Origin of the sequence: Pedobacter sp. BMA, assembly GCF_001027745.1 — a bacterium.
Lineage (GTDB): Bacteria > Bacteroidota > Bacteroidia > Sphingobacteriales > Sphingobacteriaceae > Pedobacter.
In genome coordinates this window covers 519,042-576,712 of record NZ_LECU01000001.1, presented here as the reverse complement: position 1 = coordinate 576,712, position 57,671 = coordinate 519,042, and the positions used below count along the sequence as shown (strand labels likewise).

The 57,671-nt window shown below is 39.2% G+C and carries 55 protein-coding genes (2 of these 55 cut by a window edge); 29 read left to right on the top strand and 26 right to left on the bottom strand.

The window, feature by feature from the left end; translation table 11 throughout:
• From AB669_RS02300 to AB669_RS02280, 5 genes are all read left to right on the top strand, one after another.
• Window positions 1-464, top strand: the 3' portion of a protein-coding gene (locus AB669_RS02300; RefSeq protein ID WP_047797636.1) for a hypothetical protein. It extends 322 nt beyond the left edge of the window; the window shows 464 of its 786 coding nt (coding positions 323-786); its start codon lies off the left edge, out of view; its stop codon occupies window positions 462-464.
• Window positions 465-548: 84 nt separating this feature from the next.
• Entirely contained in the window at window positions 549-1,466 is a 918-nt protein-coding gene (locus AB669_RS02295) for a DUF58 domain-containing protein (RefSeq protein WP_047797635.1), read from the top strand.
• 67 nt (window positions 1,467-1,533) lie between these two features.
• Entirely contained in the window at window positions 1,534-1,995 is a 462-nt protein-coding gene (locus AB669_RS02290; protein WP_047797634.1) for a redoxin domain-containing protein, read from the top strand.
• Between the two features lie 4 nt (window positions 1,996-1,999).
• Window positions 2,000-2,518, top strand: a complete 519-nt coding sequence (locus tag AB669_RS02285; protein ID WP_047797633.1) for a thioredoxin domain-containing protein — start codon at window positions 2,000-2,002, stop codon at window positions 2,516-2,518.
• A gap of 344 nt (window positions 2,519-2,862) precedes the next feature.
• Entirely contained in the window at window positions 2,863-4,599 is a 1,737-nt protein-coding gene (locus AB669_RS02280) for a thiamine pyrophosphate-dependent enzyme (protein ID WP_047797632.1), read from the top strand.
• A gap of 52 nt (window positions 4,600-4,651) precedes the next feature.
• On the opposite strand, the gene hppD is transcribed toward AB669_RS02280, so the two are convergent.
• Window positions 4,652-5,782 carry a 4-hydroxyphenylpyruvate dioxygenase gene (gene hppD / locus AB669_RS02275; RefSeq protein ID WP_047797631.1) on the bottom strand — a complete coding sequence of 377 codons (1,131 nt, stop codon included), beginning with the start codon at window positions 5,780-5,782 and terminating at the stop codon, window positions 4,652-4,654.
• 60 nt (window positions 5,783-5,842) lie between these two features.
• Window positions 5,843-7,000, bottom strand: a complete 1,158-nt coding sequence (locus AB669_RS02270; RefSeq protein ID WP_047797630.1) for a homogentisate 1,2-dioxygenase — start codon at window positions 6,998-7,000, stop codon at window positions 5,843-5,845.
• Between the two features lie 273 nt (window positions 7,001-7,273).
• On the opposite strand from AB669_RS02270, the gene AB669_RS02265 reads away from it, so the two are divergent.
• The 3 genes from AB669_RS02265 (at window position 7,274) to AB669_RS02255 (ending at window position 9,688) form a co-directional block, all read left to right on the top strand.
• Entirely contained in the window at window positions 7,274-7,729 is a 456-nt protein-coding gene (locus tag AB669_RS02265; RefSeq protein WP_047797629.1) for a hypothetical protein, read from the top strand.
• A 62-nt stretch (window positions 7,730-7,791) separates the two neighbouring features.
• Window positions 7,792-8,787: a fumarylacetoacetate hydrolase family protein gene (locus tag AB669_RS02260; RefSeq protein WP_047797628.1), complete on the top strand. Its 996-nt coding sequence runs from the start codon at window positions 7,792-7,794 to the stop codon at window positions 8,785-8,787.
• Window positions 8,788-8,800: 13 nt separating this feature from the next.
• The gene (locus AB669_RS02255) at window positions 8,801-9,688 is read left to right on the top strand and encodes a flavin reductase family protein (protein WP_047797627.1); all 888 of its coding nucleotides are present in this window, start codon (window positions 8,801-8,803) and stop codon (window positions 9,686-9,688) included.
• Window positions 9,689-9,708: 20 nt separating this feature from the next.
• Here AB669_RS02255 and AB669_RS02250 read toward each other — a convergent pair whose 3' ends face one another.
• From AB669_RS02250 to AB669_RS02195, 12 genes are all read right to left on the bottom strand, one after another.
• Window positions 9,709-10,254 carry a C40 family peptidase gene (locus tag AB669_RS02250; RefSeq protein ID WP_047797626.1) on the bottom strand — a complete coding sequence of 182 codons (546 nt, stop codon included), beginning with the start codon at window positions 10,252-10,254 and terminating at the stop codon, window positions 9,709-9,711.
• 96 nt (window positions 10,255-10,350) lie between these two features.
• On the bottom strand, window positions 10,351-10,725 hold the full coding sequence (locus AB669_RS02245) for a DUF4870 domain-containing protein (RefSeq protein ID WP_047797625.1): 375 nt from the start codon (window positions 10,723-10,725) through the stop codon (window positions 10,351-10,353).
• A 114-nt stretch (window positions 10,726-10,839) separates the two neighbouring features.
• Window positions 10,840-11,541, bottom strand: coding sequence for an SDR family oxidoreductase (locus AB669_RS02240; RefSeq protein ID WP_047797726.1), 702 nt, complete (start codon window positions 11,539-11,541; stop codon window positions 10,840-10,842).
• 99 nt (window positions 11,542-11,640) lie between these two features.
• Window positions 11,641-13,413, bottom strand: a complete 1,773-nt coding sequence (locus AB669_RS02235) for an aromatic amino acid hydroxylase (RefSeq protein WP_047797624.1) — start codon at window positions 13,411-13,413, stop codon at window positions 11,641-11,643.
• 159 nt (window positions 13,414-13,572) lie between these two features.
• Window positions 13,573-14,073, bottom strand: coding sequence for a GtrA family protein (locus tag AB669_RS02230; protein WP_047797623.1), 501 nt, complete (start codon window positions 14,071-14,073; stop codon window positions 13,573-13,575).
• Between the two features lie 77 nt (window positions 14,074-14,150).
• Window positions 14,151-14,840 (bottom strand): CAP domain-containing protein, encoded by a 690-nt coding sequence (locus AB669_RS02225; RefSeq protein ID WP_047797622.1) that lies wholly within the window; start codon window positions 14,838-14,840, stop codon window positions 14,151-14,153.
• A gap of 129 nt (window positions 14,841-14,969) precedes the next feature.
• Window positions 14,970-15,734 (bottom strand): SDR family oxidoreductase, encoded by a 765-nt coding sequence (locus AB669_RS02220; RefSeq protein ID WP_047797621.1) that lies wholly within the window; start codon window positions 15,732-15,734, stop codon window positions 14,970-14,972.
• 87 nt (window positions 15,735-15,821) lie between these two features.
• On the bottom strand, window positions 15,822-16,226 hold the full coding sequence (locus AB669_RS02215) for an AraC family transcriptional regulator (RefSeq protein WP_047797620.1): 405 nt from the start codon (window positions 16,224-16,226) through the stop codon (window positions 15,822-15,824).
• Between the two features lie 191 nt (window positions 16,227-16,417).
• A complete protein-coding gene (locus AB669_RS02210) occupies window positions 16,418-21,889 on the bottom strand; it encodes an AAA domain-containing protein (protein WP_047797619.1) in 5,472 nt (1,823 codons plus the stop codon).
• Between the two features lie 52 nt (window positions 21,890-21,941).
• On the bottom strand, window positions 21,942-23,156 hold the full coding sequence (locus AB669_RS02205; protein ID WP_047797618.1) for a M48 family metalloprotease: 1,215 nt from the start codon (window positions 23,154-23,156) through the stop codon (window positions 21,942-21,944).
• A gap of 163 nt (window positions 23,157-23,319) precedes the next feature.
• On the bottom strand, window positions 23,320-24,192 hold the full coding sequence (locus AB669_RS02200; protein ID WP_047797617.1) for a DUF6252 family protein: 873 nt from the start codon (window positions 24,190-24,192) through the stop codon (window positions 23,320-23,322).
• Between the two features lie 168 nt (window positions 24,193-24,360).
• Window positions 24,361-26,004 (bottom strand): glycine--tRNA ligase, encoded by a 1,644-nt coding sequence (locus tag AB669_RS02195; protein ID WP_047797616.1) that lies wholly within the window; start codon window positions 26,002-26,004, stop codon window positions 24,361-24,363.
• A 91-nt stretch (window positions 26,005-26,095) separates the two neighbouring features.
• On the opposite strand from AB669_RS02195, the gene AB669_RS02190 reads away from it, so the two are divergent.
• The 9 genes from AB669_RS02190 (at window position 26,096) to AB669_RS02150 (ending at window position 34,364) form a co-directional block, all read left to right on the top strand.
• A complete protein-coding gene (locus AB669_RS02190; protein ID WP_047797615.1) occupies window positions 26,096-27,016 on the top strand; it encodes a glycerophosphodiester phosphodiesterase family protein in 921 nt (306 codons plus the stop codon).
• A 29-nt stretch (window positions 27,017-27,045) separates the two neighbouring features.
• Window positions 27,046-27,753 carry an ATP-binding cassette domain-containing protein gene (locus AB669_RS02185; RefSeq protein WP_047797614.1) on the top strand — a complete coding sequence of 236 codons (708 nt, stop codon included), beginning with the start codon at window positions 27,046-27,048 and terminating at the stop codon, window positions 27,751-27,753.
• 34 nt (window positions 27,754-27,787) lie between these two features.
• Window positions 27,788-28,459 (top strand): porin family protein, encoded by a 672-nt coding sequence (locus AB669_RS02180; RefSeq protein ID WP_082120562.1) that lies wholly within the window; start codon window positions 27,788-27,790, stop codon window positions 28,457-28,459.
• Between the two features lie 77 nt (window positions 28,460-28,536).
• Window positions 28,537-29,262 (top strand): gliding motility-associated ABC transporter permease subunit GldF, encoded by a 726-nt coding sequence (gene gldF / locus AB669_RS02175; RefSeq protein ID WP_047797612.1) that lies wholly within the window; start codon window positions 28,537-28,539, stop codon window positions 29,260-29,262.
• Window positions 29,259-30,947 carry a gliding motility-associated ABC transporter substrate-binding protein GldG gene (gldG, locus tag AB669_RS02170; RefSeq protein ID WP_231582616.1) on the top strand — a complete coding sequence of 563 codons (1,689 nt, stop codon included), beginning with the start codon at window positions 29,259-29,261 and terminating at the stop codon, window positions 30,945-30,947. The genes gldF and gldG overlap by 4 nt, the downstream gene beginning before the upstream one ends.
• Before the next feature lie 33 nt (window positions 30,948-30,980).
• Complete coding sequence (gene dnaN, locus AB669_RS02165) at window positions 30,981-32,105, top strand: DNA polymerase III subunit beta (RefSeq protein ID WP_047797611.1); 1,125 nt, start codon at window positions 30,981-30,983, stop codon at window positions 32,103-32,105.
• Between the two features lie 79 nt (window positions 32,106-32,184).
• Window positions 32,185-32,853, top strand: coding sequence for a DUF4397 domain-containing protein (locus AB669_RS02160; RefSeq protein WP_047797610.1), 669 nt, complete (start codon window positions 32,185-32,187; stop codon window positions 32,851-32,853).
• 57 nt (window positions 32,854-32,910) lie between these two features.
• A complete protein-coding gene (locus AB669_RS02155) occupies window positions 32,911-33,621 on the top strand; it encodes a hypothetical protein (RefSeq protein ID WP_047797609.1) in 711 nt (236 codons plus the stop codon).
• Between the two features lie 62 nt (window positions 33,622-33,683).
• Complete coding sequence (locus AB669_RS02150; protein ID WP_047797608.1) at window positions 33,684-34,364, top strand: DedA family protein; 681 nt, start codon at window positions 33,684-33,686, stop codon at window positions 34,362-34,364.
• A gap of 40 nt (window positions 34,365-34,404) precedes the next feature.
• On the opposite strand, the gene AB669_RS02145 is transcribed toward AB669_RS02150, so the two are convergent.
• The 3 genes from AB669_RS02145 to AB669_RS02135 are packed head-to-tail and all read right to left on the bottom strand — an operon-like array spanning window position 34,405 to window position 38,971.
• A complete protein-coding gene (locus tag AB669_RS02145; protein WP_047797607.1) occupies window positions 34,405-35,361 on the bottom strand; it encodes a zinc dependent phospholipase C family protein in 957 nt (318 codons plus the stop codon).
• Window positions 35,362-35,382: 21 nt separating this feature from the next.
• Complete coding sequence (locus tag AB669_RS02140) at window positions 35,383-36,603, bottom strand: hypothetical protein (protein WP_197082306.1); 1,221 nt, start codon at window positions 36,601-36,603, stop codon at window positions 35,383-35,385.
• The gene (locus tag AB669_RS02135) at window positions 36,593-38,971 is read right to left on the bottom strand and encodes a DUF2339 domain-containing protein (protein ID WP_047797605.1); all 2,379 of its coding nucleotides are present in this window, start codon (window positions 38,969-38,971) and stop codon (window positions 36,593-36,595) included. The genes AB669_RS02140 and AB669_RS02135 overlap by 11 nt, the downstream gene beginning before the upstream one ends.
• A gap of 105 nt (window positions 38,972-39,076) precedes the next feature.
• Between AB669_RS02135 and AB669_RS02130 the strand changes: the two genes are divergently transcribed.
• Window positions 39,077-39,520 carry a DUF4395 domain-containing protein gene (locus AB669_RS02130; protein ID WP_047797604.1) on the top strand — a complete coding sequence of 148 codons (444 nt, stop codon included), beginning with the start codon at window positions 39,077-39,079 and terminating at the stop codon, window positions 39,518-39,520.
• A gap of 45 nt (window positions 39,521-39,565) precedes the next feature.
• On the opposite strand, the gene AB669_RS02125 is transcribed toward AB669_RS02130, so the two are convergent.
• The 3 genes from AB669_RS02125 to AB669_RS02115 all read right to left on the bottom strand — a co-directional run bounded on the left by AB669_RS02125 (window position 39,566) and on the right by AB669_RS02115 (window position 43,840).
• Complete coding sequence (locus AB669_RS02125) at window positions 39,566-40,594, bottom strand: LLM class flavin-dependent oxidoreductase (RefSeq protein WP_047797603.1); 1,029 nt, start codon at window positions 40,592-40,594, stop codon at window positions 39,566-39,568.
• Window positions 40,595-40,685: 91 nt separating this feature from the next.
• Window positions 40,686-42,542 (bottom strand): Fe-S protein assembly chaperone HscA, encoded by a 1,857-nt coding sequence (hscA, locus tag AB669_RS02120; RefSeq protein ID WP_047797602.1) that lies wholly within the window; start codon window positions 42,540-42,542, stop codon window positions 40,686-40,688.
• Between the two features lie 74 nt (window positions 42,543-42,616).
• Window positions 42,617-43,840, bottom strand: coding sequence for a glycosyltransferase (locus AB669_RS02115; RefSeq protein ID WP_047797601.1), 1,224 nt, complete (start codon window positions 43,838-43,840; stop codon window positions 42,617-42,619).
• A 149-nt stretch (window positions 43,841-43,989) separates the two neighbouring features.
• Here AB669_RS02115 and AB669_RS02110 point away from each other — a divergent pair, with 149 nt between their 5' ends.
• On the top strand, window positions 43,990-44,571 hold the full coding sequence (locus AB669_RS02110; RefSeq protein WP_047797600.1) for a tRNA-(ms[2]io[6]A)-hydroxylase: 582 nt from the start codon (window positions 43,990-43,992) through the stop codon (window positions 44,569-44,571).
• On the opposite strand, the gene AB669_RS02105 is transcribed toward AB669_RS02110, so the two are convergent.
• Both AB669_RS02105 and AB669_RS02100 read right to left on the bottom strand, forming a co-directional pair.
• A complete protein-coding gene (locus AB669_RS02105) occupies window positions 44,531-45,655 on the bottom strand; it encodes a DUF3810 domain-containing protein (RefSeq protein ID WP_047797599.1) in 1,125 nt (374 codons plus the stop codon). The genes AB669_RS02110 and AB669_RS02105 overlap by 41 nt on opposite strands.
• Window positions 45,656-45,670: 15 nt before the next feature.
• On the bottom strand, window positions 45,671-47,005 hold the full coding sequence (locus tag AB669_RS02100; RefSeq protein ID WP_047797598.1) for a dihydroorotase: 1,335 nt from the start codon (window positions 47,003-47,005) through the stop codon (window positions 45,671-45,673).
• Window positions 47,006-47,124: 119 nt separating this feature from the next.
• Here AB669_RS02100 and AB669_RS02095 point away from each other — a divergent pair, with 119 nt between their 5' ends.
• Genes AB669_RS02095 through AB669_RS02080 form a run of 4 tightly spaced genes read left to right on the top strand, consistent with a single transcriptional unit; the run spans window position 47,125 to window position 49,570 of the window.
• Window positions 47,125-48,471 (top strand): DEAD/DEAH box helicase, encoded by a 1,347-nt coding sequence (locus AB669_RS02095; protein WP_047797597.1) that lies wholly within the window; start codon window positions 47,125-47,127, stop codon window positions 48,469-48,471.
• Entirely contained in the window at window positions 48,471-48,740 is a 270-nt protein-coding gene (locus AB669_RS02090) for a hypothetical protein (RefSeq protein WP_047797596.1), read from the top strand. Before AB669_RS02095 ends, AB669_RS02090 begins: the two co-directional genes overlap by 1 nt.
• Window positions 48,741-48,795: 55 nt before the next feature.
• Window positions 48,796-49,131 carry a gliding motility protein GldC gene (gldC, locus tag AB669_RS02085; protein ID WP_010602534.1) on the top strand — a complete coding sequence of 112 codons (336 nt, stop codon included), beginning with the start codon at window positions 48,796-48,798 and terminating at the stop codon, window positions 49,129-49,131.
• Between the two features lie 28 nt (window positions 49,132-49,159).
• Window positions 49,160-49,570, top strand: a complete 411-nt coding sequence (locus AB669_RS02080; protein WP_047797595.1) for a hypothetical protein — start codon at window positions 49,160-49,162, stop codon at window positions 49,568-49,570.
• On the opposite strand, the gene AB669_RS02075 is transcribed toward AB669_RS02080, so the two are convergent.
• Genes AB669_RS02075 through AB669_RS02065 form a run of 3 tightly spaced genes read right to left on the bottom strand, consistent with a single transcriptional unit; the run spans window position 49,560 to window position 50,988 of the window.
• Complete coding sequence (locus AB669_RS02075) at window positions 49,560-50,063, bottom strand: lipocalin family protein (RefSeq protein WP_047797594.1); 504 nt, start codon at window positions 50,061-50,063, stop codon at window positions 49,560-49,562. The two genes, AB669_RS02080 and AB669_RS02075, sit on opposite strands and share 11 nt — an antisense overlap.
• 48 nt (window positions 50,064-50,111) lie before the next feature.
• Window positions 50,112-50,507: a hypothetical protein gene (locus AB669_RS02070; RefSeq protein ID WP_047797593.1), complete on the bottom strand. Its 396-nt coding sequence runs from the start codon at window positions 50,505-50,507 to the stop codon at window positions 50,112-50,114.
• A gap of 1 nt (window position 50,508) precedes the next feature.
• Window positions 50,509-50,988, bottom strand: a complete 480-nt coding sequence (locus AB669_RS02065) for a methylated-DNA--[protein]-cysteine S-methyltransferase (RefSeq protein WP_047797592.1) — start codon at window positions 50,986-50,988, stop codon at window positions 50,509-50,511.
• A 163-nt stretch (window positions 50,989-51,151) separates the two neighbouring features.
• On the opposite strand from AB669_RS02065, the gene AB669_RS02060 reads away from it, so the two are divergent.
• The 4 genes from AB669_RS02060 (at window position 51,152) to AB669_RS02045 (ending at window position 54,290) form a co-directional block, all read left to right on the top strand.
• Window positions 51,152-51,817, top strand: a complete 666-nt coding sequence (locus AB669_RS02060) for a heme exporter protein CcmB (RefSeq protein WP_047797591.1) — start codon at window positions 51,152-51,154, stop codon at window positions 51,815-51,817.
• 38 nt (window positions 51,818-51,855) lie between these two features.
• Window positions 51,856-52,518, top strand: coding sequence for a cytochrome c biogenesis protein CcsA (gene ccsA / locus AB669_RS02055; RefSeq protein WP_047797590.1), 663 nt, complete (start codon window positions 51,856-51,858; stop codon window positions 52,516-52,518).
• Entirely contained in the window at window positions 52,518-52,736 is a 219-nt protein-coding gene (locus AB669_RS02050) for a CcmD family protein (RefSeq protein WP_047797589.1), read from the top strand. The genes ccsA (AB669_RS02055) and AB669_RS02050 overlap by 1 nt, the downstream gene beginning before the upstream one ends.
• A gap of 132 nt (window positions 52,737-52,868) precedes the next feature.
• Window positions 52,869-54,290, top strand: coding sequence for a Glu/Leu/Phe/Val dehydrogenase (locus AB669_RS02045; RefSeq protein WP_047797588.1), 1,422 nt, complete (start codon window positions 52,869-52,871; stop codon window positions 54,288-54,290).
• Between the two features lie 79 nt (window positions 54,291-54,369).
• On the opposite strand, the gene AB669_RS02040 is transcribed toward AB669_RS02045, so the two are convergent.
• Window positions 54,370-55,974, bottom strand: a complete 1,605-nt coding sequence (locus tag AB669_RS02040; protein ID WP_047797587.1) for a Na+/H+ antiporter — start codon at window positions 55,972-55,974, stop codon at window positions 54,370-54,372.
• Window positions 55,975-56,295: 321 nt separating this feature from the next.
• On the opposite strand from AB669_RS02040, the gene AB669_RS02035 reads away from it, so the two are divergent.
• Entirely contained in the window at window positions 56,296-56,727 is a 432-nt protein-coding gene (locus AB669_RS02035; RefSeq protein ID WP_047797586.1) for a cytochrome c maturation protein CcmE, read from the top strand.
• A 4-nt stretch (window positions 56,728-56,731) separates the two neighbouring features.
• A protein-coding gene (ccsA, locus tag AB669_RS02030; protein ID WP_047797585.1) for a cytochrome c biogenesis protein CcsA crosses the window boundary here: on the top strand, window positions 56,732-57,671 show its 5' portion. Its footprint extends 1,526 nt past the window's final position; 940 of the gene's 2,466 nt are visible here — the first part of the coding sequence; its start codon is at window positions 56,732-56,734; its stop codon lies beyond the right edge, outside the window.

The window sequence follows — 57,671 nt, the reverse complement described above, 5'->3', positions numbered from 1 at the left end:
GGTTTAACTTTAATGCCGGCAGTTTACTTGAGGATAGCTTATTAAAGTTTCCGGCAATTACCTGGGGGGATCAAAAATTCAGCATCATGGTTCCGCAGTATTTAATAAAGGATATTCGTTATCCATTGGGTTTTTCTCATAGTCAATTAAATATTAGGGTGGATTACTTTAATCTCGAAAAAGGCACGCATTCATTCAGTGACCTCTCATCCTACGATTTTATCCGTTATGTTGATGGGCCTACTGGAGAAAATTTTGAATTTGACTTTCCTGCGAGGTGTCTGGTCATCATTAGTGCATCAGTTTTGTTTGTGGGTAATCACTCTTCCAGTTCAGTAATTTTCAATAGCAAAGCCTTTCATCCGGCAGGGATCATTGGTGCACGATATCATCATGCTCCCGGAAAAAAGGGTTCGGATAAGTGGGGAAGGTATTCCCTTAAGCTACCTCTTACCAGTGCATAACAATAACGTGATATTTCGCGTCAGCGAATAAATATTCGAGCTAAAAGAGGCCGGTTTCTACCGGCTTTTTTTTAGCTTTACAATATGCAGTCTGTTAATTACGATAATGAAACCAGCTTTGGAAATCTGGAAATATTGGCTCAGCAAGTGGTTGAGGGTTTTATTACGGGTTTGCATAAGAGTCCTTTTCATGGTTTTTCTGTGGAGTTTGCAGAGCACCGGCAATATAATACCGGCGACAATGTTAAAAGTATAGACTGGAAGCTTTTTGCAAAAACCGATAAACTATATAGCAAGCGTTTCGAAGAAGAAACCAATCTTCGTGCTCAGTTTGTGATTGATGTTTCCTCTTCAATGTACTTTCCAAAGCCCGGAAACAACAAATTAACATTTTCTATTCAGGCGGCGGCATCATTGATGTATTTACTTAAAAGGCAAAGGGATGCCTTCGGATTGAGCTTGTTTACAGATGAAATTTTACTTAGCTCTCCTGCAAAATCCACCACCGTTCACCAGAAGTATTTATTTACACAGCTTGAAGAATTGTTGCATAAGCCAAATGTAAATGCAAAAACAAACCTGAGCGAGGCCTTGCATCAGGTTTCTGAGCTAATTCATAAGCGGTCGTTAGTTATCATTTTTAGCGATCTTTTTAACACTGGTATGAGCCAGGAAAATACGGATGCATTTTTTGACGCATTGCAGCATTTGAAATTTAATAAACATGAAGTAGTGGTTTTTAGTGTTGCAGATAAATCAAAGGAGGTTAATTTTAATTACGAAAACCGACCTTACCAATTTGTAGATATGGAAACCGGGGAAACCATTAAGGTGCATGCTAACCAGGTGAAGGAAAATTATTCTGCGGCCATTTCCCGTTACCGGCAACAGATATCCTTGAAGTGTGCACAATATAAGATCGACCTGATTGATGCGGACATTAATGAAGGGTTTTACCCTATTTTACAGGCTTATTTAATTAAGCGGCAAAAGTTAGGCTAGCTGACAAACAACTGGCATTTTGAGCTGTTAAATATTAAAAAATGATTTGAATTTAAAACCCGGATATATGTTAGAAAAAGGTACTGTAGCACCAGATTTTGAATTGAATGCTACGCCCGATCAAAAAATAAAACTTAAAGATTTTCTTGGTAAAAATGTAATTCTGGCATTTTATCCTGCAGACTGGAGTCCGGTGTGTAGTGATCAAATGGCACTATACAATGAAATGCTTAAATATTTTACCAAACACAATGCACAGATTTTCGGGATTTCTGTTGACAGTGGCTGGTGCCATATGGCTTTTTCAAATGACCGCAAACTCCATTTCCCTTTGTTAGCTGATTTTGAACCAAAAGGTTCCGTTTCGAAAGCCTATGGTGTTTATGATGATGAATTGGGTGAAAGTAAAAGAGCATTATTTGTTATTGATAAAGAAGGGAAAATAGCATGGAGTTATTTATCACCCACTGCTGTTAATCCTGGTGCCGACGGAATTTTGGATGTATTAGAAGAACTTGAAAAAGGATAGGAATATGAGCACATTAAAGCCAGAAGTGGGCACAAAAGATCATGTACAGGGAAGTAGCGATGCATCAATCACCATTGTAGAGTTTGGTGATTACCAGTGTCCGCATTGCGGAAATGCCTATCCTATTTTAAAGGAGATTGAAGAGACCTTTGGCGACCAGGTCAAACTGGTTTTCCGGAACTTTCCATTGCGGGAAGCTCACGAATTTGCTTATGCTGCTTCTCTGGCTGCCGAAGCTGCGGCTTTACAGGATAAGTTTTGGGAGATGCATGATGCTATTTATGAAAATCAGTACCGATTGGAAGAAGGCCTTTTTGATGAACTTGCAGAAGCACTGGGCCTGGATCTTGATCAGTTTGCTGCAGATTTATCATCAGAAGGTGTTAAAGAAAAAGTCGAATCTGACTTTGAAAGCGGCATTAGGAGTGGTGTAAACGGCACTCCTTCATTTTACGTTAATGGAACGAAATTCGATGGCGGAGCAACAGATTTGTATGCCATGCTTAAAGAAAGTACTGAGTAGTTTCAATTCATTACCTTGTGTGAAAACCTTCTGAAATAAAAAACCTCATGTATTTTTCAATACATGAGGTATCAGATAAGGGTAACCGGAAAACTAAAAAACTAATTATGAGTTTTTAGAATTTAACAAAACGGAAATCGCTTCTGGTGTTTTGTTATCTCAAAGGTGCGGTTCAATTATGAAGTTTAGGTGAAGAAATTGAATTCTGCATCAACGAATCAATCCTTAAAGTCTTTTTCAAGTCAGATTGATATTTTAAGCCTGAATCCTCAAAACAATATTTTTCTTTTTTTATTTATTAATTATCTGTGATCATCGGGATTATGGATGTTAAAAGATAAGCCATGAGTAAAAATGTAGCAGAGCAACTGGTAGAAATGCTGGTAGAAGCTGGTGTAAAAAGAATTTATGCCGTTACGGGAGATAGCCTGAATTATTTTAATGAAGCCGTTAGGAAAAACGGAAAGATCAAGTGGATCCATGTTCGTAATGAAGAGGCGGGTGCGTTTGCCGCTGCGGCTGAAGCGGAACTAGACGGTATCGCCTGTTGTGCAGGTAGCTGCGGTCCGGGGCATGTACACCTGATTAATGGTTTATATGACGCCCATCGCTCACACGTACCGGTGATTGCAATTGCCTCCACTATACCAACCGGTGAATTTGGAATGGATTTTTTTCAGGAAACTAATACTATAAAACTTTTTGACGATTGTAGCTTTTATAATCAGATAGCCACCACACCAGAACAGGCACCGAGAATGCTTCAAACTGCTTTACAACATGCCATACATCAAAAAGGTGTTGCCGTTTTCGGATTACCAGGCGACGTTTCTCAAATGGACGCAGTCGAAAGTGTAACCTCTATGCAGTTTTTTAGTAATAAGCCAGTTGTTCGTCCTTCCGAGGAAGAATTGGGTGAGCTTGCATTGCTGTTAAATTCCGAGAAGAAAATTACGCTTTATTGTGGCATTGGCGCTGCTGAGGCTCATGATGAGGTTGTTGCACTTGCGTCACGATTAAAATCCCCCGTGTCATTTTCTTTCAGGGGGAAAATGAGTATACAGCACAATAATCCTTACGAGGTAGGGATGACTGGGTTATTGGGACAGCCTTCGGGTTATCATGCAATGCATGAGGCCGATGTTGTGTTACTTTTAGGTACAGACTTCCCTTATGTCAATTTCATGCCTGTAAAAAATAAGATTGTTCAAATTGATGAGCGGCCTGAGCGTTTAGGCAGAAGGGCAAAACTAACTATGGGGTTGTGTGGTAATATTGCCGATTCCATTGCGGCTTTACTCCCGCTTTTGGAAGAGAAGACTGACGATGATTTTTTAAAATCACAACTGGAGTTTTACGAAAAGGTAAAGGAAAACCAACAGGTTTATATTAAAGATCAAGGAGAAGAAAACAGGATTCAGCCAGAATTTGTTGCAGACACACTCAACCGGATTGCATCAAGCGATGCCATTTTTACTGTAGATACAGGTATGTGCTGTGTTTGGGGCGCCAGGTTTATTGATGGCACAGGGAAACGTAAAATGCTCGGATCATTTAATCATGGATCCATGGCGAATGCAATGCCAATGGCTATCGGTGCGGCTTTAGCTCATCCTGAAAAGCAGGTTATTGCATTGTGTGGGGACGGAGGTTTATCGATGCTTCTGGGGGACATTGCCACTATAAAGCAGTATAACCTACCTGTAAAACTTATTGTATTTAATAACAGGGCTTTGGGAATGGTTAAATTAGAGATGGAGGTAGATGGCTTACCTGATAACGAAACAGACATGATCAATCCGGATTTTGCATTGGTTGCGCAAGCGATGGGTTTTAAAGGGATGACCGTTTCAAAGCCTGAAGATGTTGAAACTGCTATTGCCCATGCTTTAAGTGAAGATGGTCCGGTGCTGTTGAATATTATGACTAATCCAAATGCATTGGCTATGCCTCCGAAAATAGAATGGAAACAAATTAAGGGTATGACTGAGTCAATGACTAAACTCATGCTTGGAGGAAAAATGAGTGAAGTTTTTGACACGATTAAATCGAACTACAAGCACCTGGGAGAGGTTTTGTAAGGAATCGTACGTATTCGTCATTCCCTGTAGAGGGGAATGACGAATTTAGTAATTATAAGTTTCCCCGTAGTTCCTGTTCCCTTTCGAGGGACTCAAACAATGCTTTGAAATTACCGGCTCCAAAACTTTGTGCTCCTTTTCTCTGTATAATTTCGAAGAATAATGTTGGACGATCTTCTACCGGTTTAGTGAAAATCTGAAGCAGATAGCCTTCTTCGTCGCAGTCGACCAAAATTCCTAAACTTTCTAACAGTGAGACTTCTTCATCAATCTGACCCACACGCTGTGGCATCATATCATAATAAGCTTCCGGAGGCGCACTTAGGAATTCAACCCCCCGGGATTTTAAATCTTTTACTGTTTTCACAATATCTTTTGTTGCTACTGCGATGTGTTGAACGCCTTCTCCCTCATAGTATTCAAGGTATTCTTCGATTTGCGATTTCTTTTTACCCTCGGCCGGTTCATTGATCGGAAATTTTGAATAGCCGTTACCATTACTCATTACTTTACTCATTAATGCGGAGTATTCGGTGTTAATTTGTTTATCATCAAAAGAGAGGATATTTACAAAACCCATTACCTCCTCATACCATTTTACGGCTTCGTTCATGCGGTTCCAACCTACATTGCCTACGCAGTGGTCGATGTATAGCAAGCCTGCATCCAAGGGATTGTAGTCACTTATCCATTCCCTGTATCCAGGCATGAATGTACCATTGTAATTTTTGCGTTCGATAAACATGTGAATTGTTTCCCCGTAGGTATAAATGCCACTCATCCTGACTTCGCCATCTTCATCTGTAATTGTTTTTGGTTCCAGATAAGGTTTTGCGCCTCTCTTTGTTGTTTCTTCAAACGCACTGTAGGCATCATCGACCCATAGTGCGAGCACTTTTACGCCATCCCCATGATTTTTAACATGTTCGGCGACGGGGTGGTCAGATTTCAGCGCTGTTGTGAGGATAATTCGGATTTTACCCTGCTGCAATACGTAAGAGGCCCGATCTCTGACGCCCGTTTCGGGACCTGCATAGGCCAGGCTTTGAAATCCAAATGCTGTTTTATAGTAGTGTGCAGACTGTTTGGCATTACCCACGTAAAATTCGATATAGTCTGTTCCATTAATAGGCAGGAAATCCTGTGCTTTAGCTATCTTTTCTGCAAATGTTAATGTTTCCATTGTATTTGTTGTTTTATTGATTGGGTGTGCGTTTATTATTTTAATTGTTTCATGGTCAATTTACTGTTTCCAGCTTTGATAATAATTCTCGTCTTCGATATCAAGGGCGTCTTGTGTAAGCATTAAAGGCTTGAAGGGATCAATCATTACTGCAAGCTCATCTGTTTTTTCTTTTCCTATGGATTTTTCTACGGTTCCGGGATGGGGTCCATGAGGAATACCACCGGGATGAAGGGTAATTTGTCCTTTTACAACACTTTTCCGGCTCATAAAATCTCCATCTACATAATATAATACTTCATCGCTATCTACATTACTGTGGTTGTATGGTGCCGGAATGGACTCGGGGTGGTAGTCATATTTTCTGGGGACAAAAGAACAAACCACAAAGTTATGCCCTTCAAAAGTCTGATGGACTGGTGGAGGCTGATGTAAACGCCCGGTTATGGGTTCGAAATCATGAATTGATAAGGCATAAGGATAATGATAGCCATCCCATCCGATATAATCAAATGGATGTGTTCCATAGGTATAAGGGTAAATTAAACCTTGTTTTTTGATTAATACATTGAAATCTCCATGCTCATCGTTAGTTTGCAGATTTTGAGGAAGTCTCAAATCCCGCTCACAATACGGTGCATGTTCCATCAGCTGGCCATACTGGTTAAGGTAACGTTTAGGTGGTCTTAAGGGGCTGAAACTTTCTACGATGAATAAGCGGTTATTTTCGTCATTAAATTCCATCTGATAAATTGTTCCTCTTGGAATGATCAGGTAATCGCCATAAGCGAAGCTGATTTCACCGAATCCTGTTTTGAGTTTTCCGGTGCCTTCGTGAACGAAAATCAGCTCATCTGCCTGGCTGTTTTTGTAAAAGTAGTCAGTCATTGACTTTCTGGGGGCGGCCAGTACAATGTGTAAATCGCTGTTTACGAGTATGGGTTTCCGGCTCTTCAAATAATCATCTTCGGGTTTAATTTTAAAGCCGATGAGACTTGTGTGTTTTAAATGCTTTTCTCGCGCAACATTTGGTTCCACGTTGTAGGGTTCTCCTAAATGCTTCACAATTGTTGGGGGGTAGGAATGGTAAACTAAAGAATATAAGCTGGAAAAGCCTTCTGTAGAAACAAGTTCTTCGGCATAGAGATTCCCATCGGGTTTGCGGAAAACCGTATGGCGTTTAGGGGGTATTTGCCCTAATTTGTGGTAAACAGGCATAACAAAGAAATTATGGTTAGAAAAAAAATCTCAATTGATGAACAATCGGAGCGCAAATGCGTTTTCGATTAATAGAAAAGAGTAAGGATACTAAAGAGAATATTGAGCCATGATCAGTTTAGATAGCATTTTGTAGCGACGTGCAGCAATGGCATCATTAACTAAGGTGATATGTAATGCTTTTAAGATCATGTTCTTATTGATACAAGGTAAGTATATTATTTGAAAATTGAAATTTTAATTTACCTTTAACTAATTACAATCGTTCCCAAGATGAGATTTATTTTAACAGTTATTTTTTGTGTAACTATCGGTTATGCGGGTTATTCGCAGCAGCGGCCACACTTCAAAATTAAAGTGGAAGATCGTGGAGGAAAAATGACAAGAGGAGATTTCTATGCTGCTTCTGATGATGGTTTAACATTGATCAGGAACCGGCAGGATACGGTTAAATTAAGCGCAGACAGTATTGTTGCACTTCATATTCAGCGTAAAGGTTTTGTTGCGCCACTTGCCATTGCCGGAGGTGTTGCGTTCTTTGCTTTTGCCGCGAAGAGTGACAAGATTGCTGAATCTCTGGTACTGATTGTTGCGGGGGTACCTGCCGGGATTGCAGCAGGAACATTTCTTGGAAATGTAATTTCGACGAAGAAAAAATATAAAGCATTACAGGCTAAAGATTTTCCGATGATTAAGGACAACTTAAAGCAATTTACGGTTGTAAAATAACATTGTTGCGTATTGGCTGGTTGTTAAAATTATTTAGCTTTACAGTATTCTAACCAAATTATATGAAACTAGTATCTTACAAAACCGAAGATAGCGCCCACCTTGGCGTTTTTATAAATGGCCACATTTACAACCTGAATAGCTGTGATAAATTGCTTCCTGATAGCATGCGTGAGTTTTTGAATGGTGGAGAGGTGCTGATGGAAAGGGCGAAAAAGGTAGATGAAGAGATTAAAAATGGTTCAATTGGTGCAAAAGAAGAAATTTTCTATGAGCTTCTGGCACCTGTTCCTCATCCAACCAGTTGCAGAGATGGCTATGCTTTCAGGCAACACGTGGCTGCTGCACGCAGAAACCGGAAAGTTGAAATGATACCTGAATTTGATGAATATCCTATATTTTATTTCACCAATCATAACGCAATACAAGGTACCGGAGAAATTGAGTGTATGCCAGATCATTTTGATAAGCTTGATTTCGAACTTGAACTTGCTATTGTAGTTGGCAAAAAGGGTAGAAATATAAGGGCAAGTGAAGCGGATGAATATATTGCCGGATATATGGTGATGAACGACATGAGTGCCAGGACATTGCAGATGGAAGAAATGCTTTTAAACCTTGGCCCGGCGAAAGGTAAAGATTTTGCCACTACAATAGGCCCCTGGTTAGTTACTCCAGATGAGCTTGAGCCTTATAAGGTTCCTTGTAAAGAAGGACATACCGGAAATGCTCACCATTTGAAAATGACCTGCCGGGTTAACGGTATAGAGGTATCAAAAGGCAACGCAGCAGATATGGACTGGACATTTGCTGAGATTATTGAGCGCTGCGCATATGGGGTAGACATTTTACCCGGTGATGTAATTGGCTCCGGAACTGTAGGTACGGGCTGTTTTTTAGAGCTTAACGGTACGGGACTGTTAAATGATCCAGGTTATCAGGTACAATGGTTGCAGCCTGGAGATGTTGTGGAAATGGAGATCACCGGTTTAGGTGCACTGACAAATACAATTACCCGGGCTGACACTGATTTTTCAATTCTTGGGCTGAAAAAATAAGAGGCTGCTACACATGCTAACATTAAAGACTGAAGAATTATCGGCTGTTGAACTGCAGCATTTTCTGCAATATGCCATTGCTCCGCGGCCAATTTGTTTTGCTTCCACAGTAGGTGAGGCGGGCAATGTGAATTTAAGTCCGTTCAGTTTCTTCAATATGTTTAGTACAAAACCACCGATTTGTGTGTTTTCGCCATCAAGGCGAGTACGTGACAATACAACGAAGCATACGCTTGAGAATGTGCTTCAGGTGAAGGAGTGTGTAATCAATATTGTGAATTACGACATGGTGCAGCAAATGAGTTTGGCCAGTACTGAATATGGTAAGGATGTGAACGAATTTGAAAAAGCAGGTTTTACCATGTTAAAATCAGAAACGGTAGCTCCGCCACGGGTTGCCGAGGCACCTGTTCAGCTTGAGTGCGTCGTTAATGATGTTATTTCTCTTGGAGATGTGCACGGTGCCGGAAATTTAGTTTTAGCGGAAGTAAAACTGATTCATATTAATGAGGCAATTCTGGATCATGATGGAAAAGTTGATCAGCAGAAAATAGATCTGGTGGCTCGTTTGGGAGGGGACTGGTATTGCAGAGTCACTTCTGAAAATTTGTTCAAGGTTGCTAAGCCGCTTGCCCGATTAGGCATAGGCGTTGACCAGTTGCCTAAAGCGGTGAGATTATCGAAAGTGTTAACGGGAAATGATTTAGGGATGCTGGGAAATGTGGAGCAGCTTCCGAGTGAGGACGAAGTTGACCTGGTTATGTTGAACCCTGAAGTTAAGGAAATTATGGATGCTACGATTGGTGACCCTACCAATCGGGAAAGAGAATTACATGAGCTTGCAAAAAGCTTTCTTCAAACGGGAAATGTAGACATTGCGTTAAAGATAGTTTTACTTTAACATTTCTTATCAAGCGATAATTAAAGGATACTCACGATTTTCATGAACCGGGTTTTATAGTGGCCATTCAGTGGCGTAATGGTTACACTGTGTGCCTTTCCTGACGAGGCATGAATGAATCTAATTCCATCCGCATCTATTGAGTATACGATACCAACATGGCCAATTCTTCTTACTCTGGAATTGCTTCCTGTGAAGATGAGTACGTCTCCTACTTTTGCATCTTCAAGGGTAGTTTCTTTACCTGTATAGCTAAACTCTCTTGATGAGCGCGGTACTTTAAATCCGAAATTACTAAACACATAGCTTACAAATCCTGAACAATCAAATCCTAATTTTGGATTGCTGGTGGCATAACGATATCGTATGCCTAGCATGCTTTTCGCAAAGTCAATTAAGGATTCGGAGCTGGTTTCATTTTCCTTTACCAATTCCTTAGTTTCTTTCGGAAGGTTTGATATTAAGTTTTTAATCAACTCCTGGTATTGAGATGGGATGATTGTTTGGGTTTTTCCTGCCGTGGCAGACAAAATGAAAAACAAAATCGGGATTATTATTTTCTTCATATGTTAATCTCAAAGATATAAAAAATATCCAGAGTGAATTAAAATGTTGAAAATGAGTAAAAAAAAAAGCTTCAGATATTCTGAAGCTTTTTGAGGTTAAATCCCTGGGAACAAGGTTTGAGCTCTTTCTCCTATTAATGGAATGGGCTTTTTTTCGCCCTGTATTGCACCGATTAGCCCAATTAACCATAGTACAAACAAGGCCAGTTGTACCGCTGAGCCCAGGAAGCCGAAAGAACCCACACCAGTAGTTAATATTACTGCGGTGAGCAGGATTGCCAGTCCCCAGCCCAGAACTGTTGACACAATGGCAAAAAGCAATGTTTGCCTAAGCTGATAGCTACCTAATTCTGTTTTGTTGTCTTTGTGGAGTGCGAAATAGGCAATCAGCCATCCTACGATAGTAAAATAACTTACAATTGCAGCAGTTTTTCCGTCGCCCTGCGTTTTGAAATTAGCATTAGTTTCCATAGATGATTTTTAAGAGGTTTTAGGTTTGGTTTTCAGTATTGTTTACTAAACGCTTTTTTTAACAAACAAGTTGAGATTTTGTTTGAGATCCTATTCACACCTGATAAGATTTAGCTATGGTGTAGTTACTGCAACCGGTAAAATTTTTCCATTAAAAAATTTGTGTCCGGTTTTTGCAAAATCAGCGATGTATTTACCCATCTCGAATGCCATAACAGGGCTTTGATATCCAGGAAAAGCAGCTTCCAGCATTTCAGTTTGAGCTGATCCCAAGGCCAGGCAGTTTACTTTTATACCTGTTTCTGCGAGTTCAAATGCCAGGCACTCTGTTAAGGTATGCAGGGCAGCTTTGCTGGCGGAATATGCCGATAGACCCGGGAATTTTACACTTCCCTGAAAGCCGCCCATACTACCAATATTTACAATGTGGCTACCGCTTCCCATCAATGGTAAAACATTTTGGATCATCCTGAAGTGAGCGATAACATTGCTTTGCAGCATTTCTCCCAAATCGGCTTCCGTTGTTTCCAGGAATGGCTTATTGATTAAGCTTCCTGCGTTATTGATCAGGATATCAATGTTGCCTAAGCGCTCTTTGAGGAATGGTAGTAATGCGGCATAGTCATCATTCACTATATCGAATTCTACAGGAAGCAATGTGCATTCAGGGTTAATGCTTCGCGCAATTTCCAAAAGCTTACGTAATTTATCGGCAGTACGTGCTATGGCGACAATTTTATTTTGTTTCTGTAAGCTAAATTCTAGTGCAGCTTCGAAACCAATTCCACTGCTTGCTCCTGTAATTATAATGTTCATCTCTGGGTTTTTTGGCATGTTACCGGTTAAAGCAGCAACATGGCACAAAGTTATTAAACCTTTTCTGAATGTTATTGAAGTTATTTCACAACCTTGTACTTAATTTGATAGCAACTGTGATACCGGGTGTTTGATTACGTGTAATCCATCTAGAATTAATTTATGATGATCAGGCTCTTTGGCCGCTTTTATTTCGATGTATATCATGAGTTCCTTTTCGAGCCTGGTGTACCGGGGTTTTTGAGCAATCAGTTCTAAAATCTCGAGGGCACAAAGCCAGTCTTGCCGGTGTTGTTGTTTCAGTTTATCGAAAATATCGTTTAATTCATCAAGCGATTCATTATTTTCCCTGATCTCACGAACACGTTTGTATAGATTATGCAGATTTTTTGTTTTTTCATCATACTGTAGCTGATGCGTTTTTTCAGTGCTAACGGGGGTTATTTCTTCGTAAGCATCTTTATCGGCGGCGCCATTAAAGACAGATATAATTTTACTTCCTACGGCCATATCATAGGTACCCCATTCGGCCCTGAACAGAATATTGTTGTTGCTCTCGGTAACTGTACATTCTTCGAATGTAATTAATAGTAGCTTTCCATTTTTTCTCAACAGGTTGGTGACTTTTCCGGTTACTTTGATTCCGCTTTCGAAAGTCAGTCCGGTTTTGTCGCCCGTTTTCAACGCAGCAATTTCCGCGTCAGTATAATTTTCTAGTAGTTTAGCTGATCCTTTAAGTTGACCCACAGGAGATGAGAACCCATCAGTATGGTAATTTTTTCCATGGTTATTAAGCTGTATGTTTTCGAAGGCTAATGCAGATGGACCAGTAGTTTTAATGAAGGTAAGCTCATCATTGGTATCGATGCCTATATCAGTAAATATCCCGGAAACCTGCAATCCAGATGAGTAAACTGCTGTTGCAACGTTTTTGCATGCGATGGCTTTTAATACACTTTCTGATCCGCCGCGACGAAACGCCATGGTGTCGGCAAATTGTTCCAGTACATCAATCAGATTTTGAAATGTTGGTGTAACAAAAAGCCGTGGTTGCGGTTTTGTGATGTCGTACTGATGGTTTATCGTATTGATACTATACCATAATTTTTCGACGTCGTTCTGCATACATGTGGCACTTTCGCCAATTGAAGAAAGTAAGCCTGCGCCATAAATTTTAGGATCCTCCAGCGTACCAATTAACCCATACTCGACTGTCCACCAGTGCAGTCGCCCAAGAAGTGCCATTTCAGATGGTTCTCCCATGTTTTCACTGATGTAGCGCAGGTTTTTTTCGGCTTTAGCAATTTCCATTTCATCGGCATCGTTTGCTTCTTTTAGTATAGAAAGTTTTCGAATTGCTTCGTAAAGTTCGAAATCTTTTGCCGAAAACATTGCTTTTGCTCCTATGGATCCGAAGTAGCTCAGGTAATTGTTATAATCGGCATCGGCTATTATGGGTGCATGACCTGCGCTTTCATGGATAATATCCGGAGCGGGTGTATATTCGATGTGGTTAATCTGACGGATATCGGCGGCGATAACCAAAACCTTGTAAGCCTGATATTCCATAAAGGCCGCAGGCGGTATAAAACCATCAACGGTAACTGCTCCCCAACCGATTTTGCCTAGATTATCGTTCATGGTTTGCAGGTCGGGGATATGTTCAATGCTTAAACCGGCCCGCTGCAAGCCTTTGATATAAGGGTAGTAAGCAACATTTTTCAGGTAGCTATAATTCTGACGCATGACGTATCGCCATACTGCCTGATCTATTGGGGTGTATTTTCCATAGTTCTGATTAACGATAAACTGCTTTAAATGATTGGGCAATTTCGCAACCTGTGGATTACTAAAGTCGTTAAAATGGCTCATTGCTATTATGATGAATAAGTTGGTTGAGCACTAAGTTAGCTTGTTGCGATTAGCTAAGCAAGAAGTATGGCGTTTATTTAAGCCCTGATTTTGTGCATATCCATTTTGTGTGCAGCTTTACACGAAATGAGAGGAAGGCTGAATTGATCTTGGGTGGGACTAGTTCTTTTTGCCTTTATTGCCGCCGATTTTTTTTACACTGAAGGTGAAGTAGTGCTGATATAAATAGCTGAACAAGGCGATTCCGACTTGCACAACCAATCTTGAAACAGTGGGATATATGCCCATTATTTCGACAAAAAACTTCAGTAAAACATAGTTTAATAACATGTTTATAAACTGCAGGTTGATGAAACGAAATAACTGTGTGCGGGATTTAACCTCGCTGTGGGTAAAAATAAGGTATTTGTTGAGGATGAAGCTATAAGGAATCACAACAACAAATTCAACAGCCAGGGAAACTGTATTGCGCTTTAGGGTGAAGAATAATACTTTAACCTCTTCAGTAAGGAATATGTAATTGTAAGCTACCCAAAACATTACAAGGCCCAAAACGAATGTACTTCCACCAGTTGCAAGGTATCTGAAGTTATGCAAGGATACAAATCTTCTGAAAGGGGGATAGAAAAAATCGATGAATGCTAAAATAGCTTTGCGCATGAATTGTTTGTGGTGTTTGGGCAAAGGTAGTTTTTTTAATAAAAACCTTCAGAAAATTATATTGATATTCTGGTAAACTATGGTTTACCAGCGGTATAAGCAGGTAATGCTACAAAGTCCATTACTGCACACCAAGTGTAAGAGGGGTGTGGCTGAATGCTGATGCCGACGGTATTTAACTTATATTTCTGATCGAGCATATTGAAGCGGTGGCCAAGGGATGGTACGCCACAATCCAAAAGCAGGTGACAAACGATATCCAGGCTATTTGAATATCCGAAATCTATATTTTCGCTCATGGCTTTGTTGGGAAAGTATCTGGACAGTCTTTTAGAGAATTTATCGCCGTTACTGCTTTCATGGGTATCTAAATTGTTCCGGTTTAGATCCTGCGCATGGCTGCGGCTCAATACCGTTAGTTTTTCATCAGGGTAGAATACCGGCAGGTTTTTTATGCCCTTTAAGTGTTTGAGCAATGACGTGTAATAGGGGTTGTTTCGGGTAAGACGCAATTCGTTGTAATTGCGGTATTGTTTAACTTTTGCGTTGTAGGTATTAAAGTAATCTTCCAAAAAAGTGTAATAAAATTTCTCACCATCAATTCGAATGAGGTTGAGATACAGGATTATATTTTTCTCTTCATTGGTAAGGTAGTTTGCTGTTGCTGCAGTATTGGCTCTTCGAAATTCGGCATCAGTCCACCGCTGGGCATTTGCGGTTCCACTGGCTAAAATAAGAAAGAAAACAGGTAATAGTTTTTTAATCACATTTTTTGCTTTGCAAGCATAACGTGATTTTATGGGGTTTATTTTGTCGGCTTACCGGGGGTGGAGAAACGTGGGTGTGATATTGCCTGACTCTGAGGAATCAGGCAATATTGGTTGTGAATTTTCTACTTATAAAAACATGCCTCCGGAAGCTTCAATCCGTTGTGCATTGATCCATTTTGCTTCTTTGGTGCATAAGAATGCGACAACAGGTCCGATGTCATCTGGCAATCCAACTCTGCCCAATGCGGTTTGTGATGCAATGCCTTTATTCATTTGTTCGTTATCGCGTACCACGCCACCGCCAAAGTCGGTTTCGATAGCGCCAGGTGCAACAATATTAACATTAATGCCTCTCGATCCCAATTCCTTTGCCTGATATTTGGTCAGGGTTTCCATAGCGCCTTTCATTGACGCATAGGCTGCATAGCCTGGCAAAGCAAAACGTGCTAAACCAGTTGATACATTTACAATTCCCCCTCCATCATTGATCAAGCCCAGTGCTTTTTGAGTGAGAAAGAATACGCCTTTAAATTGTATGTTAACCAATGTGTCGAATTGTTCTTCAGTAGTTTCGGCAAAGGGCACATGAATACCAATACCGGCGTTGTTTACTAAGTAATCAAATTTCTCTGCGTTAAACACGGATGTTAATATTGACTTTACTTCATTGAAAAAGGTTTCAAACGTTTTGATGTCAGCAACATTCAGCTGAAGTGCTGCAGCTTTTACCCCGACGTTTTTTAAAAGTTCTACCGTTTCTTCGGCATCTTCTTTTTTCGACTGATAGGTAATGATTACATCCAGGCCTTTTTTAGCCAAGTGTATAGCAGCGTTTTTGCCTAATCCACGACTTCCGCCAGTTACTAATGCAATTTTATTTTGTGTTTCCATTTTGTTTTTTATTTATAGAACAAAGTTGAAGAGAAACTACCAGTAAAAATGGTGATACGTTAAGTAAAAATGGTGACAGCTTAAGTTTTATATGGTGACATTTTCCTTATTTGCCAAGGATTGAAAGTATTCTTCGCGATATTGTTTAGGTGTTTGTCCCGCAAAATGCTTGAAGAATTTGGTGAAGTTTGAGGGGTCGTATGTTAAAATCCGTGCAATTTCAGAAATCGGCATACTTACATTCTGTAGCATGGATTTAGAAATTTCCATCAACCGTTCTTCAAAAAAGTAGCAGGGAGAGTGTCCGGTTGCAGACTTGATGGTATTACTTAAGTGGGTGGGGTGAACATGGATCAGTTCAGCAAAATCACGTACCTCAAACATTTCTGTTGCCCTACCAGACACTATATCGTCGAGGTGCTTATCTAATTCCCGTAAATAATCTGCGGCAATTTCATGTTGTCGGGCAAAGAATTTTTGTGGAATTTTCATACTGGATGTTTTTAGGGTAAACAAATATATAAGAGCAACTGGCGAAATGAAAATTTGCTTTAAGCCGGAAGTAATTTATGACTCAAAGATTATCGATTTCGTTATCAACCAGTTTTGCAATAGCATTCAATTTCTAAGGTGATTATCTCCTGATCCAAATGAACAACCAGGAGACATCCTGTTAAACGCTACTAATTTTGAGTTTTATAACCTTTATTCAGTTTTTCGCGAATGAGCTTATCTCTTTCTTTTTGTGCCATTTCTACTGTCTCAAAAGTTTTAATATTTACTTGTCCTTTGGTTCCGGTTCTTCCAAACCTGACTATTAGTTTTGATTCGTCCAGTGCCGATTCCCAGAATTTGTTACTGCCCATATCTGCAAAAACCAGGCGGTCGAACTTTATATGCTCATATCCAGCTATGGTTTCTGTTTTATCCTGGCTGTTGTTTAATGCATTCACCTCACTGTTTAAAGATTCTACCGGCGCAACACTGTTAAAGGCCGGCAGCTCTGTATCGTCGTCATTATTCTCAATCTGAACCTCATTTATCCTTTTTAGGATGATATCTGTCATTTTTTGAGGGTTATTGAGCCAGTCTTTGGCGAATAAGTGCATGGTTTGCCAGCCAAATGATTTTAGAATAGCAGGCCGCTGATAATACTGTTCCAATAGATTATCGTTGCTGTAATGGGCTTCATCGTCGACAAGGATACTCAGGGTATAAGTTTTATCTGAAGGATGAAGTTTAATTGCGAGCGAACATTTAAATGTACTCTGCCCGACATTTTCCTGTACTTCAAATCCTCTGTTTCCGAGTTCTTTTTTGATCTGTTGCAACACGATGTTACTATCCTGACGGATAACTTGTTTCTTGCTGAAAATCAAACTATCCAGAATTGTTCTGGCCATTTGCATATTGCCGTTTGATACGCTTTCTGCATATTGCAGAAACCTGCGGAAATAGCTTGCACCTTCGTTATATTCATTTGTAATATTGTAGTATTTAATACTGCTTACCACGGCCATGTGTTTTCTGGCACGGCTAAAAATTACATTTAGCCTTTTTTCGCCACCCTTTTTATTTACAGGGCCAAAATTCATTAACATTTTTTTGCGGCTATCAAAGCCATAGCAAACACTCATGATGATGATATCGCGTTCATCTCCCTGAATGTTCTCGAGGTTTTTAATAATCAGGCCAACAAACTGTTCGTCTTCAGTTCTGTTATAAGCTTCTTCCAAAAGCAATTCGAAAGCTTTATCGCTTGCAGCAAGGCTCGATAATGCGTTTTCAATAGCATGTTGCTGTTCCTGACTAAATGCAACAATACCAATGCTGTCTTTGGTTCCATTTGTTAACAACTCCCTTATCAACAATGCAATATAGTTTGCCTCTCCGGTATTGCTGCGTTTTTCGTAAACACTGTCAGGATGAAAATGAAAGCTGATACTCCTGTCGAACAGTGTACCGGCAAATTTGGCCGCATCATCGGGGCTGTTAACTTCAATTGCTTCCTTTTCATTATGATGAACTGTTTTATCAGGAATTGTTAATAAACCTGCTTCGTAAAAGGCATGGTTACTATAACTGATTAGAGTTTCATAATGGCTGCGGTAGTGCCAGCTCAGCATTGTACTGTCGAGTTTTCTGCTTCCCTGTACCAGTAAACTATCTGCATCTGCACTCAGGAGTTCGTTTTCATTATCAGTTTCATCTGTTTCCAGATCATCGGGATCTTCGGCCTTTGCCGAAAAGAAATTGGATGGCGGCATCTGTTTATCATCACCAACAATAATCGTTTGAGGACTTCTATACAATGCGGGGATTCCTTCTTCGAGGGTAATCTGACTGGCTTCGTCAAAAATTACCACATCAAAATAATTTGTGTTTAACGGAAGGCTGTCACTTACGCTCAACGGACTCATTAACCATACCGGCTTAATGTCTTTTAAAACAAGTCCGCTTTCTTTTGCACTTAATTCCCTGATACTTTTATAGCGCATGCTTTTGCCAAATTCATTTTCAAGAATTTTTCTGCCTTCGTTATAATCCTTCTTAAATGCCTTTTGCTGAGGATTTAGCTGACTAGGGGCCATATTACCCAATTCAATATGATCGAGGAAGCGCTGGCGCACTGTTGCCCTTATTTGTTCGGCATTGAGCTTTAATAATTTTTTATAACCCTGCCTGATCTGATTTACTGCCTTTTCGATGCTTTGAATATCTGTTGCTGCGAAAGCTTTATTGTACTGATAAAACTGTTTTAAAGTTTTATTAGCCATTGAAGCTTCTGTTTCAACCGGCGTTATCGGGATACTGTTAAGTAAGGTTTTTACATTTTCAGATGCTTTGCTGTAATCTTTCAATGCAGGAAGTAAATCAGGTAAGCTTTCGATGTTCATCAAAATACTTTCTAAGTCATCCTGCAGTTCATTAAAAGATTTTTGCCGGCTTTGTACCAGGCACAATTCAAGTTTTTCTGCAAGTACCGGAAGGGCCGGATAGATTTTGTTAAGTTTCTTAATTAATGCGGAGGCATCGGGATGTGTAATTAAATAATCTATTTCCTGATCGCCACGTTTTTGTCTGATGCTGCTGATCTTAAGTAATGTATCTTCAATATCTTGGAAATGATAATTTTCCTGCAATTGACTTTTGTTTCGGAGTAAATCATCTGCTGTATCATATTCAGTTTTTAAAAGTTGCAATATGCTCCTAAAGGTTGGCTTTACAAGATGCTGGCTAAAGTTATAAGATTGTTGTAATTGCTTTTTTAAGGTCCTCCAGCTGCCATTTAAAAAACTAAAAAAAGCACCTTCATTTTTATCTGCCAGTGCCAGTGCATTTGCCAAATCCTGCCTGCTTAATTTGTGAAGCCAGTTCAGGTTTTGTTCGGTCAGGTTATCGAGCGTTTGCTGCAACTGTTTGTACTGACTGATTTCCTTATCAAAGGCTTTTGCTGCAGCTGAATTTGCTCCAAGCAACTCTGTGTTATTAAATTCTACAAAGGGTGCAAGTAAAAGGGCATCTTCAGCGAGTTCTGTTAGCTGTGTAAGATAGGTACAGTGTTCGGAGCTGATTTGATTGGTATGGATAAAGTTATCTATATCAGTTAGCGAATGCTGCAAATCTTTAATGAGGTTTTCGAGGTAATTTAAGGGGTTTTCCTGATTAAAAACCTCATCGTTTAACTTACTCAGCGGGTGACCGGCAAATTCGGGTTCGGCACCTGTTTCTTCCAGCTGCTTACTTAGTGCTACAATCATTTCACCAAAATCTACCCATTGCTTATAGTCGGGTACCAACTCTTCCTGACGGGGCTGTAAAGGTAAAATCTGGTTTTTAAGTTCTATGACTCTATCAATCAGCTTCCGAATCGGAATGCCTGCTGTTTCGGGTATTTCGTTATGGTGCTGATGAAATTGCAGTAAGGTATTTAGCTGTACATTGAGGTCGGTGATTAAACTGTGCTTGGTTTGAATAATCAGTTGCAGATCTTTTCTGTTACGGATAAATTCTTCGTAGGTTGTTTTTAAATTTTTGATGAATTCGCGTTTATCTCCCTGACTGTCGTGTATGTAACAGCAAAGTTCATCAAGTCCGTTTTGTTTAAGGCGATGAAATACCACATCCAGTGCAGCTCTCTTTTCGCAAACAAAGAGGATATTTTTGCCTTGTGCCAAAAAATCGGCGATAAGGTTGGTAATGGTTTGACTTTTTCCGGTTCCAGGCGGCCCCTGGATAATATAGCTTTCGCCGGTACGGCTTTGCAGAATGGCCTTTGTTTGTGCAGGGTCGGCTGTGATTACATGATTCCAGTCTTCAAGCTTATTTAAATTGATATGATGTTCCCTGATCTGCTTCGGCTGATTACTGAAAAGTGATTCGAACACCTCATGCTGAACTTTGTTATCGATAACATGGTTGTAATCGCGAACCAGGCTCATTTTTTTATAGTTGAAATTGCCCAGAACCATGTTGCAGGTATCAAAATCCCAGCTGTAGGGGTTATTTGCATTTTCAGTTAATTCAAAAAGCTCACGTCCGTTATTCTGGTCTCCGGTAAGTTGCTTACTGGCCAGTTTTATCTCGTCGTTAATTAAAAATTCAAGAAATGAAGGATTCTGTTCAATTCTTTGTTTAAATATTTCTAATCCAAGGGGTTTAAAATGTTCATGCTGGTAGCTGTATCCAATATTTTTATAGCTGTCTAAACCTGAGTTTTTTCGCAGGCGTTTACGGTAGTTTCCAACAGTTTGTTTGGCTACGCCATGAATGAGCTTTATGAGGGGTTTCTGTATAAACTGAAGCTGTATTCCCTGGTTTGCACTATCTATCTGCGATTTTAAGATCTGATAAAATTGTTCAATACTCATTTCATCAAGATCAACAAAATCGGGCAGTTTAATTCCATATAGTTCACGAAGCTGATTAGCCAGTACCGGGTTTACTTCGGCGGCATTATCAAGAACCTGAACGGTATAATGATCTTCCTTTAATTTTTTTGTTTTTTTAAGTTCTACAGGGATCATCAACAGCGGACTTTGAATACGCTCACTGATATCTTCCTTTAAGTTGTGCCAGTTTAAAAACGTGATTACCAGTTTTAACTGACTAAATCCATACTCCTGAATATCTCTCTGACTTTCTACCCTGATCTTGTCTAACGCACCTGGTAAATAATTGTGATCTTCAAAACGCAGATACTTGTTCAGTACAATTTCTTTCATGCCTTTAACTTTGGCAGAAATTTCACTGTTCCATGTAAAGAGAAGGTCGGGGCGAATACTTTGATAATGCAAAACCATAGGTACACTGCTTACCGTCAGGTTTACAAAACGCATATTGGGCTTATAGTATAACAGCCTGTTTCTTCTGCTGGTATCAAACAACCTGTTTCGTAATTTATTCAGAATAAACTGGCTACGTTCCTTTAGTTCCTTATTAACCCAACCTGCAATATGACTTAAATCGACTTGCTTTTCGATGTCGTAATCGCGGTAAAATTTTAACCGGTGAATCACATCGTACAAATCCTGACTTCTTAACTGCCGATCCAGTTCTGTCATTTCCTTAATGAGTGCACTTATGGTAGGATGTATGCGCTGGTTATACTGAACCGGATTCTGGCGGTATCTGGTAAAGGTAACCAGATCATCCTTGTCGTACAGGTTTAAGCTCAAAGCTAAACTTCCCAATATCAGTCCGAGGCAAAAAATATCTGTCTGCGCATCGTGATGATTGAGTAATATTTCAAAACAGTTGTATCCGGTTAAATAAGCAGGGTAACTTAATGGTTCATTGATAGCTGTGTGAATATGAACCGTTTCGCTGTTATAAGTCCCCTTGTCTATATCGGCCTCTAATTTTTCGCGTTCAACAATATGGAATTGTTTAGATTTCAGAGATTTAAACAGTTCAGTGATTTTCGAAGTATTGTATTGAGGGCGTGATGTGAGATTTTCATCAATATCAATTGCAGCTTCTGTAATAAAGATGGCATCGTCATTATAAAAGGGTGCAACCTGGTTATTTTCGTGAAAACTTAAAACTTCTTCAAATAGCGGGGTCACAAAAGCAATAATATCATCAGTTGCGTACTGGCCCTTATCAAAAGCTGTATTGAGGAAAGTTTTGAATGTAATTTTATCAGGAGTCATGGTTGTTTTTTTAGCAAATGGCAAATTATTTTGAGAAGGATGTTACCGGTGTTTACCCGTCATAAATCTGTTCGCTATCGCTTTCTTTGACTTCATAATAAGCTGACAATGTTTTCTGTCTGTATTGCTGGAGTTTTTTATCACTGAATTTCAGTTCTTTTTTAATTAGCTCGTCAAATGTTTCTTTCAGAAAGAGATCTTCGGCCAGCTGAAAGGCCCACCCCGACGGAACTTCTTCGAGCGACGGATCAGCCATAGCAAAATCCATTAATACATAGCTAAAGTAATCCTTAATGCTCTGATGGGCATTTTTAAAACTTTCAACCATATCTTCTCCAAGCAGTATGCTGTCATCACTCTTATAGGAAGGAAAGTATTGTTTTGCCAGACTCATTACAGTGACTGATTTAAACCACCCTGGTTTTAGCATTAAGCTGATGAATTTTTGGGTTAGCAAGGAAAGCTCTTTTTGTTTAAAAATATCGAGCTGGTCTATATCGGTCAGGCCCTCAATCATGGTCGTAATTTCCTTTTCAGCTTCTTCTTTTTTCATATGCCAAAGCTGAATTGCTTTTGCACGGATAAAGTTTTCGGGATGAGTAGCAGCAGCGGTTTTAAAATTATTATCCCTTGACAATAATTCGTCGGCCTGTTTCAGATAGCTTTCTACGTTCACGTTTTCTAAACCTGTTGAGGCTTTTACCAGACTTGTGATAATGGGGTCGATATTTTGAAGAACAGTGTAAGCGCCCCGATCGCAAAATATTTCGGTATAGAGCCTGAATAGCCTGGCAGTTTCAAACCAGGCGGGTTCGCTGCCGTAATTATTTGCTATTGAAGTAATAATGCGGTCGGCAATTTCCAGATCTCCGTTAAGCATGGTGTAAAGCTTAATATGAGAAAGTTCATGTGCCAACACTGCAAGTAACTCTTCTTCGTTTAATATTTTCGTAATCGAACCACTAAATACAATGTGGGCCTCATTATTTAAATAAACGATATTAGCATTTAATTCATCAGAATATTGCGCCTGATAAACCGTAACAGGTAGTGTGCCGAGGTTAAGGTGTTCTTTGGCTTTGTTAACTTTATCGTAAATAAACTGATCACTTTTTTCATCGAATTTGTAAGTGTTTTTTAACAGTTCAGTTTTAAACTGTTCCAGCTGCTCTTCCTTATTTTTATCAATGGCAAAGAAATTCCATGTTTTTGTCTGATTTTTAAAGTAATCGCTTACTTTTTGCAGGTAGTTATTGATTAAGAGCATATGAGAAAAATTACGTTTCAAGGTACAATTTTCTACTTCAGCTACCGAATGATTTAGATATAAAAATTTTGAGACAAATCATGGCTTCTTGAAATACCTGTAAAAAATAATGCCCTGACTGAATTTATATCAGCCAGGGCATTCAGTTATCAGCTCTGGTTTTTTACATTTTTGTTAATGGAATATCAAAAGTGCCTTCTGTAACTGATACTGAGGTATTAATGCGGGTATCTTCATTCTTAGCGGTGAAAGAAAAAGTGCCTTTGATCCGGTTGCTGGTTTCGCTTGTGATTTTTAATGTGCCGCTATCACTCGAAAATGATCCTGTAGCTGTTTGGTCTTTCATGTAAACACCATCGGCATCGGCAGGCATGGTATAGGTGCCAACTCCTTTATAACTGGAAGTAGCTAAAATCATTCTTTTATCACCATTTACTGTAACGATAGAAAGAACTTTTCCCATAGCGGTATTTGCAGACATAGCTTCGCCGGTAAAACCAGTTGCTATGCCATCAACTTTTGCTGACAGATTATTGGTTGTGCTGTTTATTTCAGGTAATTTAACTGGTACCAGGCTAATGGAAAACTTACCTTCTGTGATTGTTTTTTCGAGCGATGTATTCGTATTTTCCCCTTTAAATTCGAATGTGCCCGTCAGGATTTTATTTTCCGTGTAACTGATAATTTTGATCGTTCCGTTGGTTGTACCCAGATAAGCATCCTGGAGGCCGCTAACACCCTTCAGATAAATAGCCATATTGGTGCCAGAAACATTGTAAGTCCCTGCACCTTTGAAATCGTCGATGGTTAAGCTGAAGCCGCTCAATTCTTTTGACCCGATAATTTGTACTGTTGTTTTGTTACCGAGTGGGTAAAATGCTGCTGCGGAGGTGGTGCATTCGAGTAAAATACCGTCAATTTTTCCACTCATTGTGGATTTTCCCTGCTCAGAACTCCAGTCGATTTCTTTTTTGCAGGCAGAAATGATGATGAGGCACAGGCAGGCCAGAACAATAAAAAGTTTGTTTGTTTTCACGAGCGTAAAATTGTGATAGTTATTTGTTTGATTAATTGGGTGCTAATATAAGTTTTTTAGGGATTCAGTTCAAATGTGTTTTAGGGGCTTAAAAGGTCCAAAAAAAAGTCGCAAGCTTTTGCTTGCGACTTCATATCTAAGTTAATGTGTTGAGAAATGTGTTTCTGGTTAGGCCAAAAGTGTTTTCCAGCTCACCGCATTGCCGATAATGTTGCCTAAATCGGCAATGGCTATACGTTCCTGTTCCATACTGTCGCGGTGACGAATGGTAACTGTACTGTCTTCCAAGCTCTGGTGATCTACTGTTAAGCAAAAAGGTGTACCAATGGCATCCTGACGGCGGTAACGTTTACCTATCGCATCTTTTTCTTCGTAAATACAATTGAAATCGAATTTCAATGCATCCATAATCTCACGGGCTTTTTCAGGTAAACCATCTTTTTTGGTTAGTGGGAAAACAGCCACCTTGTAAGGTGCCAAAGCCGGGTGTAATCGTAATAAAGTACGGCTATCCTGCTTTTCTTCTGTACTTAAGTCCTGTTCTTCAAAAGCATTGATCATGGTTAAGAGGAACATGCGGTCTAAACCGATCGATGTTTCGATAACGTATGGAACATAGTTACCGTAAGGTTTACCCTCTTCGTTTAAATCGTTATCGAAATACTGCATTTTCTTTCCAGAAAACTCCTGATGTTGAGTTAAATCAAAATCAGTACGGCTGTGTATACCTTCTACTTCTTTGAACCCAAATGGAAATTCAAATTCTATATCCGTTGCAGCGTTAGCATAGTGGGCCAATTTCACGTGATCGTGGTAACGGTATTTTTCCGGATTAGTTCCCAGCGCTTTATGCCACTTCAGACGTGCGTCTTTCCAATATTCGAACCACTTTTTATCCTCTCCCGGACGAACGAAGAATTGCATTTCCATCTGTTCGAATTCGCGCATACGCATAATGAACTGGCGTGCAATTACCTCGTTACGGAAAGCTTTACCTATCTGTGCAATACCAAAGGGAATTTTCATCCTTCCAGATTTTTGAACATTTAGAAAGTTTACGAAAATACCCTGTGCCGTTTCCGGACGGAGGTAAACTTCGTCACTGCCTTCTGCCATTGCACCAAACTGGGTGCTAAACATCAGGTTAAACTGGCGGACATCGGTCCAGTTTGAGGTTTTTGAAATTGGGCAGATTACTTTGTAATCAACAATCAAATCTTTTAGTTGTGCAAGATTCTCAGCTTTCAGCGCCAGATTCATTTCAACTTCCAGTGTAAGGCCTTTTTTTACAAATCTCCAGCTTGCTTCATCTACAAAAGGGTATTGTCCGGCATCTAAAATTGAATTTTCTTCTTTAAATCCGGGAATCCAGCTTGCCTGTCCTTCGTCACTTAAGCCTAGTATTTCCTGTTGGAATTCTTCGAACTTTGCTTTGTTTTCCGAGCTAAAGTTAGCCAGCTCTGAATATAACTCGTCAATTTTGTTTTCTAAGAGCTGATCGGCCCGATAACGTTTTTTTGAATCTTTGTTATCGATCATTGGGTCGTTGAATCCATCTACGTGACCACTTGCTTTCCATACTTTTGGATGCATAAAAATTGCAGAGTCGATGCCAACAATATTCTCATGCATTTGAACCATGGCTTTCCACCAATATGATTTGATATTGTTTTTTAGTTCGGCACCGAGCTGGCCATAATCGTAAACAGCACTTAAGCCATCATATATTTCACTGCTCTGGAATACAAAACCATATTCTTTAGCGTGTGAGATTACATTTTTAAATTGTTCGTCGTTATTCTTTTGAGCCATAATAGAGGCAAAGATAATAAAAAGGCGGAGGGTTTAAAGGTAAGCCGTAAAAGGCGCTCTCACATCGTCCAATTTTTTCTATTTTTGAACCATGAAATTTCGTCAGCTGCTTTTTCTTGCTTTTGTTGTTGTATTTACCTCGTGTAAGCAAAAGGAAAAAGTTCATCATTATATTCGTTTTAATAATACCGGGGAATTATACGGTTTTTTAAAATGGACACCGGAAAACCGTTTTCCACTAATTAGTGCGCACCGGGGTGGGCCGATGCCTGGATTTCCTGAGAACTGCATTGAAACGTTTGAAAATGCAACGACTTTTAATCCTGTGATTATAGAGTTTGATATTGCGTATAGTAAAGATTCTGTAATGGTGATTATGCATGATGATCAACTGGAAAGGACATCAACAGGAAAGGGGAATATCGGTAGTTATACTTATGAAGAATTGAAAGCATTTAATTTAAAAGATTATGCAGGGAAAGAGACCAGCTTTAAAATTCCTACTTTAGATAGCGTTTTGAGTTGGAGCAAAGGAAAAGTTCTATTGACTATAGATTTAAAAAAAGGGGTCTCCTATGCTAAAGTAATTGAAAAGGTGAGGCAATATAAGGTTGAAAGTAATTCCATTATCATCACCTATACTGCAGATCAGGCCAGGGAAGTTCATCAATTGGCGCCCGATTTAATGATTTCAGCATCTGTTCAGAAAAAAGCGGAGTTGAAAAGACTGAATGGTCTGGGAATTCCAGATAGCAGGATTGTTGCCTTTGTTGGCGTTTCTGCTCCGGAAAAGGAATTATATCAGTTTCTTCATTCTAAGGGAATCACTACTATACTAGGTACAATCGGAAATATTGATAAAAGTGCCATTACTAGTCCGGCGAAGAATGTTTATTATCATTTGGTGAATAATGGAGCAGATATTCTTTCGGGCGATAATTTGCCTCAGGCTTCGGAGGAACTGAATAAGTTCAGGTATAATAAAAAGCTAAGTTCGGAGCACATTAACTAATGATGACAACTGACTTCTAATTAAACAACATGAGTATTTCAGTCGAGAAACTTAGCAAACATTACGACAAACAGAAAGCGGTCGATTCAATTAGTTTTGATGCAAAACCCGGGCGTATTTTGGGTTTTCTTGGTCCGAACGGTGCAGGAAAATCAACAACCATGAGGATGCTTACGGGTTATCTGGAGCCCACCTCGGGTAATGCAACGATTTCGGGTTATAACATTTTCACCCATGCTATAGAAGCTAAAAAGCACATTGGTTACCTCCCTGAAAATACACCGCTTTATATGGAAATGTATGTGAAAGAGTTTTTAAGTTTTGTTGGGGAAACTTATGCACTTAAAAACCTATCGCAGCGGATTGACGAAGTCGTCAAACTGGTAGGGTTAACTCCAGAGCAACATAAAAAGATAGGGATGTTATCTAAGGGGTATAAACAGCGGGTGGGAATAGCTCAGGCCATTATCCATGATCCAGAAGTTTTAATTCTGGATGAGCCAACTTCTGGGTTAGATCCCAATCAACTGGTAGATATCCGGGCGTTAATCAAGGAGCTTGGGAGAAATAAGACTGTAGTTATCTCCACGCATATTATGCAGGAGGTTGAAGCAATATGTGATGACATTATCATCATCAGCAAGGGTAAAATCGTTGCGAACGATTCTCTTGAGGGGATAAAGAAAACATATGGGGATAACTCACTAGAGCATATTTTCAGGAAATTAACAGCTTAGGATTTTTTATATTTAGCGGCAAATTGACATATAGATGAAGCGAACAGTCTTTTTATTGTTTTTTTTCTCCATCATTTCGGCTAGTGCTATGGCGCAGCGGGAACCTTTAAAGATTGGAGTAAAGGCGGGGGTAACGTTTCCCAATATACATACTTCTAACGATGCGATCGCTTACGATGGTGGCGGCATTAAAGAAAGTGATATCAATACTTCTTTTTATTTTGGAGCAACAGTGAATTTACCTGTAGGTAAAAACCTATCGGTGCAACCAGGATTTTCTGTTTCGGGAAAAGGTACAAAGGTTTCTTATTACAGTTATCTGCCAAACTCACCCTCATCAGCTATAATCAATCTGACTTATCTTGAACTCCCTGCGAATCTTGTTCTTGTTTTTCCATTTAAAGCGGGCAGTTTTTTTGTGGGTTTGGGGCCTTACGTTGCCTATGCACTTTCTGGCACGGCAAAATACACTTTCAGTAATACGAATATTGCTACGCAAACTAAGCAAGCTATTGAATTTGGTTCAACCAAAAACTTCAAGCGGTTTGACCTGGGCGGAAATGCACTTGCCGGGTATACATTTGGCAACGGCATAAACATTCACTCCGGTATCAGTGCAAGTGCATTTAAAATATCCAATTCCAGTGATACTTATCTTGACGCTCGGAATCTTGTTTTCTCAGCTGGTTTGGGTTACGCATTATGATTGTCTGGAATTAATTAGGGATTGCATTATTTCATAATTGAATTATTATTTAGTTAACTTCGACGTTTCAATAGCCCATGTACGCAGTTTTTAAACGCGAATTCTTTAGTTTTTTAAGTTCAATGGTTGCTTATATCACCATTGGCATTTTTCTTCTGGTTTCCGGATTATTGCTTTGGGTTTTTCCCGATACATCCATTCTGGATTATGGTTATGCTGAACTGAGTGGTTTTTTTAGTCTGGTTCCTTATTTATTTATGTTTTTAATTCCGGCGATTACCATGCGCTCATTTGCTGAGGAAAAACGGGAAGGAACCTTTGAGCTTTTAATTACCCGGCCAGTTACAGTATGGCAAATCGTTTTTGCAAAATATTTCGCGAGCCTGGTATTAGTTTTATTTGCACTGATACCCACACTGGTGTATTACTATTCAATTTCGAAACTTGGTTTTCCGGAGGGTAATATTGATTCGGGGGCGGTTATTGGCTCTTACATTGGTTTATTTCTACTGGGCGCTTCTTTCACTGCTATCGGGATATTTGCTTCCTCAATCACCAAAAATCAGGTTATTGCTTTTGTAATTTGCGCAGGGTTATGTGCTTTTGCATTTTTGGGATTCGATTATTCCAGTCAAATCACGGGCTTTCAATCGATAGAATCATTGATTGTCAATCTGGGTATCAACCAGCACTATACAGCGATTAGCAGAGGCGTGCTAGACACCAGAGATTTAATGTATTTCATTACTTTTTCATTTCTGTTTCTGTTGTTAACCAGCTTAATTATCGGAGGTAAGAAATGATGGCGACTAGAAATAAATGGGTAGGTTTTTTTATTTTGTTGGCTGGAATTTTCGTTCTGAATATTATAAGCCAGTATTTTTTTTATCGTTTTGATTTTACGGCAGATAAGCGTTTTTCATTAAGTGATAAAACCAAAAATATTCTTGAGGACAATCAGCAAGCAGTTGTGGTTACCGTATATCTGGATGGAGAACTTCCGCCTGCTTTTAAGCGTCTGCGAGTAGCAGTTAACGATATTTTATCTGATTATAGCGCTTATTCGAAAACTGATTTTAAGATTGTTTTTGTTGATCCGCTTGCGGGATTGAATCAGACAGAACAGGATACAGTTATCAATAACCTTTACGAGCGCGGGATTGAAGCTACCAATTTAAGTGTTAAAACGGCCTCGGGCTTAACACAAAAGCTTGTATTTCCAATGGCTATGGTAGAAGGTAACGGGAACGAATTTCCAATAAAACTTTTTCAGAATCTGGATACCAGAGGCAGTTATGAGGATAATATCAACCGGGCCATTGAAAACCTGGAATATGTTTTTACCTCAGGTTTAAAAAAAGTATTATCGGGTAAGAGTCCGCGTGTTGGATTTTCGGAGTCGAACGGCGAGTTAAGCGATTTACAACTGGCTGATGCCATTCATACGCTATCGGCCAGCTATGAGGTTGGCAGGGTAGACCTGAGCACTATCGACCAGGCCGGTTTGGATAAGCTGAGCATGCTTGTTATTTCGAAGCCGAAAAAGGCGTTTACAGAGACAGAGAAGTATAAGATCAACTATTTTGTGATGAATGGTGGAAGTGTACTTTGGAGCATAGATCAGGTCACCGCTGAGCTTGACAGTTTGAGGAGAAGCGGCGGCCAACTGGCAACAAATAAGAACTTAAACCTGGATGACATGCTGTTTATGTATGGAGCGAGGGTTAATTATAACGTCATTGCGGATCCGGCTAATGCCGCTGAGATTCCGATATCGACAGGGGTTGTAGGCGGGCAGAATCAAATGCAGCTGGTTCCATGGATATATTATCCCATACTACTGGCAGATACTGTGCACAGTGTAGTGAAAAAACTGGATGGGATTAAGTCGGAATTTCCCAGCACTGTAGATACTATTGGAGTGACAGGCGTATCCAAGTCATATATCTTGACAACTTCGTCGTTCAATAAGGTATTTAGTACCCCAAAATTGTTTAGCTTGCAAATGGTTGGCGATCAACTGGATCCCCGAAATTTTCAAGGTGCTCCACAAAATGCAGCTATATTGCTTGAGGGGAGTTTTCCTTCGGTGTTTGCAGGCAGGCCGCTACCCGCTGGCATTGCTAAGCCCTATACTCTTGCCGGAAGGAGTAAGCCAGCAAAAATGATTGTTATTGGCGATGGAGACGTGTTTAAAAATCAGGTTTCGGAAAAGGATGGTGCGCCATTTCCACTTGGCTTTGACCGGTATACTCAACGTACATTCGGAAATAAAGCGCTTTTGTTAAATATTGTTGATTATTTCACGGATGAGGGTAATTTAATAGATTTAAGAAACAAGGAGGTTAAGATCAGGTTATTGGATAAGGCAAAAATACAGCTCGAAAAAACCAAATGGCAGATCGTAAATATAGCAGTTCCACTGTTATTGTTAATATTGTTCGCGATTTTTCAACATTATTATCGTAAATACAAGTACGCTAAATAATTTTTATATTTTTGAAGAAGACTAAAAGATATCATGAGATTTATTGTATCCACATCAACTTTATTAAAACATTTACAAACTGTAAATGGTGCCTCGAGCAGCAGTACGGTTTTGCCTATACTGGAAAATTTTCTTTTCGAAATTAAAGACGGAAACTTAACGATCTCTGCTACTGATTTGCAAACGAGTATGACCACTGCTTTGCCTGTAGAATCGAAAGAGGAGGGTAAAGTAGCAGTTCCATCTAAAATTTTATTAGATACGCTTAAAACCCTTCCAGATCAACCGATTGCTTTTAATATTGATGATACAACATTTGCGATTGAGATCAGTGCCGGTGATGGAAAATACAAATTAAGTGGTGAAAATGGTGATGATTTTCCAAAGATTCCGGTTGTAGAGAATGCTTCATCTGTTAATTTGCCGGCATCAGTTTTAACAGAGGCTATTACTAAAACCATATTTGCAGTTAGTAATGATGAACTGCGTCCGGCCATGACTGGTGTATTTTGCCAGTTATCTCCACAGCACATTACTTTTGTAGCTACAGATGCACATAAATTAGTGCGCTACCGCCGTATGGATAGCAAGGCAGACAAAGCAGCTTCATTTATTTTACCTAAAAAAGCATTGACGCTTTTAAAAGGTGCGCTTCCATCTACAGATATCAATGTATCAGTAGATTATAACGCAACAAGTGCTTTTTTTAAGTTTGAAAATATTAATCTGGTGTGTCGTTTAATAGACGAGCGCTATCCTGATTATGAGGCAGTAATCCCTCAAAACAATCCAAACAAACTGATCATTGACAGGAGTCTGTTTTTAAACACACTTCGTCGGGTTGTGATTTTTGCTAACAAAACTACACACCAGGTAAGATTAAAGATCAGCGGCAGTGAGTTAAATATCTCCTCTGAGGATTTAGATTTTGCTAATGAGGCACATGAACGTTTAAGCTGTCAATATGATGGTGAAGATCTTGAAATTGGCTTTAACGCACGTTTCATTATCGAAATGCTAAATAATTTAAGTGGTGACGAAGTTACATTGGAGCTTTCAACACCAAACAGAGCAGGACTTTTAATTCCTCAAACAAATGATGAAAATGAGGATGTGTTGATGTTGGTGATGCCCGTTATGTTAAATAACAGCTATTAACCAACTGATATTTTAGTTTTAACATAAAATGGCTTGGTTTTTGACCAGGCTATTTTTGTTTATAACCAAATCAGCTCGTATGAAAATCTTTACTAATCTCTCACTCTTTTTAATCGTTTTGTTAACAGCCGCATTAACCTCCTGCAAAAAACATGATCCTGATGTTGTGGTAAGAGGAGAGGCTAAACTGAAAGTTGTAAATGCGGTATCGACTGAAACCAATCAGGATGTTTATGTTGATGATGCCAAGCTGACCACCACAGCACTTGCTTTTGGGGAAATGAGTTCTTATGTTAAAATTGTTTCGGGCATGAGAAACATCTCCTTCACCAATTCTCCCAGCGGGCCAACTACAGCATCGATGAACTTTACCCCATCGATTACTTATACTACGTTTTTAACCAGCGACCGGGCAGGAAACCGGGAGATTGTAAGCTATGAGGATAATTTAAGTAATACGGAAACCGGAAAAGCAAAGGTGAAACTGATTAGTTTAACGCCATCTTTTATTACGGGGATCAATGTGAGTGTACAGGCGGGAACACAGTTTGTGAATGCATTAGCCTATAAAGAATCTTCTAACTATTTTTCTATTGACGCGGATATTAATCTTCGTTACACAGTTGTGGGTTCTGGAAATGTCAAAACGATAGATAATTCGAATTTTATCGCGGGCAAGATTTACACCATTTGGTTTAGTGGCACAACAGCTGCTAATTTAGAAGCCCACGTGATCGCCGATAATTAATTTCAGAGATTGGTATGCTTTCTGCTATCTTTACGTTTTAATTGTTTAGTTACATATATGAATAATCCGCGGTTTCTCTTCTCAAAAATTTTTCTGTTGTTTTTTGTGATTTTGCTGGCCAGTTCCTGTATTAAAAACGAAGGTAACTTAACCGGAGATGCAAAAGTGAGGATTTTCAACACTGTAATTTCTGATACGACCAAGAACTTTTATTTCAATAACAGGTTATTTAATGACTTAACGAGCGTTAGTGCACTCGCTACTGCTACAAATTCATCTTATTTTGTTGTTGATGCTGATAAGGAGTATATCATCGATGCGAGGAACAGTATTACTGCAAGATCAAGTGATACTTCCATTACAACCAAGTTTGGCTTGGGTTTAAACTATTCCATTTACTATACTAAGGTCGACGCATCTTCCGGCAGAAAAGCCAAGATGATTGTTTATCAGGATACCGTTAGGCCTAATGCAACAATGGCTAAAGTGATGTTTATTAATATGGGGTATACATTGGGTTCTGCAGTACAAATTACGAACAGAGCGAAAACGTTTACCAGTGCGCTTACATTAGGAAAAAAATCTCAGTATTACGAGTTTACGAATATTAAAAATAATCAGGCAACTATGTTATTTAATTTGGCAGACTCGACAGGTGTGGTTGACTCGATTAGTTTTTCGGGTTTGGCTTTGGGCAAAGTGTACACCGTTATTCTGGAAGGTGCTGCAAATGGAAAGTTGAAAGAGCGCCTGGTTTCGAACAATTAATTGTTTGAAAGATTACAAATAAAATCATTTGATATCCCTACTTTTGCCTAAAATCATATAACTTGGAATTACTACATCAACTTTGGGATTTTATTGCCCATATAGACGTTCATTTAGCAGAGATTATTCGCGATTACCAAACCTGGACGTACCTTATCTTGTTCCTGATTATTTTCGCTGAAACAGGTTTTGTGGTTACACCTTTTTTGCCTGGTGATTCTTTGCTTTTTGCTGCAGGTGCGCTTATTGCGGGTGGAAACACCGGATTGAACATCTGGTTAATGCTGGTTATCTTAGTTATTGCTGCCATTACAGGGAATACCTTGAACTATAAACTCGGAACCGTACTAGGCTCAGGGGTTTTCAAGGAGAATAACAAAATACTAAAGCTCAAGTACTACCATCAGTCTCATGAGTTTTTTGAAAAGCATGGTGGAAAGGCAATCATGTTGAGCAGGTTCTTACCAATTTTCAGAACCATAGCTCCGTTTGTTGCGGGGATTGCGAAGATGCCTTTCAGTCGTTTTACCTACTATAATATTATTGGCGGTTTAGCCTGGATTTTTGCCTTGTTGGTAGGTGGTTATTTACTGGGACAAATTCCTATTATTAAGAACAATTTTGAGATTGTTATTTTAACAATTGCTGTCGTTACTTTTGTTCCAGCGATATGGGCGGCAATAAAAAGCCGTATGGAGCCAAAGAAAATCGAAAAAATTATTGAGGGCGAAGAGCCTAAGTAGAAAAATATAGAGGCGGGATTATTCCCGCTTTTTTTTGTAGCTATATTTCCCGGCCAATTGGTTTTCCATCCTGGTATTTCTTTTCAGCGTTTAATTCTGACTTTTTCTCTTCCGGATCCGGTTCGGTTTTGATAAGGTTTCTCAGTTCAGGTTGTCCGGCATCTACCCATGCCGAATACCAATATGATCCGATTTCCAGGATTGCTGACCGCATTTGTTTTTCAACCATCTTGTCCATCATTTCGTGGTATTTTTTTGAATAGGCAAATGAATATTGTTTCAGAACTGTATTGTTTCTTTCATTGAAACTGTATTTCTGATCTGACGGAAATGAAGCTGAGAGCTGTGCCTCGAAAGCCAATACTGTATCTACTAAGCTGTGTGTGTGCTTTATTATTTTCCATGCCTCCTTCAATGGGTTTTCAATGTAAAGAGCTCTACCTACGAGGAAGCTATAATTCGTGGAAAATAATTCGGGTAAACGGCTTTCCCAAAAGGCATGGATTCCGACCTGGTTGGTTAACTGGCCATTATGGTTATTAGTTGTATGAAGTGGAACATGAGCATCACCGATGTAATGCCCTAAGTCTGCAGCGTGTTTTAGAATTTTAATTGAATCCCTTGTTTTAAAGGCAGCGACCAAATTATAATAAGTTCTCTGAATTTGCCAGGGCAGCGTTCCATTCTTTTGCAGGTGTGCTTCCCCATATTTTGTTTTGGCATCATTCAATTTCGCAGGAATGCTATCTATCTCTTTTTCGTAATTCTCAACGTCGAGATAATGCCTTGGTGCTTCGAGGCTATCGATATATCTACGTTTATCAGGGTCTACAGCATGTTGAGTAATGTATTTGATATTTCTTTTAAAGAACCCAACCATTTCAGCAGGTAGCGTGAAAACCGCGAGGTTATTGATCCTTTGGTGCGCAAAGAATCCCCAGGACGTACAAAGAAGCAGAGGGATGATTAACGCGGATAGAATCGTTAATCTTTTCATACCTAAATATAATCATGTATTTTAATTTTTCAACATTCTGAATGAAAACCAACCTAATAGTGCAATAATTATGGCCATTACTATCCATAGCCAAGCTTTGTTTTCAAATAATGGTTTAGTTGTGTTTACGGAATATGCCGGATTTTTCTCTTCATCTCCAATTATTGCGGAAGTTAAATCTGGCGGGATTTTGCTTTGAAATTTTTCTATTTCATAGCTCGGCGGGGTGCTTTTCTCATTTCCATAATATAGTGAATAGGATAGTGCAGGATTATCGAAGCGGGCAATAATTTCGTAAATATTACCTTTTAATTCCAAGTCACCTAAGCGCAGGGGTTGGTTGTCATTATTCTGAATGGTAATTCTTAATCCTGAAGTGATGGTGTTTAAAAAATGGTATTCCGGTTTTTCAAATGAGCTGAAGGTTCCCTGGTAGAGTTCTGCATAATTATAGCGAATACCGTTATCGGTTTTGAAACTATCTGTTACACATTCGATTTTCAGGGGTCGGTAGAAATCGAAACTATTCATTGCTTTCAATTTTAAAAATGAAACCGGCACTGTGTTTTCCAGGGGAATATCAATAATTGTTACCTTTTGAACCGCATCATTCTGTATGTTAAATTTTTTATACTTTACCTCCTGAGAAGTTCCTTTGATGGTATCGCTTTTAGAAATTTTAGCCGATAACAGTTCAGGCTGAACCTGACTTTTCAGGGCAATTCTATAATACTGATATTTCGAGTCTGCAAAGTCCAGTTTAGTGAAATGATAATCGGTGCTGCTATTTTTGATTGACAGGATGCGGTAGTTATTCAGTATAGTAAACCATTCCTTATTATCATTACTTCCTTCGAGTTTTACATGCCAGTCGAAATTCTGATCCTTGAAGTTTAAGGTAATCTGATTAATGGTGTTGGCTTGTGGCGAATGGAAAGTATAGAAGTAGCCCTCCGTATTAGTGCTCTGATTGATTTGTTTGAACGGAACATCCTGGCTGCTGATCAGGTCATCCTTTTGTTTCAAAAGGTATGGTACTTCCAATGTGTCTTTACCATTTATGCCGAAGATTCGTAAATCATCAAAGCCTAAACCGACATTTTTATACAATCTTTCCGGCAGTTTTAACTTATGCCAGTTTGCATTAACGCCAGTTATATTTCGCCTGAATTTAAATTTATTTGTTTGTGCTTTCGTAATGGTGAAGAGCAGCATCAATAACAAAAAAGAATTAATCTTCAATTTTAGCATCATCAATAATTAAATGTTTGTACTTGTTATATAGAAAGGATATGATGAGCAGGAGCACACCTAATGATACGAAAACTATTGTTTTTGAAATGGTTGAGAGTGAATAAATATCGTAGAAGAATAGTTTAATCAATGTGATACCAAATAAAATCATTGCTCCGATCCGTAGATGCTTTTTGTTTTTTGCCAGGCCTATACTGATTAAGAACAATGCATAGATGCCCCAAAGAATACTCAAACCTAACTTATCACTCGCCTCCGAATGTGATAGCTCCAGGATATTGATCAGCTCGCTACTCACTACCCACAAAATCGATATATACAGCAGATAATCGAACATAGTTTTAAAGTTACGTTTCAATATCCCTGAGCGCTGGAGCTGATGGCATTGAAAGATCAGTAAAGCAAAAAAAGCTATCGACACATATCTGATTACAATATTGAAGGTGGTTATGGTGAAATAAGTCGTGTCTGGAAAAAGATAATGGTCCCTAAGTTCGCTCAGGGTATACAGGGCATGCGTTAGAAATATTACCACAACCACTAAATTGATGATCAGATTTGCAATAGCAAGCTCATTATTTTTCAGTTTTTTAAGGTTGAGAAAGGTCAGTGCTGATGCAAAAAATAAGGTGTAGATATAAATCCAGGCAGTTTCGAGTGTTTCGTAATTATAGTTGAATTCATAGGTCTGGTTATCAGTTTTGGCCTGTGGATGAAGACTGATTCTGGTCGTTTGGGTAAGGTTGTTGAAGTATTTCGAAATCTCCAATCTAAAGGTTACGTACGTTGCTATGATCAAAATACAAGGGATGGCATAAGTCAAAACCTGTCTTATCCATGGCCATTCAGGCTGCGTTTCTGTTTTTGCGCTGCTTACGCGAAGCATCCAGGAAAAACAACTTATAAAAATGCAGCCGGTTAAAAAACCAACATTTATTATTGGTGTTATGGAAAAATCATTGCCGTAGTAAAAATCATAAAAGGTAGTCCAATCTTGCAGGAGGCTAAAAAATGCCAAAAATATTAGTGGAAAGGACAACTTTTCATATATAGCAATATCCTTTACCCGAGCTAGATAAAATAAAACTGCGGCCTCTACTGCCCAGAAGATTGTTACCCAGCCACCATTAAGTTGCACAGGTACAGCAACAGTAATAAAGGTAATTACCATTGCTAAGATCAGGTAGAAAAGGTTTTTATCTGCGAGTTGTTTTTTGTAGACGATTAAACCTACTAAAAAGTGAATTACTGCATTAGCCAGTGTAAAGAGACCAAGGAATTCTACGCTATTTTTATTTTGCGCGAGTATAAAATAACCTATTCCATAAAATATAAACGAGTTTAGGAGTAACATTACGACATCGCTAAATTCAAACCTTTCCTGTTTGGTGATTTTGTATGCCAGGTTTGTAATGTAAAATGTGATGAAGAATATAGCAGAGAATAGTAATGACAGCGTAAAGAAGTCAGTATTAGAGCTGAGGTTTAGCCTCCAGGCTAAGAAAATGATCCACGTTAATCCAAAGGAGGCATAAAATAGCGGTTTCCAGTATTTTTTAAAGCTCAGAATTAAAATGCCTATGTTGATAATGGCCATATATGTAAACAAGACGCCCACTTTACCGGATCCATCGCTGAGTAAAAACGGGACTGCATAAGCGCCAACAAGACCAATATGCGCGATGACCTGTTTGTTGTATTTTATTGCGGCCACTACCGTGAACGAGGTGAATATGACCATTAATATAAACGCCAAAGCTTGCGGAATGAGGGAATAAAAATCATAGGCAGCATAGGTAATAAAGTACATGATGGCAATGGCACCGCTCACAAGTACCGCTGAAAAGTTTTCGTAACGGTTTTTTAGTTTAATTGCAAATGTCATCAAAGCGGCTCCTACTGCATATCCTAAAATAATACGCGTGAGCGGGCTTATCATATCATGATCGATGGCATATTTTGCGCCGATAGCAACGCCTAAAATTAAGATAAGGATACCGATTTTACTGATCAGATTTTCACCAATGAATTTTTCGAAATCGGATTTAACCATATTCTCACGCTTAAAACGATCTGAAAAATTACTTAGCGGTTGGTTTACAGGTGGTTTAAACTTTTCAGGAATAGGTTGTGAAGGTATCGTGTTATTATGAACAAGTGGCGGCTGTGTTTTTATTGGTGGGGGCACAGCTAAAGGATTTGTTTGTGGTTTTGGCGATAACCCGGCAGTTCCAGTGGACTGCATGGCTCTTACTTGTTGTTTTAAAGCTTCTATTTCCTCTTCAAAGCTTTGTTGCCGGAGTAACAAATTTTCGAGCTTAACTAAAAGCAGGTTTAACTGGTCCGAATTATTCATTCTATATTTAGGTTGATGTGCGTAATTTACGTTAATAAATATAGGAATGAATTTTTAAGATTTATCAATATTCAATTTTGTATTTTTACTAATAAATAAAGGTATATGGATTTATCGTGCCCGGTATCTGCCGAAAGAGTAAATGAAAATGTTGTACGATTGATTGCATTCATGGTAGCCCTGATTGCAATCGGATGTATTGTGTGGTCTGACTACTGGCCTGTTCTGTTTCTGATTTTTGATTTCGGTGTGAGGGCTTTTAGTGTAGGAAAGTATAGTTTATTGAAATTTATTGCTGCTAAAACCGCAAGGTTCCTGAACTTAACGCCTAAGATGACTGATCTGGCTCCAAAAAAGTTTGCAGCAACCATGGGCTTTGTTTTTTGCCTTATGATTACCGCAACATTTATTTTCGACTTTCCAGTTGCTGCACTTATTCTTACATCGGTAATGACTTTTTTTGCCTTACTTGAGAGTTTATTTGCAGTTTGTGTGGGATGTCACATTTACACTTTGACTCAGCTGTTCAAGAAAACTAAAAGCTATTGATTTGCTGGTTGGGAGAGCGTGAGTGCTCTGTTTCTGATCATCTGTTTAACCCAAAGCTGCCCTTACTTTTGGCGCTATCTGTGTGCCAAAGATTTCAATTGATTTCATCATCGCTGAATGTGATGGTCCTCCAACATCCATATGCGCTGAAAAACGAGTTAGCCCGAAAGTTTGCTCCATCGCCAGAATTTTATCTACCGATTCATTGACATCACCAATAATAAGCGCGCCATTGCTGCTTCTTCCTGCTTCAAATTGATTGCGTTGAAAGGGAGCCCAGCCACGTGTTTTTCCGATTCTATTCATTTGAGCTGAATACAGCGGGAAATAATAGTCGGAAATTTCCTGACTGTTTTCTCCAAATAGGGAGTGCATATGTACGCCGACTTCGAACTTATTCATGTCGTGGCCATAAGCCTGATATACTTTTTTATAGTAATCGAAAAGTGGCTTGAATTGTACCGGTTGTCCACCGATGATGGCAAACATTACGGGCAAGCCCAATCTTCCTGCTCTTTCTACAGATTCAGGCGTACCACCAACGGCCACCCAGATTTTTAAATGATCATTAACCGCGCGGGGCAGGACTTCCTGGTTAGCTAATTCGGGGCGGAACTTACCTTTCCAGGTAATTTTGGGTTCTTTATTGATTTTTAACAGGAGTTCTAATTTTTCTTCATAGAGTTCATCATAATCCTGAAGGTTATAGCCGAATAACGGGAAGGACTCAATGAAACTTCCGCGGCCAGCCATCAATTCAGCTCTGCCGTTAGAGATCAAATCTACTGTTGCAAAATTCTGGTACAGCTTAACCGGATCGGAAGAGCTTAACACAGACACAGCGCTACCTAATTTGATATTTTTCGTAACTGTTGCTGCAGCTGCCAGGATGATTTCGGGACTTGATACTGCATAATCAGGACGATGGTGTTCACCTATTCCATAGAAATCTAATCCTACTTCATCCATCAGTTTAATTTCCTCAATAATTTCCTGAAGTCTTTGCTGTGCGGGTTGAATTTCCCCATTTGCATTGATTTGCAAATCGCCAAACATGCCGATACCTAATTCCATTGTGCTAAAATTTATTTAACAAAAGTAATTGATTTAAGATTTGCGACATTTGATGTATGGTAAGAAAAGGATTTATGGAGGTTTAATCCTACTACTCTATTTTTTTACCTTTCATGGCCGTAGAGATGGCTGCATCCATTACACGTTCTGCGAAAGGGCGTGTGAATTCATTTAATTCATCGGCTTTTTTAAGGATAGTATCTTTTTCCTGCGAGGCTAATGCGGTTTTTAGTGCTTCGATGTGAACTTTTGTTTCAGCGATCTCTTCGGTTATTAAATATTCCTGGTGTTTTTCGATGAAACGTTCAGCTGTATATAGCAGTTGCTCTCCTTCACTACGGGCTTCAATGAGCATACGTTGTTCTACATCGCTCTTAGCGTGGGTAATACTGTCTATAAGCATTTTTTCCACTGTATCATCATTCAAACCATAACTTGGCTTCACTTCAATTTCCTGCTTCACTCCGGAACGTAATTCAATTGCCTGAACAGTTAGAATTCCATCTGCATTAAGCAAAAAGTTGATGTCTACTTTCGGCAAACCTGCAGGCATTGCGGGGATTCCTTTGAGATCAAATTCAGCGAGTTTACGATTTTCTTTTACCAGATCGCGTTCCCCCTGATAAACCGAAATTTTCATGTTTACCTGTCCGTCGACAGATGTAGTATATTGGCGACCGGCTTTGGTAGGCACTTTACTGTTACGGGCGATAATCACGTCCATCAGTCCTCCCATAGTTTCAATACCCAATGAAAGGGGGGTAACATCAAGCAACAAAATATCAGAGCGGTTTCCTGCCAAAACGTCCGCCTGGATAGCGGCGCCTAATGCTACTACTTCATCAGGATTAATGTTATCTTGTGGTTTTTTACCGAAGAAATTTTCTACGGCCTGCTTTACAAATGGCGTACGTGTGGAGCCGCCAACCAAAATTACTTCATCAATAGCGGCAGCTGTTAATTCAGCATCCGTTAAAGCATTTTTACAAGCAGTAATGGTTTCTTCCACCTTTGCTGAAATTAGTTGCTCAAAGGTTTGTTTATCAAGCGTACACCAAATTTCACCAACCTTTTCGTTATATAAATTCTGGTTTGATAATGCTTTTTTCGCAGCTTCTGCCTGCAAACGCAGTGTTTGCATTAAAATATTATCTTTAGCTACTGTGCTTAGCTCAAGATTGTTTTTCTCCAGCCAATAGTTTAGTATTGCACGGTCGAAATCATCGCCTCCCAGGTAAGTGTTTCCATTGGTGGACAAGACCTCAAAAATGCCGTTTTGAATTTGAAGGATGGAGACATCGAAAGTTCCGCCGCCTAAATCGTACACAGCAATCGTTTTTTGCTCACTAGGGTCGAGACCTATCCCATAAGCCAGACTTGCAGCTGTGGGCTCATTTACGATTCGCATTACATCCAATCCTGCAAGTTTTCCAGCATCACGTGTAGCCTGGCGCTGACTATCGTTGAAGTAGGCTGGAACAGTAATAACCGCCCGGTTAACAGGTGTTTTTAATGCGTGTTCAGCTCTTGCTTTAAGTTCTTTTAATATTTCTGCCGATAATTCTATCGGGGTATAGAAACGATTCCCTGCCTGGATTTTCACCAGCGCATCGGTATCATCATCTATAACTTTATAAGAGAAAATATCCTTGTGTTCGGCCACATCTTTATAAGAACGGCCTAACAATCTTTTCACAGAAAAAATAGTATTTGCTGGATCTGTTGTTAAGAATTCCTTTGCTTCATTTCCTACAACAGCTTCGTTTTGATTATTGAAGTAAACCACTGATGGAACCAGTATTCCTTTTCCTGCATCATTTATCACCTGTGGATTTTTTTCAGGATTAATAAATGCTACGAGACTATTTGTTGTACCTAAGTCGATACCAACAATGATTTCTTCTTTCTGTAATGAACCTGTGGCCAGGTTAATCGATATTTTCGCCATGGGGCGAATTTACGTAATAGTTCACTCAAAATTGTTGGAATGTTGTAAAGTTGGCAGGTTTTGGTGACACTTAATTACTTCCGGTTTTTCTCTTCAATCCATAGCGACATGTATTTTGTGCTTTGTAGTGTATGGTGATTTAAGATTTGTCCTATGAAATTCTTCTGCCGGTGAGCGGTTAAATCCAGTTTTTCTATTTCAGCAATAAATCTATCGGCGAAAGTAGCGGCGCTATAGCGGTTGTTGATAATAGTTACACCTTTTTCCTGAGCTGACAGCCATATATTTTGATTCGAATACAACTCAACCGCCTTGTCAACAAATATTTCCAGATTATCTTCAATAAATCCACACCATTCAAAGTCGCCTTTCATGGCTTCGGCGCCGGTTGTTGTGGTTATTGATGGCGTTCCGGTGTGCATGGCATCGATAAACTTGCCCTTTACCCCTGCGCCAAACTGGATAGGGGCAATTAATATTCTGTGCCTGGCTATGGCTTTCTGGGCGTTTTTTGCGCGGCCACGAATAAAAAACTTTTCATTCTTGTTATCTAATTGCAAAGCTTTTTGAGCAGCATATGCGCCATAAATGTTCATGGCCACTCCCGGCAGCTTTTTTCTGAGCAGAGGCCACACCTTTGTTTTCAACGTTTGAACTGTATTCCAGTTTGGTTCGTGCAGAAAATTGCCAATAAAGATAAAATCGGCTCTATCATCAAATGGCACCCATTTTTGAATGGCTTCTTGTGTAATTTCTTTTTCGAGAAAGGGGAGGTAATGTAGTATAGTGGGATCGATATTAAACTTATCCTTAAGGATTTTCATTTCCTCTTCAGAGATGATCAATGATATATCGCAGCGTAGTACCGAAGCTATTTCGCGCTTTGCAACATCATTATGCAAATTCAGGGCTTCCTGCTTTTTTCTGCCGATCTGACGGGCACTGCGAAGAAAGTGCAAATCTTCTGTATCTAATATGCGCATCGCCCAGGGGCATTCTTGTTGTACTCTCCAGCCATATTGTTCTTCCACCATAAAGCGATCGAACAGCACTACATCAGGATTTAATTCTTTCAGCAAGCGGTTAAAGCTTTCATCGTTTAGTTTGATATGCTGTTCAGTTACTGTCATTCCTGTGAAATCATAACTGAATTCACCTTTAGATGCAGCGGATGCAAAAGTGACCAGATATCCTTTGCTTAAAAACAAATCGACCAATTGGATCATCCGAGTTCCTGCCGCCGACGAAGACGGCTCAGGCCATACTAATCCAATAATCAATAATTTTTTCAGATCCATATTTATGTAGCCACAAAATAAGTGCTTTTTTCTGGCTCCCGCAGATAAATGTGATTTTCGCAGATTAAAAGCTATACCATCTTAATCTCCAGGACGTATTAAATTTATGTTAAATATTCTTAATTTTGCACCTTAATTGATAATACCAGATGCTAGGATTGAAGTTGTTGACAGACCCACGTTGGGCAAATATTGCTGAATCTAATTTAGAGGAAATTTTATCTGACCATGCCTGGTGTGAGCAGAAGGCTGCTACCAATGCGATTACCTTAATAACCCAAAACTCTGAGCATCAGGATCTGGTTGATGAGCTAACGGCTATTGCAATTGAAGAAATGCAACATTTCCAGATGGTTATTGAGATTATTAAAGAACGTGGTTATACTTTGAGCCGTGAGCGTAAGGATGATTATGTTGGCCGATTGGTGAAATTTAGCAAGAAAGATGGTAGCCGTAATCAGGCATTTATCGACAGGCTGCTATTTGCCGCGATGATTGAGGCCAGAAGCTGTGAGCGTTTTCGGGTACTTTCACTAAATATTAAGGATGAGGCACTGGCAAAATTCTACCACGAACTAATGGTTTCTGAAGCGACACATTACACTACTTTCTTAAATTTTGCACGGAAGTATGCTATTGATGTTGATGTAGATAAACGGTGGAAGGAATGGCTGGAGTTTGAGGGGGAGCTTATTCAGAGCTTCGGGACGAGAGAAGCGATACATGGATAGTTGATTCGAGATTTTTGGGCTTAGTGATTTCGGATTTATGCAGGTTCCATAACCAGATTACAATATCCTGGTAACTATCCGTTCCCTTTGGCTGGTTGTTCATTTTCAAAAAGCTATCAAATGCTTTATCCATGTAGCCGAACATCTGTCCGTTGTATTTTCGCCAAAATTCTTTTTCGGTTTTAAAATCAGCTAAAATATCAGCCGAGAGTTTATCATGCAGGATTTTATAATCATCAGGAGATTTCATCCTGATTTCAAATAAGATATATCTCAACATTTCGTAATTGGCCGAATATTGGTAATTCACATCAGGACTATTGTTTGCGGTTAAATAACCTAAAAGATTGGCTTCATCCTCGTAGGCAATTCCCAACTGGTGCGAAATTTCGTGGCAGGACACATAAGGTTTTACAAAATCGGGGAGGGCCATGTTCATATTGGCCTCACCTGTTAGGGGGGCATAATAGCCTTCAATACCTGCTTTGCTGGTTAGCCAGGCACTTGAAACTGCTTTTAAACAGGGGTAAGGATATTTAAATAATGGATTTTTATGTTCCATTAAGTTGTATGCTGAGGCTGAGTTATTTTCCAGGTCTTTTACGGTATAGACCATGTTTTTATTTTGTTTGAGCTTTAACATATTTGTTTTACTCACAAAATAATCACCCAATAAAACCAATTCTTTAAGGCTGTATTTCTCATTTCCTATGCCTAGCTCCTCGCTAACGCTCGGTCGGCTGTAGTTTAACCCCCATGATAGTTTAAACAGGATGTAAAGGATTAACGAGAAATTTAAAACCTGTAGCGGAACTATAATTCTGTGTTTAATCCCTAATGTTTTACGGTTTAGGTAAAACCTGACGATTTTATACAATACATAGCCAATCAGCGCCATATAAACAATATCGCCTAATGCAAAGGGAAAAAATGCGGAAACAAAGCGAAGAGCTGAGGAAATGTAAGGGTAAATGCCTAGGCTGTAATATTTTTTGACAAGATGGGGAAAGAAGCTGAGCAGATACGTGAGAACGGCCAGCGTTATTAAAATAAATGACTTTCTTAATGATGGGCGGGTTATCATTGATTATCAAGAAATCTATCTTGCAAAAGTTAATCGCTTACCGATCTGATCGGTGGTGAACCTGCCTTTTTGATAAGCCAGGTTTCCTGATACAAAAGTGTGTGTAACGCTTGCCTGGAAGGTATCTCCGTCAAACGGACTCCATCCACATTTGTAAAAGTTATTCAGCTTTGTTACCTTCCATGAGTCATTCAAATCAACCAATACTAAATCTGCCCAGTACCCTTCACGGATAAAGCCGCGCTTTTCAATATCAAAACATATTGCCAGGTTATGTGCTGTTTTTTCGACAATTTTCTCTAGCGAGATCTTCCCTTGTAAATGCATCTCCAAAAGAGCAGGAAGTGCATGCTGAACCAAGGGGCCTCCTGAAGGTGCCTGAGCATATGGCTGATTTTTCTCTTCCAGCGTATGTGGTGCATGGTCGGTTGCTATCACATCGATATTGTTATTGAGTACACCCTGAAGAATACCATCCTGATCTGCTGCAGTTTTTACAGCTGGGTTCCATTTAATGAAATTACCCTTAGTTGCGTAATCAGCATCGTTAAACCAAAGGTGATGCACACATGCTTCCGCAGTAATCTTCTTATCCTTCAATGGGATAGTGTTATCGAACAATGAAATTTCTTTTGCTGTAGAGATATGAAGGATATGCAGGCGGGTTTGATATTGCTTTGCCAGTTCAACAGCTAAGGATGAAGATTTATAGCAAGCTTGGGCACTGCGGATAAGCGGATGCATATCAATGGTTAAGTCGTCACCGTATTTAGCTTTAAATTGCACGAGGTTATGGCGGATGGTTGCCTCATCCTCACAATGGGTAGCTACTAAAATCGGCGCTTTGCTAAAGATGTTTTCCAGTGTCTTTTCGTTATCAACCAGCATATTTCCGGTTGATGATCCCATGAATACCTTTATTCCACAAACATTTTTCGGGTCTGTTTTAAGTACCTCTTCGATATTGTCGTTGCTTGCTCCCATATAAAATGAGTAGTTAGCCAGAGAACTTTCTGCTGCAATTGCATATTTATCGGCCAATAGTTCCTGCGTTAAGGTATTGGGAATAGTATTGGGCATCTCCATGAAGGATGTTATACCTCCCGCAACAGCAGCCATGCTTTCAGTGAAAATATCTGCTTTATGGGTTAACCCTGGTTCGCGGAAATGTACCTGATCATCAATCATTCCTGGTAAAAGATATTGTCCTTCTGCATTAATTTCAGTTGCACCGTTTGCGGAGAGGTTTTGACCAATTTTCGCAATCAATCCATCTTGTACTAATACATCGGCAACAAGTTTCTGCCCTTCATTTACAATTGTGGCGGCTTTTATCAGGTAAGTATTCATAGGTTCAAAGTTAAAAATAGATTTGAGAAGTTAGATGTGAGATTTTAGAAATGTAGCAGGGTTTGGTAGTGCAAAAGGAGAGTTCAAACCCTCAACCTTAATCACTATCTTTGCAGGCTATGGCAAAATCGTTCGAGGAATTTAAGTTAAACAGGCAAATTTTAAACGCAGTTGCCGATGCAGGTTATACCATTGCGACGCCTATCCAGGAGAAGGCTATCGGTCCGGTACTATCGGGACAGGATATTTTCGGTATTGCTGAAACAGGAACTGGAAAAACTGCGGCTTTCGTATTGCCGATATTAATGCAATTGAAATATGCTCAGGGTGAAAACCCAAGGGCATTAATTTTGTCTCCTACACGTGAACTGGCCATGCAGATTGCTGAACAGGTGAAGTTATTTTCAACTTATACCGATTTGCGTTCGCTGGTGATTTTTGGCGGAATCGGACCAAAAACACAGAAAGAGCAGATTGCAAAGGGTGTTGATATTTTGATTGCTACCCCAGGCAGATTTTTGGAATTATACCTTGCCGGTGACATTAATACACAAAGTCTGAAATTTTTGGTGCTGGATGAGGCAGATAAAATGATGGACATGGGATTTATTGGTTCGATCCACCGGATACTTGAAATTGTTCCCCGTAAACGGCAGAACTTATTATTCTCGGCAACGATGAGCGACCTGGTTCAAAAGATTGCCGGGGATTTTCTAAAGAATCCAACTATAATTGAAACTTCGCAGCAGGCAACACCAGCAGCGAATGTTACGCAAACGTTGTATCATGTTCCGAATTTCAAAACCAAAATTAACCTGCTGCAGTATTTGCTTAAAGATGATGAGGCTTTTAGCCGTTTGATTATTTTTTGTAAAACAAAAACGGTTGCGGATAATATTTTCAGTTTTATTGAACGGAGGTATGGCGCGGAAAATGTTAGGGTAATACATGCGAATAAGGGGCAGAATACTCGGATCAATTCGATAAATAGTTTTAAAGAGGGTAATATCAGGGTTTTGGTAGCTACGGACGTGGCCAGCAGAGGGATTGATGTAAGCGATGTAAGCCATGTTATCAATTTTGATGTGCCAATTATTATTGAGGATTATGTTCATAGAATTGGAAGAACAGGGAGGGCTTTTGCTAAAGGCGATGCCATTACTTTTGCTACTGATGCTGAACTTTATTATATCAAAAAAATTGAAAAGTTAATCCGTCAGCAGATTCCTGTTACTGATATACCTGTAGGTGTATATATCGATGAAACGCCTTACGAAGAAAGGCAGCATATTGCACGTGAAATCGATATGCAGAAAAGGAAGGACGACCCTGATTTCAGGGGAGCTTTTCACGAAAAAAAGAATGCAAAGGTAATTGAGCAAAAAGCCAGGGATAAGGCCAAAGAAAAGGCGGGCAAGCAGATAAAATCTTTTAAAAAGGGCAAACGTTTCGATAAGAAAAAATAATGAAGTTTAGAGTAACACCTTTGAATATCGTAAGCTCCATTGCGTTTGCTTTTTTAATGGTTAGTTTATTTCAAACGCGTAGCGGAAATCAGCCCTTTGATATGAGTGGTTTTTATAAGCTTATATTGGGGTGTTTGGTTCTGGTTACTTTCATTACGGATTTGATTTTCCGTTTTACCTTAAAAAGTTTGAAAAGAATCTGGATTATTGAGTCGGTTTTCATTTTGATAACGGTAATCCTGATGGTAATATTACAAAAAGTAGCATGAGGTGAAGGGTGATTATTTACTAAAATCATCATCTTTGCAGTTGTAAAAAATTAAAATGAAAACAGCAGAAATAAAATTAACAGTTGAGTTAGACGAGGCCAATAACCCAGATAATATTCTTTGGGAAAGTACTGATTCTGGAAATGCCGATAAAGTACCTGCGAAAGCAATGTTCTTATCGGTTTGGGATCATAACTATAAAAATACATTAAAAATTGATCTTTGGACTAAAGATATGCCTGTTGATGAGATGAAACGTTTCTTTTACGAGACTTTGCAGACTATGGGCGATAGCTTTTTGAAGGCTACAAATGAGACCTTGATTGTAGAAGATTTGCGCGATTACTGTGCACACTTCGCGGAGAAAATGGGCATCATAGAGGGTCAGTAATTGTTAAATTAAAAAACTCCAAATATCTATGTTAGTGTTAAACAAATTCAGGGCCTGGTTGGGTATATTACTTTGTGTAATTGCTGCGTTTTGCCCGATGTTAAAAGTTCCGATTAAAGGTAACTGGAATTTATATCAGTCTGATGCCAGGTTGTTCCTGATTACTTTCGTAATCATTGCCCTTTCTGTCCTTTTCCTTTTTGTAAGGAAGGCCGGAGCCTTTAAGTTTATGAGTTTTGTAATGACGATATGGTATATTCTGGCTGTTGTAGCTGTATATTTCACAGCAAATAACTATACAAAATATGGTTTCGCAAATAAGTTGATCGGTAAAGTTGTACACTTCCAGTGGGGTTGGATTGTATTTTTGGTAGGGGTAATCTTTATGTTATTCAGTACTAAACGAGGCGAAAAAATTACATCCGAAACTAACCTTTAAACTGAGCGGTAAGCTTAGCAACATCATAGCCTTTTGCCTTGCAACGGGCAACTATTTCATCATGGGTCTTTGCCGGCATGGTCTGATTGCGGCTCATGATGAATAGAAATTTATGGTCGGGGTGGCCCACTACTACATAAGAATAGTCGTCGGCCAGTTCTATAATCCAGTAATCTACCTTTATCGGCCATACAAATTGTGCCTGTAATTCGCCTTTATTTCCTTCTTCTGATGGAAACATCTTTGAGTTTCTGGAATAGGTTTTTTCATCGTTGGCCTTCTTATATGTTGTTACTACATTATAGTAGCCTTCTTTATTTAAGGTATATTTTGTGGTAGTTTCTCTACTTCCCTTATCGAAAATGGTTGGTATGGAGTATAGAGAATACCACGTTCCTGAATATTTCTTCAAATCAAGTTTAGCCACGGGTACATTTTTCTCCATTGGCAGGTAGGAGAAAAGTACAAGAAGAGTAAAGCAAATCGTTTTCATAGCATCAACAGGTTTAATGTTATGTACGAAATAGCGACTTTAACGGATTTAAACAGTATCCTTTACAAAATGATCATCTGCATCTTCATCTAATGGAAGATAGATCCTTTCCCATTCAGTGCCCTCAACAATTTCCCAGGTGTGGCCAATTCCCTGCGTATCATCGGCAATCAGGATAATGCCGGGCTCCAGGATAAAGGTTTGTCCATCGGTAACCGTGAATTTTAATTTACCCTTTAACGTTATTACATATTGCCTTCGTGGTGCCGGATGTGATGAATATTGCAAAGAAGTATCTGTTTGTGCGAAAAAGTAACTGGTGTTTATGTGCTGCCTGATTGGAATTCTCCCTATCTCAAAATCACATTCATCATTTTTGATATTGATCAGGCGTATTGCTTTTATGTAATTTGGTATACCGGCTTGAGTTGATGGGTGATTCATTTTAAAATTTAAGTGTTGTTTGTCCTTTTTGTTCCGTTTCGCTTTCGTGTTGTAAAAGCCATTGTTTACGCCATAAGCCACCTGCATACCCTACAAGTTTACCGTTACTGCCGATTACGCGGTGGCAGGGAATTACTATGGCAATGTCGTTTTTTCCGTTTGCTGCTGCAATTGCCCTGATGGCTAACGGCTTATGTGCAGAGAATTTAGCATATGATGTAGTATCTCCATAGGGGATAGTGAGCAAGTTTTGCCAAACATCTTGTTGGAATTCAGTTCCTTTTTGCTTTATTGGTAAATCAAAATCTTTTAATTTACCATCAAAATATGCATTTAATTGCGCGGCAGCGTTTCTTGTCAGCTTATTTTCAATCAGGTCTTCAGCTTTTATCTCAGCGAAAGTGATGCTGTATACAAAATCATCATCAGCAAAGATGGTAATGTTGCCAATTGGCGACGCTATAATCGATGCATATTTCATAGGTTATGCCGCATTAATACAAAGACTGCCGAATAGGGTGTCACAATTTTCGTTATATTCTATGTTTCAATGGCCAATATCTGTGGTTGAAACTTTAAACAATATTACAACAATCCTACAATTTTTGCATCCAATATTTGTCAATAAAAGTATATTTGCGGTTATGCAACTGGCCAAAGAGGTTAAATATTTAATCCATAAGGAAGTACTGTTAGAATGGCGATCCAAATACACTATTAATGGTGTTTTGTTGTATGTAGTTTCTACGATTTTTACCTGTTATCTTTCATTTGTAAGCCTTAGTGATAAGCTGGCGTGGAATGCTCTCTTCTGGGTAATTATGCTTTTTGCCTCAATTAATGGCGTTTCGAAAAGTTTTTTACAGGAAACCAAAGGACAACAATTGTATAGTTATATTCTCGCCAGTCCTTCTGCCGTTTTAATTTCCAAAACGGTTTACAATATCTTATTAATGCTTGTTTTAACAACAATTGCGCTGGGGTTTTACACACTTGTTTTTGACACGTTTACGCCACCCGACTTGCTGTTGTATTATGTTGCGGTTGTAATTGGCAGTATTAGTTTTTCGACTGTTTTTACCATGGTTTCGGCAATTGCCAGTAAAGCCGGCAATGGAGGCATGTTGATGGCAATCCTAAGTTTTCCAATCATTATTCCGGTTTTGATTTTACTTATTAAGCTAGCGAAAAATGCAGTTGATGGATTGCCCTGGGAAAATAGTTATGATGAAATAGGAATGTTGCTTGTTGTAAATGTATTAACGGTTGCGACCTCTTTATTGTTATTTCCTTACCTTTGGAGGGACTAGATAAATGATAGAACGAGTGATTGAAAATTAATATTTATATGAATAAAATCTGGTGGAAAATTTTAGGTTCGGTATTAGTCATTTATACTGCAATTGCAGGTTTATTACTTGGTGTACCACGTTTACCAATCTTAAATGAATCAATAAGAAACCTGTATTTTCACGTACCGATGTGGTTTGCCATGATTGTGCTATTCTCTATTTCTGTATTTTATAGTATAAAATCTCTAAGTACGAAAAGCGAAGCCGATGATATCAAAGCCGTAGAAAGTGTTAACGCCGGAATTATTTTCGGGCTTTTAGGTTTGGTAACCGGCGCAGTATGGGCTAAATATACATGGGGACAATTCTGGAGTTTTGATCCAAAGCAGAATTTCGCTGCCATTTCGGTGCTATTGTATTTCGCTTATTTAATCCTTCGCAATGCAATAGATGAAGAACAGAAAAGGGCGAAGATTTCTGCCATCTACAATATTTTTGCATTCCCGATGATGGTTGTTTTGCTTTTCGTTTTGCCACGATTAAAAGACTCACTTCATCCGGGGAATGGCGGAAACCCGGGATTTAACAGTTATGATTTAGATAGCAGAATGCGTATGGTATTTTATCCAGCATGTTTAGGCTGGATATTAATAGGGTACTGGGTTTACACGATCCGTTTCAGACTACGTTCAATAGAAAACAAACAACAAAACAATTAATGAAAAAGATATTATTTTCACTTATATTAATGCTTGCCGGTTTACAATTGTTTGCGCAGGATAATGGTGTAGAAATGGCCGATAAGTTACGTAGCGATGGTAAAATTTACGTTGTGGTAACGTGTATTGTGATCATTCTTGTTGGTTTGCTTGCCTATCTTTTCTCGATCGATAAAAGATTAAAAAAAATAGAGAAAGATAACTTTCCTAAAAACTAAGTTTAAACTGTTTAAAGCCATTTTTTAAAACATTTTCTATTGGTGTGTGCTTTACACTAAGTATTTTTCCATTTGGATATATGCATTTTTTTTAGGCAATTTTGCAGCATACTTAATTCATAAAAATAAAAAATGGCTAATCTAGCAGACGAGAACAAGTTTTTTGCTGATGTATGCAAGAACTTTGACAGTGCGGCTCAATTTACCAATCATCCGGAAGGTTTATTGAACCAGATCAAAGCGTGTAATAGTGTTTATCGTTTTCAGTTTCCAATCCGCCGTGGAAATGGTTTTGAAGTTATCGATGCCTGGCGTGTAGAGCACTCGCATCATATGAGTCCAACCAAAGGTGGTATCCGCTACAGCGAGATGGTAAATGAGGATGAGGTGATGGCGCTTGCAGCGTTAATGACCTACAAGTGTGCGATAGTAAACGTCCCTTTTGGCGGCGCAAAAGGCGGTATTAAAATTAATACAAAACAATATAGCGTAGCGGAATTGGAAACAATTACCCGTCGTTATACCACAGAATTAATCAAGAAAAACTTTATTGGCCCAGGTATTGATGTTCCGGCACCAGATTATGGTTCTGGTGAACGTGAAATGAGCTGGATTGCCGATACCTATATGACCATGAATCCTGGTCAGCTTGACGCACTGGGTTGCGTAACCGGAAAACCTATTGCATTGCATGGGATACGCGGACGTAAAGAGGCAACGGGACGTGGTGTAGCTTATGCTGTGCGCGAATGTGTAGACGTTGCTGAAGATATGGCTAAAATTGGATTAAAAGCCGGTTTAGGTGATAAAAGAGTCATTGTTCAGGGTTTAGGAAATGTTGGTTACCACTCTGCTAAATTTCTTGCTGAATTTGGTGCAACTATTGTTGGCCTATGTGAATTTGAAGGTGCAATTTATAACCCTAACGGCTTAAATGTTGACGAGGTTTTTGCACATCGTAAAAATACAGGTTCAATTTTAGGTTTTCCTGGTGCAACTGATTTTAAAAACTCAATGGAGGGCTTAGAGCAAGATTGTGATATCATCGTTCCTGCAGCATTAGAAAATCAGTTTACTGAAAGCAATATCCGTAACATTAAGGCTAAAATTATTGCTGAAGGTGCGAACGGACCAACCACACCGGAAGCTGAGGCTATTTTCACTGAAATGGGTGGTATCATTATTCCTGATATGTATTGCAATGCCGGTGGTGTTACTGTATCTTATTTCGAGTGGTTGAAGAACCTTTCACACGTGGCATTCGGCCGTATGGAGAACCGTTATGCAGCTAATTCAAATGCGAACTTAATTGCAACATTAGAGAATTTAACAGGAAAAACGATCCTTCCAGAGCATAGGCTAATGATTGTTAAGGGCGCTTCGGAAATGGAACTGGTAAATTCGGGATTAGAGGATACGATGATTCATTCTTACCATGAAATTCGTGAAACTTTGAAAAATAAGCCAGGTACGCAGACCCTTAGAACTGCTGCTTTTGTGAATTCAATTGATAAAATTGCCGTTTCTTACATGAATCTCGGTGTTTGGCCGTAACCACATATAGCAGATGCTAAAAATGAAAAATCCCTTCAGATCATTTATCTGAAGGGATTTTTTTATGTAAAAAAAATGTCTAAGAAGTTATTCCCAACTCTTCCAGATCTAGTCTCCATTCTTCTTTTCTGATAATTTCATCGTCGAAATTTTTGTTGTGTTTAAGGTGATGAAGTTCATTTCTCTGGATCTCTATGAGTTCGAGTACGATCTTTTTATAGGCACTTAAATCTTCTTTATCGATATCCCCACGTTTGTAAGCCTGTATGGTATCCTTCTTTTCCACTAATGAATGCTGAAGTTCGGCCTTTAAATTTACCATAAGTTCGTTGTGGGTACACTGATGCTGATAGTCTGACTGAAGTTTTTCGAGTGATAAGTCCAGCAACTTCAACTTAATCTGGTTGCTTTGTTCTGATTCTGATAACTTGTGTTTGGCTTCAGGTATCTTGAGTAATTTAATGAAAAACGGCAGTGTAAGTCCTTGTAAAACAAGTGTTACGAAGATTACTACGAATGTAATGAACAATATCAGGTTTCTTAATGGAAATGGAATCTGTTCAGAAATCATAACCGGGATGGAGAGCGCTGCTGCGAGTGATACCACACCTCTCATACCTGCGTAAACAATTACAAGGGATGAATGCCAGGTTAAATCCTGATATCTGACGCGGGTTTTTTTGTTAAAAACCTTAGTGATGTTGGCTGTCGAAAAGAGCCAGATAAACCTTACTATAAGAGCAAGAAAGCTAATTCCTACGCCATAACCTACTGCAGTCATCATCGGGTAATCGGGCCCGAGGCCGCGTACGATATCCGGCAGCGCTAATCCTATCAGGATGAAAACGACACCATTAAGCATGAAAGTAAGTGCCGACCATACTGAAACCGTTTTGATTCGGGAATTTGGGGTTAGGATTACATGTGATTGACTCGAAAGTAATAAACCGCCTGATACCACAGCCATTACCCCCGATGCTTCAAAATGCTCGGCTACCACATACATAAAATATGGGGTGAGTAATGTAAGTACGGTATCTATGTTTTCATTAGTTGGTAGCCATCTGTGTATACAATAAAATATTCCTCCGATTGCCAGCCCGATTACGATCCCCAATCCAGCCACTGAAACAAAACTTACGGCCGCTTCATGCAATACGAAGCTACCTGTGGTCACAGTTGCCAGTGCAAATTTAAATACAATCAAACTGGATGCATCGTTTACCAGGCTTTCCCCCTCCAACAAAGAACTAACTGCCTTTGGTATTTTCATCCCTTTTAAAACGGCTGCTGCAGCTACTGCATCTGGAGGTGAAATGATTCCGCCTAACAGGAAGCCGAGAGCCAGGGTAAACCCTGGTATAAAAGCTACAGATGCATATGCAACTGCTACGGAAGTAATAAAAACCAGTCCAACCGCCATGAGGAAAATGGCGCCTTTATATTCCCAGAAATCTTTCCATGAGGTAAACCATGCAGCTTCATAGAGCAAAGGAGGTAAGAATAATAGAAAAACAATGTTAGGATCGATTTTAATTTGCGGCATACCTGGAATGAAGCCAATGATTAGACCGGCCATAACCAGAAATATGGGATAAGAAATTTTTATTTTCTGGCCTAACATTACCAGAAGGGTTACGCCCAGAAGAAGTACAAGAATAAGGACCAGGTTGTCGTGTAGCATGTGCAGTTTGTATCGGTTGAATAATTATAACAAAAAAATAGATATTATTTGGGAAACGGAAATGAAATCGGTGATTTTGCCCGGTTGTTATATGAAGCCAGGAAAGATGTGATCTATGATTAAATATCAAGGAGATTTTGTGGCCATTTCTGCCGAGGTTCAATATTCCCTTTAAGAACATAGATAAATAGTGTGATGTAGCTGAATTCCTACTACCCAACTATCAGTTAATTGTCAATATAACGACACGAAAAATGTAAAAGAACGCTTGCTAAGGCTATTTTTCTATCTTTGTTGCCAGCTTTTACAATAACATATAAAATGAAAAAAAGTGCAATAATTGGTCTCATTACCATTGCGATTTCTGTTGGAATTCTTTTTAGTTTAAACGCAAACACTGATACGTATTCTAATTTTAAAGAGGCTGCTGCCTCTCAGAAAGAAGAGCATGTGATGGGTTACTGGGAAAAGTCTATGGGTACCTATTATGATGCTGCAAAAGATGCCAATCATTTTGCTTTCCACATGAAAGATGAAAAAGGTGAGGTTCGGGAAGTTGTATACAATGGAACGAAGCCCCAGGATTTCGAAAAATCTGAAAAGCTAGTACTTATCGGAAAAATGGATAAGGACAAATTCTATGCCTCAAAAATATTAATGAAATGCCCATCTAAGTACAACGATAATCTTGTTGAGATTAATAAAGATGGTAAGGCGGATACAGTAGGTAAATACGGCGAAAAATATAATTAATTTAATGGACATTCAATTTGTAGGCGAAAACCTGTTGCCGGGTAAAATCGGTCAGTTTTTTATTGTGTTGGCGTTTAGCGCATCGTTATTATCAGCCATCGCGTATTTTTACGCTAGTCGCGAAAAAAACTTAAACGATAATTCCTGGAGAAACCTTGGCCGAATTGGATTTTTGGTGAACTGGGCCAGTATAATCGGTATCGGCGCCATTCTTTTTTATCTTGTTTTAGGACATTATAACGAATACAGCTACGTTTACTGGCACTCTTCGAAACAGTTGCCTGTTTACTTTATCATCTCTGCCTTTTGGGAAGGTCAGGAGGGAAGTTTTTGGCTTTGGGCTTTCTGGCAGTCTTTTTTAGGTGCACTGTTAATCTGGAAAGCCAAGACGTGGGAGCGTCCGGTAATGACTGTTGTTGCCTTTTCTCAGGTTTTTCTAACATCAATGCTCTTGGGTGTGGAGATTTTTGGAGAACGTATTGGCAGTTCCCCTTTCATTCTTTTAAGAGAATCTCTTGATTTGAAATCGATGGCACCTGTGGTTTTTGCCAATCCTGAAAATTTTGCCAGCTATCTGAAGTTTATTACAGACGGCAGGGGATTAAATCCATTGCTCCAAAATTACTGGATGGTGATCCACCCACCTACCTTATTTCTTGGTTTTGCCAGTATGGTGGTTCCTTTTGCTTATGCAATTGCGGGTTTGTGGCAAAGAAGATATAAAGAGTGGATTAAGCCAGCCATGCCATGGACGCTATTTGCAGTTATGGTGTTGGGTACAGGCATTATTATGGGTTCTTTCTGGGCGTATGAAGCACTTAATTTTGGTGGTTTCTGGGCATGGGATCCTGTTGAAAATGCATCATTGATTCCTTGGCTGACTTTAATCGGGGCAGTGCACGTGATGATTGCATATAAAAATACCGGTCATGCCTATTTCACTG

What these genes read in the sequence shown, in the direction of transcription:
- AB669_RS02295 (WP_047797635.1), top strand. Translation starts at nt 549, where the DNA reads ATGCAGTCTGTTAATTACGATAATGAAACCAGCTTTGGAAATCTGGAA.
- AB669_RS02290 (WP_047797634.1), top strand. Translation starts at nt 1,534, where the DNA reads ATGTTAGAAAAAGGTACTGTAGCACCAGATTTTGAATTGAATGCTACG.
- AB669_RS02285 (WP_047797633.1), top strand. Translation starts at nt 2,000, where the DNA reads ATGAGCACATTAAAGCCAGAAGTGGGCACAAAAGATCATGTACAGGGA.
- AB669_RS02280 (WP_047797632.1), top strand. Translation starts at nt 2,863, where the DNA reads ATGAGTAAAAATGTAGCAGAGCAACTGGTAGAAATGCTGGTAGAAGCT.
- hppD (WP_047797631.1), bottom strand. Translation starts at nt 5,782, where the DNA reads ATGGAAACATTAACATTTGCAGAAAAGATAGCTAAAGCACAGGATTTC.
- AB669_RS02270 (WP_047797630.1), bottom strand. Translation starts at nt 7,000, where the DNA reads ATGCCTGTTTACCACAAATTAGGGCAAATACCCCCTAAACGCCATACG.
- AB669_RS02265 (WP_047797629.1), top strand. Translation starts at nt 7,274, where the DNA reads ATGAGATTTATTTTAACAGTTATTTTTTGTGTAACTATCGGTTATGCG.
- AB669_RS02260 (WP_047797628.1), top strand. Translation starts at nt 7,792, where the DNA reads ATGAAACTAGTATCTTACAAAACCGAAGATAGCGCCCACCTTGGCGTT.
- AB669_RS02255 (WP_047797627.1), top strand. Translation starts at nt 8,801, where the DNA reads ATGCTAACATTAAAGACTGAAGAATTATCGGCTGTTGAACTGCAGCAT.
- AB669_RS02250 (WP_047797626.1), bottom strand. Translation starts at nt 10,254, where the DNA reads ATGAAGAAAATAATAATCCCGATTTTGTTTTTCATTTTGTCTGCCACG.
- AB669_RS02245 (WP_047797625.1), bottom strand. Translation starts at nt 10,725, where the DNA reads ATGGAAACTAATGCTAATTTCAAAACGCAGGGCGACGGAAAAACTGCT.
- AB669_RS02240 (WP_047797726.1), bottom strand. Translation starts at nt 11,541, where the DNA reads ATGAACATTATAATTACAGGAGCAAGCAGTGGAATTGGTTTCGAAGCT.
- AB669_RS02235 (WP_047797624.1), bottom strand. Translation starts at nt 13,413, where the DNA reads ATGAGCCATTTTAACGACTTTAGTAATCCACAGGTTGCGAAATTGCCC.
- AB669_RS02230 (WP_047797623.1), bottom strand. Translation starts at nt 14,073, where the DNA reads ATGCGCAAAGCTATTTTAGCATTCATCGATTTTTTCTATCCCCCTTTC.
- AB669_RS02220 (WP_047797621.1), bottom strand. Translation starts at nt 15,734, where the DNA reads ATGGAAACACAAAATAAAATTGCATTAGTAACTGGCGGAAGTCGTGGA.
- AB669_RS02215 (WP_047797620.1), bottom strand. Translation starts at nt 16,226, where the DNA reads ATGAAAATTCCACAAAAATTCTTTGCCCGACAACATGAAATTGCCGCA.
- AB669_RS02210 (WP_047797619.1), bottom strand. Translation starts at nt 21,889, where the DNA reads ATGACTCCTGATAAAATTACATTCAAAACTTTCCTCAATACAGCTTTT.
- AB669_RS02205 (WP_047797618.1), bottom strand. Translation starts at nt 23,156, where the DNA reads ATGCTCTTAATCAATAACTACCTGCAAAAAGTAAGCGATTACTTTAAA.
- AB669_RS02195 (WP_047797616.1), bottom strand. Translation starts at nt 26,004, where the DNA reads ATGGCTCAAAAGAATAACGACGAACAATTTAAAAATGTAATCTCACAC.
- AB669_RS02190 (WP_047797615.1), top strand. Translation starts at nt 26,096, where the DNA reads ATGAAATTTCGTCAGCTGCTTTTTCTTGCTTTTGTTGTTGTATTTACC.
- AB669_RS02185 (WP_047797614.1), top strand. Translation starts at nt 27,046, where the DNA reads ATGAGTATTTCAGTCGAGAAACTTAGCAAACATTACGACAAACAGAAA.
- AB669_RS02180 (WP_082120562.1), top strand. Translation starts at nt 27,788, where the DNA reads ATGAAGCGAACAGTCTTTTTATTGTTTTTTTTCTCCATCATTTCGGCT.
- gldF (WP_047797612.1), top strand. Translation starts at nt 28,537, where the DNA reads ATGTACGCAGTTTTTAAACGCGAATTCTTTAGTTTTTTAAGTTCAATG.
- gldG (WP_231582616.1), top strand. Translation starts at nt 29,259, where the DNA reads ATGATGGCGACTAGAAATAAATGGGTAGGTTTTTTTATTTTGTTGGCT.
- dnaN (WP_047797611.1), top strand. Translation starts at nt 30,981, where the DNA reads ATGAGATTTATTGTATCCACATCAACTTTATTAAAACATTTACAAACT.
- AB669_RS02160 (WP_047797610.1), top strand. Translation starts at nt 32,185, where the DNA reads ATGAAAATCTTTACTAATCTCTCACTCTTTTTAATCGTTTTGTTAACA.
- AB669_RS02155 (WP_047797609.1), top strand. Translation starts at nt 32,911, where the DNA reads ATGAATAATCCGCGGTTTCTCTTCTCAAAAATTTTTCTGTTGTTTTTT.
- AB669_RS02145 (WP_047797607.1), bottom strand. Translation starts at nt 35,361, where the DNA reads ATGAAAAGATTAACGATTCTATCCGCGTTAATCATCCCTCTGCTTCTT.
- AB669_RS02135 (WP_047797605.1), bottom strand. Translation starts at nt 38,971, where the DNA reads ATGAATAATTCGGACCAGTTAAACCTGCTTTTAGTTAAGCTCGAAAAT.
- AB669_RS02130 (WP_047797604.1), top strand. Translation starts at nt 39,077, where the DNA reads ATGGATTTATCGTGCCCGGTATCTGCCGAAAGAGTAAATGAAAATGTT.
- AB669_RS02125 (WP_047797603.1), bottom strand. Translation starts at nt 40,594, where the DNA reads ATGGAATTAGGTATCGGCATGTTTGGCGATTTGCAAATCAATGCAAAT.
- hscA (WP_047797602.1), bottom strand. Translation starts at nt 42,542, where the DNA reads ATGGCGAAAATATCGATTAACCTGGCCACAGGTTCATTACAGAAAGAA.
- AB669_RS02115 (WP_047797601.1), bottom strand. Translation starts at nt 43,840, where the DNA reads ATGGATCTGAAAAAATTATTGATTATTGGATTAGTATGGCCTGAGCCG.
- AB669_RS02110 (WP_047797600.1), top strand. Translation starts at nt 43,990, where the DNA reads ATGCTAGGATTGAAGTTGTTGACAGACCCACGTTGGGCAAATATTGCT.
- AB669_RS02105 (WP_047797599.1), bottom strand. Translation starts at nt 45,655, where the DNA reads ATGATAACCCGCCCATCATTAAGAAAGTCATTTATTTTAATAACGCTG.
- AB669_RS02100 (WP_047797598.1), bottom strand. Translation starts at nt 47,005, where the DNA reads ATGAATACTTACCTGATAAAAGCCGCCACAATTGTAAATGAAGGGCAG.
- AB669_RS02095 (WP_047797597.1), top strand. Translation starts at nt 47,125, where the DNA reads ATGGCAAAATCGTTCGAGGAATTTAAGTTAAACAGGCAAATTTTAAAC.
- AB669_RS02090 (WP_047797596.1), top strand. Translation starts at nt 48,471, where the DNA reads ATGAAGTTTAGAGTAACACCTTTGAATATCGTAAGCTCCATTGCGTTT.
- gldC (WP_010602534.1), top strand. Translation starts at nt 48,796, where the DNA reads ATGAAAACAGCAGAAATAAAATTAACAGTTGAGTTAGACGAGGCCAAT.
- AB669_RS02080 (WP_047797595.1), top strand. Translation starts at nt 49,160, where the DNA reads ATGTTAGTGTTAAACAAATTCAGGGCCTGGTTGGGTATATTACTTTGT.
- AB669_RS02075 (WP_047797594.1), bottom strand. Translation starts at nt 50,063, where the DNA reads ATGAAAACGATTTGCTTTACTCTTCTTGTACTTTTCTCCTACCTGCCA.
- AB669_RS02070 (WP_047797593.1), bottom strand. Translation starts at nt 50,507, where the DNA reads ATGAATCACCCATCAACTCAAGCCGGTATACCAAATTACATAAAAGCA.
- AB669_RS02065 (WP_047797592.1), bottom strand. Translation starts at nt 50,988, where the DNA reads ATGAAATATGCATCGATTATAGCGTCGCCAATTGGCAACATTACCATC.
- AB669_RS02060 (WP_047797591.1), top strand. Translation starts at nt 51,152, where the DNA reads ATGCAACTGGCCAAAGAGGTTAAATATTTAATCCATAAGGAAGTACTG.
- ccsA (WP_047797590.1), top strand. Translation starts at nt 51,856, where the DNA reads ATGAATAAAATCTGGTGGAAAATTTTAGGTTCGGTATTAGTCATTTAT.
- AB669_RS02050 (WP_047797589.1), top strand. Translation starts at nt 52,518, where the DNA reads ATGAAAAAGATATTATTTTCACTTATATTAATGCTTGCCGGTTTACAA.
- AB669_RS02045 (WP_047797588.1), top strand. Translation starts at nt 52,869, where the DNA reads ATGGCTAATCTAGCAGACGAGAACAAGTTTTTTGCTGATGTATGCAAG.
- AB669_RS02040 (WP_047797587.1), bottom strand. Translation starts at nt 55,974, where the DNA reads ATGCTACACGACAACCTGGTCCTTATTCTTGTACTTCTTCTGGGCGTA.
- AB669_RS02035 (WP_047797586.1), top strand. Translation starts at nt 56,296, where the DNA reads ATGAAAAAAAGTGCAATAATTGGTCTCATTACCATTGCGATTTCTGTT.